Origin of the sequence: Sulfitobacter sp. EhC04 (assembly GCF_001650875.1) — a bacterium.
GTDB lineage: Bacteria > Pseudomonadota > Alphaproteobacteria > Rhodobacterales > Rhodobacteraceae > Sulfitobacter.
In genome coordinates, this window is the sequence record NZ_LXYI01000010.1 from 1 (window position 1) to 57020 (window position 57020).

53 protein-coding genes and 1 pseudogene (1 of these 54 running past the window's edge) are annotated in these 57020 nt (G+C 61.8%); 21 read left to right on the forward strand and 33 right to left on the reverse strand.

Annotated elements, in window-relative coordinates:
- Together A8B82_RS05930 and A8B82_RS05935 are read right to left on the reverse strand one after the other, a co-directional pair.
- Positions 1–194, reverse strand: a pseudogene (locus tag A8B82_RS05930) (hypothetical protein); the annotation flags it as partial.
- Positions 195–242: 48 nt separating this feature from the next.
- Entirely contained in the window at positions 243–965 is a 723-nt protein-coding gene (locus A8B82_RS05935) for a 16S rRNA (uracil(1498)-N(3))-methyltransferase (RefSeq protein ID WP_067289773.1), read from the reverse strand.
- Between the two features lie 11 nt (positions 966–976).
- Here A8B82_RS05935 and ubiA point away from each other — a divergent pair, with 11 nt between their 5' ends.
- From ubiA to A8B82_RS05950, 3 genes are all read left to right on the forward strand, one after another.
- Positions 977–1954 carry a 4-hydroxybenzoate octaprenyltransferase gene (gene ubiA / locus A8B82_RS05940; RefSeq protein ID WP_067289565.1) on the forward strand — a complete coding sequence of 326 codons (978 nt, stop codon included), beginning with the start codon at positions 977–979 and terminating at the stop codon, positions 1952–1954.
- 61 nt (positions 1955–2015) lie between these two features.
- Positions 2016–3923 carry an OmpA family protein gene (locus A8B82_RS05945; RefSeq protein WP_067289567.1) on the forward strand — a complete coding sequence of 636 codons (1908 nt, stop codon included), beginning with the start codon at positions 2016–2018 and terminating at the stop codon, positions 3921–3923.
- Positions 3910–4236 carry a hypothetical protein gene (locus A8B82_RS05950; protein WP_067289569.1) on the forward strand — a complete coding sequence of 109 codons (327 nt, stop codon included), beginning with the start codon at positions 3910–3912 and terminating at the stop codon, positions 4234–4236. The genes A8B82_RS05945 and A8B82_RS05950 overlap by 14 nt, the downstream gene beginning before the upstream one ends.
- Positions 4237–4276: 40 nt before the next feature.
- Here the strand turns inward: A8B82_RS05950 and A8B82_RS05955 are convergent, their stop codons facing one another.
- From A8B82_RS05955 to A8B82_RS06005, 12 genes are all read right to left on the reverse strand, one after another.
- Entirely contained in the window at positions 4277–4723 is a 447-nt protein-coding gene (locus A8B82_RS05955) for a universal stress protein (protein WP_067289571.1), read from the reverse strand.
- Positions 4724–4803: 80 nt separating this feature from the next.
- Entirely contained in the window at positions 4804–5250 is a 447-nt protein-coding gene (locus A8B82_RS05960) for a molybdenum cofactor biosynthesis protein MoaE (RefSeq protein WP_067289573.1), read from the reverse strand.
- A gap of 3 nt (positions 5251–5253) precedes the next feature.
- Positions 5254–5499, reverse strand: a complete 246-nt coding sequence (gene moaD, locus A8B82_RS05965) for a molybdopterin converting factor subunit 1 (RefSeq protein ID WP_067289574.1) — start codon at positions 5497–5499, stop codon at positions 5254–5256.
- Positions 5496–6161 carry a CDP-diacylglycerol--glycerol-3-phosphate 3-phosphatidyltransferase gene (gene pgsA / locus A8B82_RS05970; RefSeq protein WP_067289577.1) on the reverse strand — a complete coding sequence of 222 codons (666 nt, stop codon included), beginning with the start codon at positions 6159–6161 and terminating at the stop codon, positions 5496–5498. The genes moaD and pgsA overlap by 4 nt, the downstream gene beginning before the upstream one ends.
- Before the next feature lie 141 nt (positions 6162–6302).
- Positions 6303–8168, reverse strand: coding sequence for an excinuclease ABC subunit UvrC (gene uvrC / locus A8B82_RS05975; RefSeq protein WP_067289579.1), 1866 nt, complete (start codon positions 8166–8168; stop codon positions 6303–6305).
- A gap of 286 nt (positions 8169–8454) precedes the next feature.
- Positions 8455–9234, reverse strand: coding sequence for an SDR family oxidoreductase (locus A8B82_RS05980; RefSeq protein ID WP_067289581.1), 780 nt, complete (start codon positions 9232–9234; stop codon positions 8455–8457).
- Positions 9235–9244: 10 nt separating this feature from the next.
- Positions 9245–10192 (reverse strand): calcium/sodium antiporter, encoded by a 948-nt coding sequence (locus A8B82_RS05985; protein WP_201120755.1) that lies wholly within the window; start codon positions 10190–10192, stop codon positions 9245–9247.
- 2 nt (positions 10193–10194) lie between these two features.
- Positions 10195–10359, reverse strand: coding sequence for a hypothetical protein (locus A8B82_RS24315; protein WP_162841704.1), 165 nt, complete (start codon positions 10357–10359; stop codon positions 10195–10197).
- Positions 10360–11157: a S49 family peptidase gene (locus A8B82_RS05990; protein ID WP_067289584.1), complete on the reverse strand. Its 798-nt coding sequence runs from the start codon at positions 11155–11157 to the stop codon at positions 10360–10362.
- Between the two features lie 49 nt (positions 11158–11206).
- Positions 11207–11968, reverse strand: a complete 762-nt coding sequence (locus tag A8B82_RS05995; RefSeq protein WP_067289597.1) for an ABC transporter permease — start codon at positions 11966–11968, stop codon at positions 11207–11209.
- Positions 11965–12894, reverse strand: a complete 930-nt coding sequence (locus A8B82_RS06000) for an ABC transporter ATP-binding protein (protein WP_067289599.1) — start codon at positions 12892–12894, stop codon at positions 11965–11967. Before A8B82_RS06000 ends, A8B82_RS05995 begins: the two co-directional genes overlap by 4 nt.
- A gap of 63 nt (positions 12895–12957) precedes the next feature.
- Positions 12958–13473, reverse strand: a complete 516-nt coding sequence (locus A8B82_RS06005) for a CoxG family protein (RefSeq protein ID WP_067289601.1) — start codon at positions 13471–13473, stop codon at positions 12958–12960.
- 102 nt (positions 13474–13575) lie between these two features.
- On the opposite strand from A8B82_RS06005, the gene A8B82_RS06010 reads away from it, so the two are divergent.
- Positions 13576–14556, forward strand: coding sequence for a DMT family transporter (locus A8B82_RS06010; protein ID WP_067289603.1), 981 nt, complete (start codon positions 13576–13578; stop codon positions 14554–14556).
- A gap of 368 nt (positions 14557–14924) precedes the next feature.
- On the opposite strand, the gene A8B82_RS06020 is transcribed toward A8B82_RS06010, so the two are convergent.
- The 6 genes from A8B82_RS06020 to A8B82_RS06040 all read right to left on the reverse strand — a co-directional run bounded on the left by A8B82_RS06020 (position 14925) and on the right by A8B82_RS06040 (position 20599).
- Positions 14925–15896, reverse strand: coding sequence for an NADPH:quinone oxidoreductase family protein (locus A8B82_RS06020; RefSeq protein ID WP_067289607.1), 972 nt, complete (start codon positions 15894–15896; stop codon positions 14925–14927).
- A 67-nt stretch (positions 15897–15963) separates the two neighbouring features.
- Positions 15964–16074 carry a DUF2474 family protein gene (locus tag A8B82_RS23475; RefSeq protein WP_082899163.1) on the reverse strand — a complete coding sequence of 37 codons (111 nt, stop codon included), beginning with the start codon at positions 16072–16074 and terminating at the stop codon, positions 15964–15966.
- Positions 16074–17081, reverse strand: a complete 1008-nt coding sequence (gene cydB, locus A8B82_RS06025; RefSeq protein WP_067289609.1) for a cytochrome d ubiquinol oxidase subunit II — start codon at positions 17079–17081, stop codon at positions 16074–16076. The genes A8B82_RS23475 and cydB overlap by 1 nt, the downstream gene beginning before the upstream one ends.
- A gap of 1 nt (position 17082) precedes the next feature.
- Positions 17083–18504 (reverse strand): cytochrome ubiquinol oxidase subunit I, encoded by a 1422-nt coding sequence (locus tag A8B82_RS06030; protein ID WP_067289611.1) that lies wholly within the window; start codon positions 18502–18504, stop codon positions 17083–17085.
- 80 nt (positions 18505–18584) lie between these two features.
- Complete coding sequence (locus tag A8B82_RS06035; protein WP_067289614.1) at positions 18585–19931, reverse strand: sensor histidine kinase; 1347 nt, start codon at positions 19929–19931, stop codon at positions 18585–18587.
- Positions 19928–20599: a winged helix-turn-helix domain-containing protein gene (locus A8B82_RS06040; protein WP_067289617.1), complete on the reverse strand. Its 672-nt coding sequence runs from the start codon at positions 20597–20599 to the stop codon at positions 19928–19930. Before A8B82_RS06040 ends, A8B82_RS06035 begins: the two co-directional genes overlap by 4 nt.
- A gap of 146 nt (positions 20600–20745) precedes the next feature.
- Between A8B82_RS06040 and A8B82_RS06045 the strand changes: the two genes are divergently transcribed.
- Complete coding sequence (locus A8B82_RS06045) at positions 20746–21849, forward strand: Do family serine endopeptidase (protein ID WP_067289618.1); 1104 nt, start codon at positions 20746–20748, stop codon at positions 21847–21849.
- 66 nt (positions 21850–21915) lie between these two features.
- Here the strand turns inward: A8B82_RS06045 and A8B82_RS06050 are convergent, their stop codons facing one another.
- The gene (locus tag A8B82_RS06050) at positions 21916–22359 is read right to left on the reverse strand and encodes a MarR family winged helix-turn-helix transcriptional regulator (protein ID WP_138069689.1); all 444 of its coding nucleotides are present in this window, start codon (positions 22357–22359) and stop codon (positions 21916–21918) included.
- A 92-nt stretch (positions 22360–22451) separates the two neighbouring features.
- On the opposite strand from A8B82_RS06050, the gene hmgA reads away from it, so the two are divergent.
- The 5 genes from hmgA (at position 22452) to A8B82_RS06075 (ending at position 27977) form a co-directional block, all read left to right on the forward strand.
- A complete protein-coding gene (gene hmgA, locus A8B82_RS06055; protein ID WP_067289623.1) occupies positions 22452–23813 on the forward strand; it encodes a homogentisate 1,2-dioxygenase in 1362 nt (453 codons plus the stop codon).
- Positions 23814–23873: 60 nt separating this feature from the next.
- Positions 23874–25127: a fumarylacetoacetase gene (fahA, locus tag A8B82_RS06060; protein WP_067289626.1), complete on the forward strand. Its 1254-nt coding sequence runs from the start codon at positions 23874–23876 to the stop codon at positions 25125–25127.
- 67 nt (positions 25128–25194) lie between these two features.
- Entirely contained in the window at positions 25195–26145 is a 951-nt protein-coding gene (locus A8B82_RS06065; protein WP_067289628.1) for an MBL fold metallo-hydrolase, read from the forward strand.
- Between the two features lie 24 nt (positions 26146–26169).
- Positions 26170–27795, forward strand: a complete 1626-nt coding sequence (locus A8B82_RS06070; protein ID WP_067289631.1) for an FAD-dependent oxidoreductase — start codon at positions 26170–26172, stop codon at positions 27793–27795.
- Entirely contained in the window at positions 27795–27977 is a 183-nt protein-coding gene (locus tag A8B82_RS06075; RefSeq protein WP_067289634.1) for a DUF2783 domain-containing protein, read from the forward strand. Before A8B82_RS06070 ends, A8B82_RS06075 begins: the two co-directional genes overlap by 1 nt.
- Here the strand turns inward: A8B82_RS06075 and A8B82_RS06080 are convergent, their stop codons facing one another.
- The 6 genes from A8B82_RS06080 to A8B82_RS06110 form a co-directional block, all read right to left on the reverse strand.
- The gene (locus tag A8B82_RS06080; RefSeq protein ID WP_067289783.1) at positions 27978–31187 is read right to left on the reverse strand and encodes a 2Fe-2S iron-sulfur cluster-binding protein; all 3210 of its coding nucleotides are present in this window, start codon (positions 31185–31187) and stop codon (positions 27978–27980) included.
- Between the two features lie 333 nt (positions 31188–31520).
- The gene (gene hpaH, locus A8B82_RS06090) at positions 31521–32321 is read right to left on the reverse strand and encodes a 2-oxo-hept-4-ene-1,7-dioate hydratase (protein ID WP_067289639.1); all 801 of its coding nucleotides are present in this window, start codon (positions 32319–32321) and stop codon (positions 31521–31523) included.
- Positions 32318–33169: a fumarylacetoacetate hydrolase family protein gene (locus A8B82_RS06095; protein ID WP_067289785.1), complete on the reverse strand. Its 852-nt coding sequence runs from the start codon at positions 33167–33169 to the stop codon at positions 32318–32320. The genes hpaH and A8B82_RS06095 overlap by 4 nt, the downstream gene beginning before the upstream one ends.
- 5 nt (positions 33170–33174) lie before the next feature.
- A complete protein-coding gene (hpaD, locus tag A8B82_RS06100; RefSeq protein ID WP_067289642.1) occupies positions 33175–34158 on the reverse strand; it encodes a 3,4-dihydroxyphenylacetate 2,3-dioxygenase in 984 nt (327 codons plus the stop codon).
- Positions 34159–34167: 9 nt separating this feature from the next.
- Complete coding sequence (gene hpaE / locus A8B82_RS06105; protein ID WP_067289644.1) at positions 34168–35679, reverse strand: 5-carboxymethyl-2-hydroxymuconate semialdehyde dehydrogenase; 1512 nt, start codon at positions 35677–35679, stop codon at positions 34168–34170.
- 2 nt (positions 35680–35681) lie between these two features.
- On the reverse strand, positions 35682–36065 hold the full coding sequence (locus tag A8B82_RS06110) for a 5-carboxymethyl-2-hydroxymuconate Delta-isomerase (RefSeq protein ID WP_067289647.1): 384 nt from the start codon (positions 36063–36065) through the stop codon (positions 35682–35684).
- A gap of 104 nt (positions 36066–36169) precedes the next feature.
- Here A8B82_RS06110 and hpaR point away from each other — a divergent pair, with 104 nt between their 5' ends.
- The 7 genes from hpaR (at position 36170) to A8B82_RS06145 (ending at position 45089) form a co-directional block, all read left to right on the forward strand.
- Positions 36170–36622 (forward strand): homoprotocatechuate degradation operon regulator HpaR, encoded by a 453-nt coding sequence (hpaR, locus tag A8B82_RS06115; RefSeq protein ID WP_067289650.1) that lies wholly within the window; start codon positions 36170–36172, stop codon positions 36620–36622.
- A 134-nt stretch (positions 36623–36756) separates the two neighbouring features.
- Complete coding sequence (locus A8B82_RS06120; RefSeq protein WP_067289652.1) at positions 36757–38064, forward strand: hypothetical protein; 1308 nt, start codon at positions 36757–36759, stop codon at positions 38062–38064.
- Positions 38065–38355: 291 nt separating this feature from the next.
- Positions 38356–39462 carry a hypothetical protein gene (locus A8B82_RS06125; RefSeq protein WP_138069686.1) on the forward strand — a complete coding sequence of 369 codons (1107 nt, stop codon included), beginning with the start codon at positions 38356–38358 and terminating at the stop codon, positions 39460–39462.
- 162 nt (positions 39463–39624) lie between these two features.
- A complete protein-coding gene (locus A8B82_RS06130) occupies positions 39625–40809 on the forward strand; it encodes a hypothetical protein (RefSeq protein ID WP_067289657.1) in 1185 nt (394 codons plus the stop codon).
- A 222-nt stretch (positions 40810–41031) separates the two neighbouring features.
- Positions 41032–42222, forward strand: a complete 1191-nt coding sequence (locus A8B82_RS06135; RefSeq protein WP_067289659.1) for a hypothetical protein — start codon at positions 41032–41034, stop codon at positions 42220–42222.
- Between the two features lie 123 nt (positions 42223–42345).
- Positions 42346–43635, forward strand: a complete 1290-nt coding sequence (locus tag A8B82_RS06140; RefSeq protein WP_067289661.1) for a hypothetical protein — start codon at positions 42346–42348, stop codon at positions 43633–43635.
- Between the two features lie 230 nt (positions 43636–43865).
- Positions 43866–45089 (forward strand): hypothetical protein, encoded by a 1224-nt coding sequence (locus tag A8B82_RS06145; RefSeq protein ID WP_067289663.1) that lies wholly within the window; start codon positions 43866–43868, stop codon positions 45087–45089.
- A 224-nt stretch (positions 45090–45313) separates the two neighbouring features.
- On the opposite strand, the gene A8B82_RS06150 is transcribed toward A8B82_RS06145, so the two are convergent.
- Genes A8B82_RS06150 through A8B82_RS06175 form a run of 6 tightly spaced genes read right to left on the reverse strand, consistent with a single transcriptional unit; the run spans position 45314 to position 51390 of the window.
- Positions 45314–45712, reverse strand: a complete 399-nt coding sequence (locus A8B82_RS06150; protein ID WP_067289665.1) for a Na+/H+ antiporter subunit G — start codon at positions 45710–45712, stop codon at positions 45314–45316.
- A complete protein-coding gene (locus A8B82_RS06155; RefSeq protein ID WP_067289667.1) occupies positions 45709–45996 on the reverse strand; it encodes a K+/H+ antiporter subunit F in 288 nt (95 codons plus the stop codon). Before A8B82_RS06155 ends, A8B82_RS06150 begins: the two co-directional genes overlap by 4 nt.
- Entirely contained in the window at positions 45993–46493 is a 501-nt protein-coding gene (locus tag A8B82_RS06160; protein ID WP_067289669.1) for a Na+/H+ antiporter subunit E, read from the reverse strand. Before A8B82_RS06160 ends, A8B82_RS06155 begins: the two co-directional genes overlap by 4 nt.
- A 1-nt stretch (position 46494) precedes the next feature.
- A complete protein-coding gene (locus A8B82_RS06165) occupies positions 46495–48165 on the reverse strand; it encodes a monovalent cation/H+ antiporter subunit D (RefSeq protein ID WP_082899165.1) in 1671 nt (556 codons plus the stop codon).
- Entirely contained in the window at positions 48162–48512 is a 351-nt protein-coding gene (locus tag A8B82_RS06170) for a Na+/H+ antiporter subunit C (RefSeq protein WP_067289670.1), read from the reverse strand. Before A8B82_RS06170 ends, A8B82_RS06165 begins: the two co-directional genes overlap by 4 nt.
- 1 nt (position 48513) lies before the next feature.
- A complete protein-coding gene (locus A8B82_RS06175) occupies positions 48514–51390 on the reverse strand; it encodes a monovalent cation/H+ antiporter subunit A (RefSeq protein WP_067289673.1) in 2877 nt (958 codons plus the stop codon).
- Between the two features lie 444 nt (positions 51391–51834).
- On the opposite strand from A8B82_RS06175, the gene A8B82_RS06180 reads away from it, so the two are divergent.
- From A8B82_RS06180 to A8B82_RS06195, 4 genes are all read left to right on the forward strand, one after another.
- A complete protein-coding gene (locus A8B82_RS06180) occupies positions 51835–53607 on the forward strand; it encodes a class I adenylate-forming enzyme family protein (protein WP_235604627.1) in 1773 nt (590 codons plus the stop codon).
- Positions 53604–54896 carry a 3-hydroxyacyl-CoA dehydrogenase gene (locus tag A8B82_RS06185; protein ID WP_067289675.1) on the forward strand — a complete coding sequence of 431 codons (1293 nt, stop codon included), beginning with the start codon at positions 53604–53606 and terminating at the stop codon, positions 54894–54896. The genes A8B82_RS06180 and A8B82_RS06185 overlap by 4 nt, the downstream gene beginning before the upstream one ends.
- Positions 54893–55672: an enoyl-CoA hydratase-related protein gene (locus A8B82_RS06190; RefSeq protein WP_067289676.1), complete on the forward strand. Its 780-nt coding sequence runs from the start codon at positions 54893–54895 to the stop codon at positions 55670–55672. The genes A8B82_RS06185 and A8B82_RS06190 overlap by 4 nt, the downstream gene beginning before the upstream one ends.
- A gap of 83 nt (positions 55673–55755) precedes the next feature.
- On the forward strand, positions 55756–57020 hold the 5' portion of the coding sequence (locus A8B82_RS06195; protein WP_235604628.1) for an acyl-CoA dehydrogenase family protein. The gene runs 49 nt beyond the window's last position; the window shows 1265 of its 1314 coding nt (coding positions 1–1265); it begins with the start codon at positions 55756–55758; its stop codon lies beyond the right edge, outside the window.

Here is a 57020-nt window from a genome sequence, read left to right on the forward strand (position 1 = left end):
GCCCGGAACCGCAGCCGCTGCACGCCGATCCAGGCCAGCCCGACCCCCGCCGCGATCAGCGGATAGCCCACCACCGCCAGCAGGAAACCCGGCACCGCCACAAGCCATAGTCCGACCAGCCCCAGAGCCGCCCCCGCGATCACCTCGCGCCAGCGCCACAGAACCTCTGTCGCCTCGGGCCGAAGAAACCTCATCGGGGGTCCACTTTCATTTCATTGTTCCCAAAATACACTTCACAGACTTCAGCCCCAATCGCCCAGGGCCTGCTGCCAAAGCGTCATCGCCGCAACCGCCGCCGTGTCCGCGCGCAGGATACGCGGCCCCAGACGCACCGCCACTGCCGCCTCCAGCCGCGCCAGCCGCGCGCGCTCTTTCTCGGAAAACCCGCCCTCCGGCCCGATCAGGATGGCCCAGGGGCCCCGCGCCGCAAGCACTGCACTGCCCCCATCGGCGGCCAGCGCCTCGTCGCAGAACATCAGGTGGCGGGTGTTGTCCCATGCGTCCAGCAACCGGTCAAGGCGCACCGCCTCGGCCACTTCCGGCACATAGGTGCCGCCGCATTGCTCTGCGGCCTCGACCGCATGGGCTTGCAAACGGTCGGTCTGCACCCGGCCCGCATTGGTGAATTCTGTCATCACCGGTACGATCCGCGCCGCCCCCATCTCGGCGGCCTTTTCCACGATGAAATCCGTGCGGGCCTTCTTGATCGGGGCAAAGCAGAGCCACAGGTCGGGCGGCATCTGCAGGGGCCTGCTCTGCGCGACGCAGACAAGTTCGCCGTCGCGCTTGCCCGCACGGGCCACCTCCGCCAGCCATTCGCCGTCGCGTCCGTTGAACAGCGCCACCTGCGCGCCGACAGACTGCCGCATCACCCCAAAGAGATAATGCGCCTGCCCCCGGTCCAAAGGAACCGATTGCCCCGCCCCCAAGGGGTGATCTACATACAGCCTGATCTTCGCACTCATGAGGTTCATATATGCAAGACCAGCCCGCCACGCCAGATCGCAGGCACGCAAAAGGCACCGTAGCCGATGCACCGCCCGACAATTGGGTGGACCGTTCCGCGCCCGAAGCCCTGCGTCCCTACCTGCGCCTGTCCCGCGCGGACCGGCCCATCGGCACATGGTTGCTGCTGCTGCCCTGCTGGTGGGGCCTGGCACTGGCGATCCTGCATGACCAAAGCCCTCGTTGGGAAGACCTGTGGATATTCGCGGGCTGCGGCATCGGCGCCTTCCTGATGCGCGGCGCGGGCTGCACCTGGAACGACATCACCGACCGCGACATCGACGCAAAGGTGGCGCGCACCCGGTCGCGGCCCATCCCCTCCGGTCAAGTGTCCGTGCGCATGGCGCTGGCCTGGATGATCCTTCAGGCATTGCTGGCGGCCTGCATCCTGCTGACTTTCAACTGGGCCGCAGTGGGGCTGGGCGTGCTGTCGCTGCTGCTGGTTACGATCTATCCCTTTGCCAAACGCTTTACCTGGTGGCCGCAGATCTTTCTCGGGCTGGCCTTCAACTGGGGTGCGATGCTGGTCTGGACCGCGCACACCGGCAGGCTGGAATCACCAGCCGTGCTGCTTTACGTCGCGGGCATCGCATGGACGTGTTTCTACGACACGATCTATGCCCACCAGGATACCGAGGACGACGCGCTGATCGGCGTCAAATCCACCGCCCGCCTCTTTGGCGACAAAAGCCCGGAGTGGCTGCGCCGCTTTCTGGTTCTTACCGTCGGCCTGATGGGCCTCGCCGTGGTCTTCTCTGCCATACCGAACGCCTCCGTATTGGCATTGGTGCTGGCGCTGGGTGGCCCCTGGGCGATGGGCTGGCACATGGCCTGGCAACTGCGCGGTCTCGACCTGAACAACCCCACGAAAATGCTGCAATTGTTTCGCGCCAACCGCGATACTGGCATGATCCCGCTGTTGTTCTTTGCCGCCGCCTTGCTGGCATGATTGCACCCCCCGTCCCCGGCGCGTATCAAGACGGCAGCGTTCACGATCGAGAAGAAGAGCCATGCGCCTGTCTGCTGTCCTGACCATCACCCTGACCTTTGTCGCCGCCGCCGTGGTTGCCCTCGTGGCGGCGAATTTCTCTGTCAAACTGATAGAGGAGACATCGGAAATCGGGGTGCGGGACGCGCTGGACGACCAAGGCATGACATGGGCCGAGGTGCAGGCCAACGGGCTGCAGGTCACCCTTGCCGGGATCGCACCGACAGAGGCCGTCAGGTTCCGTGCGCTGACCACGGCGGGCTCCATCGTGGATGCCGCCCGCGTCATCGACGACATGGAAGTCGAGGCTCAGGCCGCCATCGCCCCACCGCGTTTTTCAGCCGAGGTTCTGCGCAACGACAGCGGCGTATCCATCATCGGGTTGATTCCCTCCTCCACCGACCGCGAGGCCGCGATTGCCCGATTCACCAAGATGTCCGGCAGCAACGAAGTTGCCGATCTGCTAGAGCAAGCCGACTACCCCGCACCGCCCGGTTGGGAAGAATCGCTGGGTTTCGCCATCACTGCAATTGCCCAACTGCCCCGTGCCAAGGCCTCCATAGAGGCCGGGCGCGTCTCCATCACCGCGATTGCCGACAGTGCCGAAGCCAAGGCCGCAATGGAAACCAAACTCAAACGCGCCGCACCGCCGTCCCTTAAGCTCGTGCTCGACATCGCCGCCCCCCGCCCGGTGATCACCCCCTTCACCATGCGCTTCGAACTCGACGCCGATGGCGCAAGGTTCGACGCCTGTTCCGCCGACACGGACGCGGCCCGCAACCGTATCCTGGCCGCAGGCGAACGCGCGGGCGCACCCGCGAACAGCCGTTGCACTGTCGGTCTGGGCGTCCCCAGCCCGAACTGGTCGGAAGCGGTGATGCAGGGCATCGACGCCGTCAAACGCCTTGAAGGCGGCTCCGTCACCCTGGCCGATGCCGACATGACCCTGATCGCCCAGCCCGGCATCGACCAGTCCCTGTTCGACCGCGTGGTGGGCGAGTTGGAAACCTCCCTGCCGGAGGTCTTTGCGCTGAGTGCAAAACTGCCCAAACTCGAAGACCCCAATGCCGGCCCGCCGGAATTCACCGCCACGCTCAGCCCCGAAGGCCAGGTGCAATTGCGCGGCCGTGTCAGCAATGCCCCCCTGCGCGAACTGGCCGACAGCTATGCCAAGGCGCGTTTTGGTTCCGACAAGGTCTATATGGCCGCGCGGATCGACGAGGATCTGCCCGACAGCTGGGGCCCCCGCGTGCTGACCGGGCTGGAGGCGCTGGCAAGCCTGTCCAACGGCGCGATCACCGTCACCCCTGATACCGTTTCGGTCAGCGGCAACACCGGCAATCCCGATGCCAGCACCGAAATTGCATCGCTGCTGTCCGACAAGCTGGGTGAAGGGGCGGAATACGACATTGACGTCATCTATCGCGAAAAGCTGGACCCGGTGCTGGGCCTGCCCACGCCAGACGAATGCGAGGCCGAAATCGGAGAGGTCGTGAAAGTCGCCAAGATCAACTTCGAACCGGGCAGCGCCACCATCGACGCCAGCGCTTTGGGCACCATGGACGACATCGCGGAGATCCTGAAACGATGCGGCGACCTGCCGCTTGAGATCCAGGGCTATACCGACAGCCAGGGCCGCGAATCGATGAACCTTGCGCTGTCGCAATCACGCGCTGAATCCGTCCTGAATGAATTGCGCGCGCGCCGCGTCCTCACCGGCTCTTTCACCGCCAAGGGGTATGGCGAGGAAAACCCGGTTGCCGACAACAAGACCGAAGTGGGCCGCGAAGCCAACCGCCGCATCGAATTTCGCCTGATCCGCCCCAAGACAGTGGACCTGCCAGGGCAAACAACGCTGGAATCCATCGCGCAATCGGGCGATACAGAAGCGGATCAAGTCGAAGAAGGCCCCACTGATGAGCAGAACTGAATTCGTCCTCGCCACCGCGATCATCCTGTTCGTGGCTTTCTGTCTGGGATGGTTTGCAAATTGGCTGCTGCACCGGTTCACCCGTGTGGCTGCAGGTGACGTGGCCCAGCTCGACAAGATGAGCCAGGAACTGCACGAGGCCGAGGAAACCCGCGACCAGGCGATCACCTATCTGCAACAGCGCGAGGCCGAGCTGACCAATCAACTGGCCCAGACAGAGGCGGAATTGCGCGCCGCGATGGATGGCCTGCGCGACGCCCGCCACGAGGCCGAGGAAATGCGCGCCTATATCGAGCGGCAGCAGGCCAGCTGACCAAATCTGCAAACCTGCCCCTGTCTCGTCCGAAGCGGCCTCAGGCCACGGTCAGGACAGCACATTCCGCGCTCTTGCTGATCTCCTGAGAGGTCGAGCCCAGGAACAGCCCCGTGACGGCACCCAACCCCCTGCGCCCCGTGACGATCAAATCCGCCTTTGCCTGCTTGGCACGCGTCAGAACATTCGCCGCCGGAAGGCCATGCGCGATGTGAACCTCCACATCCGGCATCCCCGCTTCTGCGGCAATCCCTTTGGCACGCTCTGCCATTTTCACGGCCGCCTCGCGCAGCATCTCGTCATGGGCCGCAGTGGGCCCGACATAAAATCCCGAAATCGCTTCGGCGGCAAAGGTCACCGTCTCTTCCAGCGGCGTATGGCATACCTCCAGCCTGGCCCCGAATTTCAGGGCCAGCATGCAGCCCATCTGCAAGGCGCGTTCGGCGGCCTCGGACCCGTCAAAACCGACAACTATGGACGTGATCATCTTTCATCCTCCTGTGCATTTCACCTGATCCTATCGGTGGAGTGTGCAGGTAACCTTGATGTGGGTCAAACAGAGGCAGGTCAGGACCAGCGGTCCAGCGCCACCTCGTCCTCGTCCTTTGCCGCGACCCAATCGCTGCCCTGCGCCGTCACTTCGCGCTTCCAGAACGGCGCGCGGGACTTGAGGTAGTCCATCAGGAACTCAGCCGCCGCAAAGGCATCCTTGCGGTGCGGGGCGGCGGTTGCGACCATCATGATCATCTCGCCCGGTTTCAGCGCGCCGAACCGGTGGATCACCAAGACATCGCCAAGAGAAAACCGTGCCACAGCCTGCTGTGCCATCTCGGTCAGCGCCGCCTCGGTCATGCCGGGGTAATGTTCGATCTCCATCACTTCCAATGGATCGCCAGGCAGGTCCCGCACGACACCCGTAAAGGTGACGATGGCCCCCATGTCAGCCCGGCCTGCGGCGAAATCCGCCGCCTCCCGTCCCAGATCAAAGGGCGCTTCCTGTACGGAAATGCGCATCCCCTAGCCTCCGGTCATCGGCGGAAAGAAAGCCACTTCACGGACCCCGTCCAAGGGCGCGTCAAATTCCGCCAAGGTCTGGTCCACGGCCACACGCAGCGCCGACAGATCCTCAAAGGCAGCGGCATAGCGTTCCTCGCGCGCGCGCAGTTCGACCACCAGGTCGTTCACCGTCCGGGCCGTGGTCTCGACCTGTTCGCGCGGCACGCCGATCCGCTCCCGTACCCAGGCAAAATACAACACATTCATGATGTGCCCTCCTTCAGATGCGGCATCGCCTTTTTCAGGTAATCCGCCCCGGTGATCGCCGTCAGCGCGGCGGCGATCCACAACAGTGTCAGCCCGACGCGCCCGGCCCAGATTTCCAGGTCGAGGTCGTGACCGATCAGGTCGTGCTCCAGCGCCACACCCAGCGTCTCGCCGGACACCACGTCAATCCCGCCCCCGGCGGAAAGGCCAAAGTAGTGCTCGAACACGCCCTGGCTGAACAACACCGCAATGGCGATCATCTGCGCCGTTGTCTTCCACTTGGCCAGCTTGGTCACTTTCAGCGTGCCGGACACGTCGCCCAGAAACTCCCGGAGACCGGAGACAAAGACCTCCCGGAACAGGATCACCGTGGTGGGCAGCACAAGCCAGGGCGACCAGCTGGAAAAGCCCACGATCACCATCAGCGCAATCACCACCATGGCCTTGTCCGCGATCGGGTCCAGCATGGTCCCAAGCTTGGTCTCCTGCTTCCAGGCACGCGCAAGATAACCATCGAACCAATCCGTCACCGCCGCGACCACGAACAACAGCATCGCCAGCCCGTCCGCATAGAGACGATCGAAATACAGAAACATCACCGCGACACCGGGTGCAGCGACCAGACGCAAAAGCGTCAGAACATTCGGCAGATTCCACTTCATGACCGCATCCTACCCCGCCGGGCAAAGGCGCGAAAGCACCAACCACCCTCTCTTTTTGGCCCCAAATATTCCCAGGGGGTCTGGGGGACAGCGTCCCCCATCAAAAAACAGGATCGCGCGCGGCGCAGCCGCACCTTCGGATCAGCCCCGGTCATGAAAATAAGCATAGATCGTCTCGGCCAATGCGCCGGAGACTCCCTCGACCGCCTTGAGATCGCTCAGGTTCGCGCGTCCCACCGCCTTGGCCGAGCCGAAATGCGCCAGCAAAGCGCGTTTGCGCGCCGCCCCCACGCCCGGCACATCGTCCAGCGGCGTGGCTCCGACCGCCTTGGCGCGTTTCGCGCGGTGTGTTCCGATGGCGAAACGGTGCGCCTCGTCCCGCAGGCGCTGGACGAAATACAAAACCGGGTCGTTGTGGCGCAGCGCCATCGGCCGCTTGCCGACGCGGTGAAATTCCTCCTTGCCGGCATCGCGGTCCACGCCTTTGGCAACGCCCACCATCGGAATATCCTCGACCCCGTATTCACGCATGATCGACGCCACAGCCGAAACCTGCCCGGCCCCGCCGTCTATCAGCAGCAATTCCGGCCACTGGCCTTCCTTGCGCTCAGGGTCTTCCTTGATCAGGCGTTTGAAACGGCGCGTCAGCACCTCTTTCATCATGCCGAAATCGTCACCGGGGGTCAGTTCATCACCGCGGATGTTGAACTTGCGGTACTGGTTCTTCATCATCCCGTCGGGCCCGGCCACGATCATGGCCCCAACCGCATGGGCACCCTGAATGTGCGAGTTGTCATAGACCTCGATCCGTTGCGGCGGGCCTGGCAGGTCAAATGCCTCGGCCAGACCGCCCAGCAATTTGCCCTGCGTGGCTGTCTCTGCCATCTTGCGGGCCAGGCTCTCGCGGGCGTTGCGCAGGGCGCCGTCCACCAGCTCGGCCTTTTCGCCGCGCCGGGGCACCAGCAATTCCACCTTGCGGCCCAGCTTGCCCGACAGCGCATCCGCCATCAGATCGGGGTTTTCGATCTCGTTGCTCAGGATCAACTGGCGCGGCGGCTCGCGGGTGTCATAAAACTGACCGATAAACGCCTCCAGCACCTCGGCCGCGTCCACGTCTGCACCGACGCGCGGGTAATAGTCCCGGTTCCCCCAGTTCTGGTTCGCGCGAATGAAGAAGACCTGAACACAGGCCTGCCCACTGTCCATGTGCAAGGCGATGATATCGGCCTCGGCCACGCCCTTGGGGTTGATGCCCTGGGCCGTCTGCACCTGCGTCAACGCCTTGATGCGGTCACGCAGGGCCGCCGCGCGCTCGAACTCCATCTCCTGGGATGCCTGCGCCATCTCGCCCGCCAACCGGGCCTGAATATCCGTTGTCCTGCCCGACAGGAACCGCTCCGCATCCCGCACTGACTGGCGGTAGTCCTCGCTGCTGATCTTGCCAACGCAGGGCGCGCTGCAGCGCTTGATCTGGTGTTGCAGGCAGGGCCGCGTGCGGCTGTCGAACATCGCATCCGAACAATCGCGCAACAGGAACACCCGTTGCAACTGGTTCAGCGTCCGGTTCACCGCCCCTGCACTGGCGAAGGGACCATAGTAGGCCCCCTTCTCCTTCTTGGCACCCCGGTGCTTCTTAATCTGCGGAAAGTCCTGATCGGTGGTGACGAGGATATTTGGGAAACTCTTGTCGTCGCGCAGCAGCACGTTGAACTTTGGCTTGAGCTGCTTGATCAGGTTCTGTTCCAGCAGCAGCGCTTCGGTCTCGGTTCTGGTGGTCAGGAACATCATCGACGCGGTGTTCGCGATCATCCGTGCAATGCGCGGCGAATGGCCGGTGGGACGCGCATAGCTGCCGACGCGCGCGCGCAGATTGCGTGCCTTGCCGACATAAAGCACCCGGCTTTCCGCATCCAGCATCCGGTAGACACCCGGCGAGGTGTCGATGGTCTTGAGATAGTTTTGAATGACCTCGTGACCCAGCGGCGGTTTGATCGTTTCTTCCGTCATCGTACCGTTCTGATTCTCCGGTTGGCCTGCAACAGGTCGCCAGCTATGACAAGGATTAACCTGTCCACCAAATATGTGGATAACTCTGCAGATAACTCTGACGCAGTCGGAATTTTTCTTTGAATCCGGCCCGCTTCACTGAATCGCACAATATTTAGGCAGATATGCAACTCCTTGATTTCCCTCGTTAAATTTCTTAACGCCCGCCAATTCATTGAATCTTAACGACTTTTGCAACGGTTTTGTAACATCTCCGCACCAAGGTGCAGAACTTTCACACGCGGTCCTACTCGACACCGATGATATCGCGTGTCTGCCAGACCAGATGCTGCCCGCCATCCACGCAAAGCAACTGTCCCGTGACGCCCGGCGCATCCAGAAAATAGCCAAGGGCCGCTGTAATGTCATCGGGGTTGGCCCCCCGTTCAAGCAACGCGCTGGCGCGCTGCTGGGCAAAATGCGCTTCGCTTTGGCGCGCCCCTTTCAGCGTTGGTCCGGGGCCGATGCCGTTGACGCGAATGACCGGGGCCAGCGCCTGCGCGGTGGTCTGGGTCATGGCCCATAACCCCATCTTCGCCAGCGTATAGGTCATGAATTCCGGCGTCAGCTTGCGCACGCGCTGGTCTATCATGTTGACGATCAGACCCGTCGCCAGGGGCTCGCCGTTGGCGTCCTGATCCGGGGTCAACCCCTGCGCGGCCATGGCCTGCGTCAGCAGGAAGGGCGCGCGCAGATTGCTGCCCATATGCCTGTCCCAGCTGTCGCGGGTCGCGGATTTCAGCGTGTCATACTCAAAAATGGAGGCATTGTTGACAAGGCAGGTAATCGGCCCGCCCAGGGCCGCTGCCGCGCGGGGCAGCAGGCTTTCCGTCGCGGCCTCATCCAGCAGATCGGCCTGCAGCGCCGTGGCGTGCCGCCCCATCTTCTCGATCTCGCGCACAACTTCCTTCGCGCCCTCGTCGGAACTGGCGTAATGCACGGCCACATCATGGCCTCGCCCCGCCAGGTACAGCGCCATTGCACGGCCCAACCGCTTTCCTGCACCAGTGACCAACGCCCGCTTCATCCCGCTCTCCTCAGATCAATACGACCACAAGATACAGGGCATATAGGGCCGACAAGGCAATCCCCCAAATGCGCGTGATGTCGCGCCCCAGATAGACAAAAGGGATCAACAACAGCGACGCGCCCAGCATCACCCAAAGGTCGAACTGCAGGAACGCAGGGTCGACCTCAATGGGACCCACCAGGCTGGCGATGCCGATGATCGCCAGAAGGTTGAACATGTTCGACCCGATCACGTTGCCCAGCGCCACATCGGCCTGGCGGCGCAGGGCGGCCATGACTGTCGTGGCCAGTTCCGGAAGCGAGGTGCCGACTGCCACCAGCGTCAATCCGATCACCGTATCGCTGACCCCATAGGCGGTTGCAATGATGGTGGCATTGTCCACCAGCAGGCTTGCGCCCAGCGGCAACCCGATCAGACCGAGCACAAGGAAGACCGCAATCTGCCAGCCCGGCATGTCCGGGTCGGCCCCTTCGGGCTCCTCGGCACTGTCGCCTCTGCACGCATTGCGGTGATTGCGCGCCTCGCCGAACTGGTCGGCCAGCACATAGGCCAGCCCGCCCAGCAGCACCAGCCCGGCAATCCAGTCAAAGACGCCCCGAAATGCCAGCGCGATGAACAGCACCGAGGCGGCGATCATGAAGTTATAGGTCTTGCGCGTACTGCATTCGGAAGTGTGCATGGTTGCCAGCAAGGCCGGTATGCCCAGCACCAGAAGGATATTGGCGGTGTTCGATCCCACCACATTGCCCAGTGCGATGCCCGGGGCATTGTCGATCACCGCCTTGATCGAGATCAGCAGTTCCGGGGCAGATGTGCCAAACGCCACAATGGTCAGGCTGACAATCAGCGCAGGCACACCCAGCCGCAGCGACAGGTTCACCGCGCCCTTGACCAGCGCATCCCCTGCCAGCAGCAGGATCACAAGTCCCAGAAGGGACAGCAGCCATGGCATCAACATCAACCCTGCCCCCCGCAGCTACAGCGGCCCTTGCCGATGCGATATCGCCCGCAGGCACCGCACTTGGTCTGGCTGAACCGCTTGCCGCCGATCCAGTGCATCTTGCCGAACCATGCAAGCACCCCCATGAACACGAGGAACAGAAGTACGATCTTGAATACCATTCAGAGCCCAAACCGCGCGAATGCCGCGCGTTCTTCGATGCCCTGAACCGCATCTTCAACGATCTGCGCCCCGAACCGCGACAGCAATCCCTTGCGCGCGCCATAGCGGCGGAATTTCACCTTGTCGCCAAAGCGGTCCTTCATCATCGGGCGCAGGTGGCCGATGCCGTCGATCAGACCCAGTTCGGCGGCACGTTTCGCCAGCCAGATCTCTCCGGTGAACAAGTCCTGATCCTCGGGCAGTTTGCCTGCCCGCCGGGTGTTCACATGGTCTTTGAAATTCTCGTGGATGTCTTCCAGCAGCACTTTCAGCCGGGCCACATCCTCGGGGTTCTCGGGGCGGAACGGGTCCAGCATGCTCTTGGACTTGCCAGCAGTATAGACGCGCCGTTCCACGCCGTATTTGTCGATCAGCTCATGCACCCCGAAGGAAGCCGAAATCACACCGACAGACCCCAGCACCGAGGACGGATCGGCATAGATCTCATCCGCCGCCACAGCCAGCCAGTATCCACCGGACGCCGCGACATCCTCGACAAAGGCGATGACCGGAATGCTCTTTTCCTCAGCCAGCCGACGGATTCGCGCGCCGATCAGGGACGACTGGACCGGACTGCCACCGGGCGAGTTCACTTCAAGCGCGATGGCGACCGGTTTGCCCTTGCTGAACGCCTTTTCGATCACCGGCCCCATGGTCGCATCGTTCAGCACGCCACGCCCCGAGGTGCTGATCATGCCCGACAGGCGGATGACAGCAACGGTCGGGTCAGACTTCAGAAAAGGCAGCCAATTGTTCATGCTCCCCATGTAGAACGCCGACGCGTGGCAAACAAGGCAAGGCGGCGGTTTATTGGCGAATGCGCCAGCCGGTGCGGAAAATCCACCATATGATGCTCAGACAGATGCCCGTGAACAGCCCGATCGCCAGAAGGCTGGTCAGGATCGGCACATCCGCCGTGTCAAAGAACGCCCAGCGGAAGCCCGAGATCAGGTAGACCACCGGATTGAACATCGACACCGTCTGCCAGAATGGCGGCAGCATCGAAATCGAGTAGAAAGAGCCGCCCAGGAACACCAGCGGTGTGACAATCAGCAGCGGCACAATCTGCAACTGTTCGAAATTCCCCGCCCAGATGCCCAAGATAAACCCAAAGAGCGCGAAACTGATCGTCGTCAGCAACAGGAACACCAGCATGGCCAGCGGATGGGCGATGCTGAAATCGACAAAGAAATACGCCGTGATCAGGATGATGAACCCGATGATCAGCGCCTTGGTCGCGGCGGCCCCCACGTAGCCCATGACGATCTCAAGAAAGCTGATCGGCGCCGAGAGAAGCTCAAAGAACGTGCCGATGAATTTCGGGAAATAGATACCAAACGAAGCGTTGGCGATGGACTGCGTTATGACCGTGAGCATGATCAGCCCCGGCACGATGAAAGCACCATAGCCGACCCCCTCGACCTGTTCGATCCGGCTGCCGATGGCCGCGCCAAAAACCACGAAATACAGAGAGGTGGAGATGACGGGCGCAAGCAAACTCTGCGCCACTGTTCTGAAGAACCGGAACATCTCGAAAAGATAGATGGAGCGGACAGCCGTCCAGTTCATGCCGCGTCCTCCTTGACCAGATTGACAAAGATATCTTCCAGGCTGGATTGCCGGGTCACCACGTCACGCAGGACCAGCCCTTCGGCGGCGACATCCGCCAGCAGCTTGGTAATGCCCGTGCGTTCGGCGTTGGTGTCATAGGTATAGATCAATGCGTGCCCGTCGCTGGACAGCTCCAGATCTTCAGACCGCAGGTTCTTTGGCACTTCGGTCAGGGTCTCGGTCAACTGCACCTCAAGCTCCTTCTGGCCCATGTGGGCCATCAGCTTGGCCTTTTCCTCGACCAGCAGCAGCTCGCCATGGGCGATCACCCCGACCCGGTCGGCAATCGCCTCCGCCTCTTCGATGTAATGAGTGGTCAGGATGATGGTCACGCCATCTTCCTTCAGCTTGCCAACGATTTGCCACATGTCCTTGCGCAATTCCACATCGACGCCCGCCGTGGGTTCATCCAGAAACAGAACGCGGGGGTCGTGGGCCAGTGCCTTGGCAATCAGGACACGGCGCTTCATCCCGCCAGACAATTCCCTGATCTGGTTGTCTTTCTTGTCCCAAAGCGACAATTGCCGCAGCACCTTCTCGATGGCCGCGTCGTCAGAGGATTTGCCAAACAAACCGCGTGAAAAACGTACGGTATTGATGACCCGCTCAAAGGGCTCCAGGTTGATTTCCTGCGGCACCAGCCCGATCATGGATCGCGCCGCGCGGTAATCGTGCAGGATGTCGTGGCCGCCGACCGTGACCGTTCCGCTTGTCGGCATGGTGATCCCGCAAACCGTGGAGATCAACGTGGTCTTGCCCGCGCCGTTCGGTCCGAGAAGGGCAAGGATTTCGCCCTCTTCAATCCCCAGGTTCACGCCCTTGAGCGCCTGAAAACCGTCCTTGTAGGATTTGCGCAGGTCGGTGATTTCAACGATATTTGCCATGGCTCAGGCCCCCTTTACCCCGCGCGAACTTAGTCGGCGGGACAGTAAAGTAAACAGTTCAGTTCAGTCTTTTGACCGACCGAACCAACCTTTTTTCTCAGGAGCCTCTTCGGTGCCTTCCCCGCCTGCCTCTTCTGCAGGTCCTTCCAGGGTCTCTTGAAGATTATTGAAAAACTGATCCGCCATCTTCTTTGCAAAGCCGTCAATGATCCGGCTGCCCAACTGCGCCAGCTTGCCGCCCACCTTGGCCTCCACATCATAGCTCAGCTCGGTGCCGCCATCCTTTGCCACCAGCCGCACATCGGCGCCGCCCTTGGCGAAACCTGCGGCCCCGCCCTTGCCTGCGCCATCAATCTTCATGGATTGGTCCGGCACCAGATCGGTGATCGTCACCTCACCCTTGAAGGTCGCCTTAACGGGTCCGACCTTTTGCACGACAGTCGCCTCGTACCCGTCCTCGACCGATCCGGTGACTTCCGTGGCACCCGGCACGCAGGCCTTGAGCACTTCAGGGTCCAGAAGGGCCGCATAAACCTCTGACGGGGGGGCCGCAATCTGGCGGGTATCTGACATTTGCATGGGGGAACCTCCGGGTTATTTCGGCACAGGATAGACAAGTTGCCGGGACAGTCCAACGCCAAACGCACTGGACAGCGACAGCGGGGCTGATAGGTCAATTGCATGACAATGCTGCCCCAAAATCGCGCCGGTCCGGCCATCGCCTTCGTCCTTGTGGGTATCCTTGCGATTTCCGTGAATGACATGCTGATCAAGCGGCTGTCAGGAGGCTATCCCCTGCATGAGCTGGTGTTCGTGCGCTCGGCAATCGGGATCATCTTCAGCCTGATATTGGTCCAGATCGAGGGCGGGTGGCGCATCCTAAAAACCGACCGGCCCGGTCTGCACCTGCTGCGCGGCGCGCTTGTGGTGATCGCGAACATGACCTTTTTCGTGGCGCTGGGGGCGATCCCGCTGGCAGAAGCGACCGCGCTGTTCTTTGCGGCACCCTTGTTCATCACGCTGCTGTCGATCCCGATCCTTGGTGAAAAGGTGGGGCCGTTGCGGCTTGGTGCGGTGATGATCGGCTTCGCCGGCGTGATTGTCATGCAGAGGCCCTGGGCAGGGACCGAAAGCCTCGGCGCTTCAAGGCTGGTGTTGCTGCTGCCGGTCTTTGCCGCGCTGACCTATGCGCTGAACCAGCTGATGACCCGCAAACTGGGGGTCAGCAGCAAGGCCTCGGCCCTATCGGTCTATATGCAGTCGGTCTTCATCGTCGTCTCGCTGGGGTTTTTCCTTATCGCGGGCGACGGGCGTTTCGTGAACGAGGGCAGTTCGCCCTCCATGCAGTTCCTCCTGCGCGCCTGGGTCTGGCCCGCGCCTGGCGATGAATGGGTATTCGTTGGCCTCGGTCTGAACGCGGCTGTGATCGGCTATTGCCTGAGTGCCGCCTATCGGATGGCCGATGCCGCCACGGTCGCGCCTTTCGAATATGTCGGTCTGCCGCTGGCCGTGTTCTGGGGTTTTGCGATCTTCGGCGATCTGCCCGCATGGGAAGTCTGGATCGGCATCGCGCTGATCCTGGGCTCGGGATTATTCGTCTTCCTGCGGGAGCGGCAAAAGGCCCGTGCCACGATCAGCCGTCCTGCCACACGACGGTATTGAGCGACCGGAATTTTCAAAAATTCCGGGTCGTTTCCTTCAAAGGAAACGTTTTCACAAACCTATACCGACGTGCCGCCATCTGCGTGTCCCTGCATCGCGCTACGGGCCATTTCAGTGCGGTCATAACCCGTATCGGGGCTATGAGGCGCGTGGGCCTGTGGTAGCATGAGACACTTGCGCCGACGTGCGCGAACTCTTCCCCAGACGATCAGCGCAAGCACGAGAGGCGGGATCGACAGGAGGATGATATCGCTGGGCATCATGGTTTCCCTTGCGGACTTCTCTTGGTTCCAGATTGGCATGAGCGGGCATTCCTGACCAGATCGGAATTTTCAAAAATTCCGAACCGTTTCCTTCAAAGGAAACGGCTACTCCGGCTCCGACACCTGCACCACCACCTTGCCCGTCGCCTTGCGGGTCCGCAACAGGTCCAGTGCCTCGTTTGCCTGTTCCAGCGGCAGCACGTTGCTGACATGCGGCTTGACCTTGCCTGCGACGTACCAGTCAATCAGGGTGCGGAAACTGTCGGTCAGCACGCTGGGTTTGATCCGCGCATATCCGCCCCAGTAAAAACCCAGAACCGTCAGGTTCTTGACCAGCAGGATGTTGGCGGGGATCTGCGGAACGTCGCCACTGGCAAATCCCAGCGGCAGCAGCCGCGCCTCGGGGTTGCAGGCCCGCATCGCGGCCTTGAACTGATCGCCGCCGATGGGGTCGTACACCACGTCCGCGCCCCCCAGCGACTTGACCGCCGCGCGGATATCATCGGTTTCGGAATCGATCAGGTGATCCGCACCCAGCTTGCGGCAAATCTCCAGCTTGGCCTTGCCGCGCGCGCAGGCGATCACCTCCGCCCCCATCAGCTTGCCCAGTTCCACCGCCGTCAGGCCAACCCCGCCTGATGCGCCCAGTACCAGCAGCCGTTCACCCGGTTTCAAACCCGCCTTGTAATCCAGCGCGACATGGCTGGTGCCATAGGCAATCAAGAAGGCCGCCGCATCCACCGCGTTCATCTCATCCGGGATCGGCACGCAGATCTCGGCGGGAATAACCGCATATTCCGACAGGCCGCCAAAGCCGGTATAGGCCGCGATGCGCTGATCCTTCGCCAGAGAGCTCACCCCGTCACCCAGCCCCACAACACGCCCCGCCAGTTCCATCCCGATGGTAAAGGGAAGAGGCGGTTTCTCCTGATAGGTCCCCTTGATCATCAGCGTATCGCCAAAGTTCATGCCGCAGGTGTCGATCTTCACCAGCACTTCGCCCGGTCCGGGAACGGGCATTTCCAGATCCTTAAGGCTGAGGGGGGCGTCATAGGCGGTCACTTGCATCGCGCGCATCATGGGGTCCTTTCCGATTGGCCCGCTTTGTCGCCTTTCCCCGCAGCCGATGGCAAGGGGCATCACGCTATCCCGCGAAAATCACGGCGCGGATCCCATAGGCCACAACCCCCAGGGCCGAGATGCTCAGCACCCAAAGCAGCACGAACCATCCCAGCCTGCGCAGCCAAAGGGGCATCAATGATATCCCTCTTCCGGGTCGATCTTGCCCCGGAAGACCCAATAGGCATAGGCTGTATAGGCAAGGATCATGGGGACCAGCACCAACGTCCCGACCAGCGTGAACCACAGCGAGCTGTCAGGCGCTGCGGCATCCACGATGGTCAGCGCTCCGGGCACGATATAGGGATAAAAGCTGATCCCGATGCCGATGAACCCCAGCACAAAGAGGCTGAGCGCGCAGAGGAACGGCTGCATGTCACGCTGCCGCTGAAGCCCCCGGAACAGGCCCAATACGCAAAGCCCCACCAGCACCGGCACGACAAAGCTGAAGCCCATCGACGGCCAGGTAAACCACCGTTCGAAGTAGACGTAACGCAGGAAGGGCGTCCAGAGGCTGACCGCCCCCATGAAGACCACCGTGGCGATGGCGAAGGGCCAGGCCAGATGACGCATATGGGTCTGGATTCGCCCCTCCAGCTTGAGGTTCAGCCATGTGGCCCCCAGCATCGCATAACCTGCTGTCACCGCCACGCCGGTCAGGATAGAGAACGGCGTCAGCCAGTCCCACCAGCCGCCCGCATAGGCCCGGTTTTCAACCTCGATCCCCTGTACCAACGCACCCAGCGCGATGCCCTGGCACAGCGACGCCATCAGCGACCCGCCAAAAAAGGCCATGTCCCAGGTCCCTTTCCAGCGCTTTGTCCGCCAGCGGTACTCGAACGCCACGCCGCGAAACACCAGACCCAGCAGCATCAGGATGATCGGCATGTAAAGCGCGGGCATGACCACCGCGTAGGCCAGCGGAAACACCGCAAAAAGCCCCCCTCCGCCCAGCACCAGCCAGGTTTCATTGCCGTCCCAGATCGGCGCGACGGAATTCATCATCACGTTGCGCTCTTTCTCGTCCTTGGTCAGCGGAAAGAGCAGACCCACGCCAAGGTCGAAACCATCAAGGATGACATAGACCAGCACGGCAAAGGCGATGATCCCCGCCCAGATGAACGACAGTTCAAATCCCAGCATCTCAGCCTCTCCCCTTGTCGTCGTGTTTGTCCTGCACCTGCGCCGCCGGGGTTGTTCCGGCAGTGCGGGTCGGGCCTTCGTCTGTGATCCCGGCATCGCTGACCGGCTTGATCGGCTTGCCCATGAGGCGCAGGATATAATAGGTGCCTGCGCCGAAGACGAAGAAATAGACGATGATGAAAGCGATCAGCGAGGCCGCGACCGCGGGTGCCGCGACGGGCGAGAGGCTGTCGGAGGTCCGCAGCAGCCCGTAGACGGTAAAGGGCTGGCGTCCCACTTCGGTCGTGATCCAGCCCGCCAGCACCGCGACGAACCCCATCGGCCCCATCGCCATCGACGCGCGGTAAAGCCAGGGCGCATCGAAAAGCCGCCCGCGCGCCCGCGCGATCAGCCCCCACAAACCCAGCCCCAGCATGGCAAAGCCAAGGCCCACCATCACCCGGAAGGAGAAAAAGACAATGGCCACCGGCGGTTCATCCTCGTCCGGGATGGTATCGAGACCGGCCAGCGGCGCGTTCAGGTCGTGTTTGAGGATCAGCGAACTGAGTTTGGGGATTTCAACGGCGTAATCGACCCGCTTTTCCGCCTGGTTCGGAATGCCGAACAGGATCAGCGGCGCGCCATGGGGATGGCTGTCGAAATGGCCTTCCATCGCCATCACCTTGGCGGGCTGGTGTTCCAGTGTGTTGATACCATGAAAGTCCCCCGCCGCAATTTGCAAAGGTGTCACCAGCGCCAGCATCCACATCGCCATTGAGAACATCCTGCGGGCTGGCACATCGCTGCGGTCGCGCAACAGGTGCAGGGCACCCACCGCCCCCACCACCAGCGCCGTTGTCAGGAAGGCAGCCAGCACCATGTGGGTCAGACGATAGGGGAACGAGGGGTTGAAGACGATCTGCCACCAATCCTCGGGAATGAACTGTCCCAGCTCGTTCATGCCGAACCCTGCGGGCGTCTGCATCCAGGAATTGACCGACAATATCCATGTGGCCGAGATTAGCGTGCCGAAGGCCACCATGCCCGTCGCCATCATATGCAGCGCGTCGCCCACCCGTTCGCGACCAAAGAGCATGATGCCCAGGAACCCCGCCTCAAGAAAAAAAGCCGTCAGCACTTCGTAGGCCATCAGCGGTCCGATCACCGGCCCGGCCTTGTCCGAGAACACCGACCAGTTGGTGCCGAACTGGTAGGACATGACGATGCCCGACACGACCCCCATGCCAAAGGCGATGGCGAATATCTTGACCCAGTAGTTGAACAGAATCAGGAACGTCTGGTCCCGCGTCCAGAGCCAGCGCGCGTTCAGCACCGCCAGAAAGCTGGCCAGCCCGATGGAGAAGGCCGGAAAGATGATGTGAAACGAGATCGTGAAGGCAAATTGCACCCGCGCGAGGATCTCTGCGGAATATCCGTCAAACATGGCCTGACCTCCGTTGCTTCTGTCCCGGACATAGGCCGTTTTCGCGATCTGCACAGCGGCACATTTCGCCGCAGTGGGTTTCAGAACCGCAGATCCACCTTCAGACCCGGTTCATTGTCACCCAGTTCGATTTCAGCGCCATGCAGTGCCGCCACTGCCGCCACAAGGCTCAGCCCCAATCCGTTTCCGGGCGTGTTGCGGCTGCGGTCCAGACGATAAAGCCGGTCCAGCACCTTGTCACGTTCCATGGCCGGAATGCCCGGGCCGGTATCGGCCACCTGCAACCACAGGCCGCCTGCTGCGTGCCGTGACAGCCGCACCATGATCCGGCTGCCTGCCGGGGTGTGGCGCAGCGCGTTTTCAATCAGGTTCGAGACCATCTGCCCCAACAGCGCCCGGTCCCCCCGCACCTTCGGCACATCAGCGGCAATATCCAGGGTCAGGCGATGGCCGCTGTCGCTGGCGCTGGGTTCATAGACCTCGATCAAGGTCTGGCAGACCTGCACCAGATCAACGGGGACAAACCGCGACCGGGCCGACCCGGCCTCGACCTGCGCCAGTTGCAGCAAGGCCTGGAACACCTGCCCCATATCCGCAACTTCCGCACGGGTGCGGGCGACAAGCTCGGCCTCATCGCCATCCGGGGCCACCTTGCCCTCCAGGTCTTCCAGTTGCAGGGCAACCCGTTGCAGCGGGGTCTTGAGGTCATGGGCAATATCCGATGACACCTGTTTCAGTGCGGTGACAGAGGCCTCTTGCGCGGTGGCCATCTGGTTCAGCTTGCCGCCGATCTGCACAAGGTCGTCGGACCAGCGCGGCCCGACCACCACCCGCGCGCCCAGATCGCCGCCGGTCATCCGGTCGAGCGCGCGGCCCACCACCTCCACATGCTGCTTGGACCGGCGCGCCAGAACCAGCCCCCCTGAAAGCGCGATCAGCACCGTTGGCAGCAGGCTGATCAGCAGGATGTTGAGGAAAACACCCCCCAGCGCCTCGATCTCGGCCCGGCTGCGAGCGATGGTGATGATGCCGCCGTACAACCGGTCGGTCAGCGACAGGTAAGCGCCATCATATTGCGCGCGGTCACGGTCCAGAGAGATGATGTGAAATCCCGCTTCGTCCCGCGCGATTGCCCCATTGCCGAAGATCCGGCCCGAGGGTGCGATATAGCTCAGCACCATGCGGTTCGGATCAGCCTCGCGGCTTTCCGCCTCGACCAGTGCGGCCACGGCGCGGGCGTTCGGCGCGGCGCGAAACCCTGCAAGGTCCTGGCGCAGATCGGCACGGATCGCCTGTTCGAACGAGCGCTGGGTAAACCCATAGCTGGCCGCGAGACTCAGCAGGCTGACGGCGGTGAACAGCGCCACCAGCAGCAGCGCCAGCCGCAGCGGCATCGACCGCCAGAATTGCGACAGCCCTGCGCTCATGCGGCAATCCTGTAGCCCGCGCCGCGCACCGTCTGGATCAACTCCCCGTCAAAGGGCCGGTCCACCTTGGCGCGCAACCGGCTGATGTGGGTTTCCACCACATTGGTGCCGGGGTCAAAACCGATGTCCCAGACCGCCTCCAGCAACATGGTGCGGGTCTGGACCCGCCCCTTGCGCCGCAGCAGATGCTCCAGCAGGGCGAATTCGCGGGGCAGCAGGTCAAGCACCTGTCCCGCCCGCGTGACCGTCCGGGTGATCAGGTTCATCTCCAGATCGCCCGCGCGCAGCACCGTCTCGGCCTCCATCGCCTGCGGCCTGCGCGACAGCGCTGCCACCCGTGCCGACAATTCGCCAAAGACAAAGGGTTTCGCCAGATAATCATCCGCCCCGGCGCGCAGGCCCTCGATCCGGTCCTCGACATCGCCCATCGCGGTCAGCAGCAGTACCGGCACGGTCGATCCCGCCCCGCGCAGGGTCTTGAGCAGGGTCAGCCCGTCGACCTGCGGCAACATCCGGTCAAGGATCAGCACGTCATGCCCCCCCGCCGTCGCCGCAATCAGCCCTTCGCGACCGTCCGCAACCAGATCGACGATATGACCTTCCTCGCGCAACCCCCTGGCGATGTAGCGCCCGGTTGTGGCGTCGTCTTCTATGACGAGCAGTTTCATCCTGACCTCTGTTTCTGGTCTGCAGGTCTCTTGCATAGACAATATGGGGCGGCGGGCCGCGTTACAAATTTGTATAGCGCCGCCCACGACGCTGTAAGGACAGACCGTCATATGGGGGGAGCACAAGAAAATTCGAGGTAACTCCGATGCAATCCATTCTGAAATCCCCCCGGCAAGGCGCGGCTGCGGCATTGACTGCCGCCTTGCTGGCCACATCCGCCCTGACAGTCGCACCGGCTGCGGCCTATGCCGTGCCCGCAGGCGGCTATGCCGATCTGGTGGAACAAGTCTCGCCCGCCGTTGTCTTTATCGAAGTCACAACCAAGGCGCAGAACGATCCCGCCCCCCTGCCGCGCAACATTCCCCCGCAGCTGCGCCGCTTCTTCGAAGATGGAATGCCCGGCCAGCAAGGTCCTCTTCAGGGCGTCGGGTCGGGCTTCATCATTTCCTCCGATGGCCAGATCGTGACCAATCACCACGTGGTCGCGGGTGCCGACACCGTCACCGTCAAACTGGCTGACGACCGCAGTTTCGAGGCCAAGGTGGTCGGCAGTGACCCGATGACGGATATCGCCCTGCTCAAGATCGAAGCGGATGTTGACCTGCCCTTCGTCAAATTCGGCACCACCGAGGGCCTGCGGGTGGGGGACGAAGTTGTCGCCGTCGGCAATCCCTTCGGTCTTGGCGGCACCGTGACTTCTGGCATCATCTCGGCCCTATCGCGTGACATCCGGTCGGGCCCCTTCGATGACTTCATCCAGACCGATGCCTCGATCAACAAGGGCAACTCCGGCGGTCCGCTCTTCAACAACGCCGGTGACGTCATCGGCGTCAACACCGCCATCCTGTCGCCGGACGGCGGCTCCGTCGGCATCGGCTTTGCCGTGCCTGCCGATCTGGTACAGACGGTTGTGGCCGATCTGTCCGACGACGGCACCGTCGCACGCGGCTGGTTGGGCGTGAACATCCGCCCGATGACCGAAGAGGTCGCCAATGTCCTGGGCTATGACACACCCAAAGGTGCCGTGATCGAAGCGGTGAGCGAGGACAGCCCCGCCGCCAAGGCCGGTCTGAAGCGGGGCGACATCATCATGTCCTTTGGCGAGACCAACGTGGTCGACCTGCGCGACCTGACCCGAGCGGTGGCCACCACCGAGCCTGAACAAAGCACACAGATGAAAGTGCTGCGCAAGGGCGAGGAGCTCACCCTCGACGTGACCGTGGGCAAGCTGGATCCCAAGCCGGCCTGACCCATGCAAGACCCCGGCGGCTTCCCCCGTTCGCCGCCGGGGTTTTCATGCCCGGCCCATCTGCCCTCAGAACTTCGCAATCCGTTCCAGGGCCTGCCGCAGGAACCGGGCTTCTTCTTCTGAAAAATCGGCCATCAGAGCGCGGTCAAATTGCTGGCCCTGCGCGGCCAGATCGGCATAGGCCTGCCTGCCCTGCGATGTCAGCGCCAGCGTTTCGTGGCGGCGGTCATCCTCGCGCTGGCTGCGTGTCAGGAAACGCTTGGCTTGCAAGGCCGCCACAGCGCGGCTGACCTTGGTCTTGTGCATCCGCGCCCGGTCGCAAATCTCCTTTGCGGTCATCGCCCCGTACCGGCCCAGATGGAACAAGACGCGCCATTCAGTGCGCAGCATCCCGTATCTGCCCTTGTAGTATTGCTGAAAACTCGCGCTCGATTCTTCGGCTGCAATGTTCAGCAGATATGGCAAGAACCCCCGCAGATCGAAATCAACGGCGTCTTCGTGGTCCGACATCACTTCCTTTTCTGACATTTTTGTAATTTACCACGTTGTTAGTTACAAAACCAACTAATATGTGATCTTCAAGTACAGCGAAAGGACCTGCCATGAATAAGGACGTCGCCCGCCACAGGCTGCAGACTGCGGCCACCCCTGTCGGCACCCATGAAGGGTACATGCCCGGCTTCGGCAATGATTTCGAGACGGAGGCCCTGCCCGGTGCCTTGCCCCAGGGCATGAATTCGCCGCAAAAGGTGAACTACGGCCTTTACGGCGAACAGCTGTCCGGCACCGCCTTCACCGCGCCCAGCCACCAGAACGAACGCAGCTGGTGCTACCGCATCCGGCCTTCGGTCAAACACACCCACCGCTTTGAAAAGATCGACCTGCCCTATTGGAAGTCCGCACCGCATGTGGACCCGGAGGTGGTCAGCCTGGGCCAGTACCGCTGGGACCCGGTGCCGCATTCCGCCGACAAGCTGACCTGGCTTACCGGCATGCGCACCATGACCACGGCGGGTGACGTGAACACCCAGGTCGGCATGGCCAGCCATATCTATCTGGTCACAGACAGCATGGTGGATGCCTATTTCTATTCCGCCGATTCGGAGCTTTTGGTGGTCCCGCAAGAGGGCCGCCTGCGCTTTGCCACCGAACTGGGCGTGATCGACATCGAACCACAGGAAATCGCCATCATCCCGCGCGGACTGGTCTACCGCGTCGAAGTGCTCGAAGGGCCATGCCGCGGCTTTGTCTGCGAGAACTACGGACAGAAGTTCGACCTGCCGGGGCGCGGCCCCATCGGAGCCAACTGCATGGCAAACCGGCGCGACTTCAAGACCCCCGTGGCGGCCTATGAGGACCGCGACGCGCCCTCCACCGTCACCGTGAAATGGGCAGGTCAGTTCCACGAGACCAAGATCGGCCATTCTCCGCTCGACGTGGTGGCCTGGCATGGCAACTACGCGCCCTGCAAATACGACCTGCGCACCTATTGCCCCGTGGGCGCGGTGCTGTTCGATCACCCCGATCCGTCGATCTTTACCGTGCTCACCGCGCCCTCGGGCGTCGAAGGCACCGCGAACATCGACTTCGTGCTGTTCCGCGACCGCTGGATGGTGGCCGAAGATACCTTCCGCCCGCCGTGGTATCACAAGAACGTCATGTCCGAACTGATGGGCAATATCTTTGGCATCTACGACGCCAAGCCCAAGGGTTTCGTCCCCGGCGGCATGTCGCTGCACAATATGATGCTGCCGCACGGGCCGGACAAACAAGCCTTCGAGGGCGCATCTAACGCAGACCTTGAAGCGGAGAAGCTGGAGAATACCATGTCCTTCATGTTCGAGACCCGTTTCCCGCAGCACCTGACCGCCTTCGCCGCCAAGGAAGCGCCCCTGCAGGACGATTACATCGACTGCTGGACGGATCTGGAAAAGAAGTTCGACGGCACACCCGGCAAGAAATAATGACACCTGCCGGTTTCGCCCCAGGTTGAGACCGGCACGCATCACCACAAGGAATACCACATGACCCTGCTCCCCTCCTGGGTGGAAAGCGCCAACAGCGCCGACACCGATTTTCCCCTCAACAACCTGCCCTACGGCGTGTTCGAGACCGACAGCCTGGAACCGCGCTGCGGCGTGGCCATCGGTGACATGATCCTCGACATGGCCGCCATGGAAGAAGCCGGGCTGATCGACCTGACCGAAGAGCCGGTGTTCGACGTGCCCTACTGGAACGACGTGATGGAACTGGGCCCCGAGGGCTGGCAGGCCCTGCGCGACCGGCTGGGTGAACTGCTGGCGGCAGATGCCCCGGACCAGGCCCAGGTCGCGCCGCATCTGGTGCCGATGGCGGAAGCGCGGATGCACTTGCCGCTGGTGGTCACCGAATTCACCGATTTCTACGCGGGCAAGCACCACGCGACCAACATCGGCACCATGTTCAGGGGCGCGGAAAACGCGCTGCCGCCGAACTGGCTGCACATCCCGATCGGCTACAACGGGCGCGCCTCCACCGTAGTCGTGTCCGGCACCCCGATCACCCGACCCAACGGCCAGACCAAGGCCCCGGATGCGGATATTCCTTCCTTCGGCCCCAGCAAGCGGCTGGACATCGAACTGGAGATGGGCGCGATCGTCGGCACCTCCTCCGAAATGGGCCACCCGGTCAGCGTGGCGCAGGCCGATGACATGATCTTTGGCTACGTGCTGCTCAACGACTGGTCCGCACGCGACATCCAGCCCTGGGAATATCAGCCGCTCGGCCCGTTCCAGGCCAAGGCATTCGGCACCTCGATCTCCCCCTGGATCGTGACAAAAGCGGCGCTGGAGCCGTTCCGAACCTCCACGCCCGAACGCGAAAAGGACCTGCTGCCCTACCTGCGCGAACCCGGACCGATGCTCTATGACATCGAGCTTGAGGTGACGATGGCCCCCGAAGGCAAGGCCCCCACCACCATCGCGCGCACCAACTACAGCGAAATGTACTATTCCGCCGCGCAGCAACTGGCGCATCACGCCTCCTCGGGCTGTGCGATGAACGCAGGCGATCTTCTGGGCTCCGGCACGATCTCCGGCCCCGAAAAGGACCAGCGCGGCTCGCTCATAGAACTCAGCTGGGGCGGCAAGGAAACCATCACGCTGGACAGCGGCGACACCCGCACTTTCATCGAGGACGGTGATACAATGACGCTCAAGGGCGCCGCCAAAGGCGACGGCTACCGCATCGGCTTCGGCGACTGCGTGGGCACGATCAAACCGGCAATCAAGTTCCCCTGATCTTCATTGTTCCAAAAAATACACACAGGTGACGCCACCACGCGCGCCACACCGGAAAGGACATACCATGGCCAAAGCTTTTGCCTCGCAGGGCGACATGACCGAAAAGAAAATCACCTTCGACGAGGTCGGCCGCGACCTCTGGGCCTTTACCGCCGAAGGGGACCCGAACTCCGGCGTGATCATCGGCGATGACAGCGTCATGATCGTCGAGGCGCAGGCGACCCCGCGTCTGGCCAACAAGGTCATCGAAAAGGTCCGCGAAGTCACCGACAAGCCGATCAGCCACATTGTCATGACCCATTACCACGCGGTCCGCGTGCTGGGGGCCTCGGCTTACGGTGCCGATCAGGTCATAATGTCCGACGTGGCCCGTGCCATGGTGGTCGAACGCGGGCAGGAGGACTGGGACAGCGAATTCCAGCGTTTCCCGCGCCTGTTCGAAGGCCACGAAAGCATCCCCGGCCTGACCTGGCCGACCACCACATTCTCCGACAGCATGACTGTCTATCTCGGGAACCGCCGGGTGGACATCAAGCACATCGGCCGTGCCCATACCGCAGGGGACGCGGTGATCCACGTGCCCGACGAGAATGTGATGTTCACCGGCGACATCGTCGAGGACCACTCCGCCTGCTATTGCGGTGATGGGCATTTCAACGACTGGGGCGGCACGCTGGACAATATCCTGGCCTATGACGTCGACGCCATCGCACCGGGCCGAGGCGGCGCGCTGATGGGCCGCGACGCGGTGAACAGCGCCATCGCCAGCACCCGCGACTTCGTGAATTCCACCTATGCCCCCGCCGCCCGTGTCGCGGCCCGCGGCGGCAGCCTCAAGGAAGCCTGGGACGCGGTGCGCGCCGCCTGCGACCCCAAGTTTGCAGACTACGCGATCTACGAACACTGCCTGCCCTTCAACGTAGCCCGCGCCTATGACGAGGCCCGCGGCATCGACACGCCCCGCATCTGGACTGCCGAGCGGGACATCGAGATGTGGAACGCATTGCAGGCATAATCCTGCATTCCAGGGAGGATCGACATGGTCGCCGTCAGATACCAGACCACTTTCAAGCTTTACCCCTACCAACAGGTGTCCGCGCAATTGCAGGCCCCTGTGCGGCACCCGGTGGTGATCGTTGGTGGCGGGCCCATCGGGCTCGCCCTCGCGCTTGACCTGGGGCTCAAGGGCACCCCGGTGCTGGTGCTGGACGACCACGAGGGGGCGGGCCTTGGGTCAAAGGCGATCTGCTTTGCCAAGCGCACGCTGGACATTGCGCATCGCCTCGGCGCGGCGCAACCGATGGTGGACAAGGGCGTGGTCTGGAACGTGGGCCGGGTGTTTCATGCCAACAGTGAGGTTTTCGAATTCAACCTCCTGCCTGAGGACGGCCACCGGCATCCCGCTTTCATCAACCTCCAGCAGCCCTATTTCGAACGCTACCTCGTAGAGGCCATCGAACGCGCCCGGACCAATGGCGCCCCGATCGAGATACGGGGGGCCAACCAGGTCACCGCAATCGACCCGCAGGACGGGTTCACCACGCTGGAAGTCGACACCCCCGATGGCCCCTACAAGATCGAAGCCGACTATCTGATCGCCTGCGATGGCGCACGCTCGCCCCTGCGTGACATGCTGGGCCTGACCTTCGATGGCCGGGTGTTCGAGGACAACTTCCTGATCGCCGACGTTCATATGAAGGCCGATTTCCCCACAGAACGCTGGTTCTGGTTCGATCCGCCGTTCGAGGGCGCAGGCCAGTCCGCCCTGCTGCACAAACAGCCCGACGACATCTGGCGCATTGATTTCCAGCTGGGCTGGGACATCGACCGCAAGGCCGAACTGGACCCCGACCGCATCCGCGCCCGTGTTGACGCGATGCTGTCCAGCCAGACCGGCACCGTACCGGAATACGAACTGGAATGGACCTCGATCTACACCTTCCAGTGCCGCCGGATGCAATCTTTCCGGCACGGCAATGTGATCTTTGCAGGCGACAGCGCGCATCAGGTCTCGCCTTTCGGCGCGCGCGGGGCCAATTCCGGGGTGCAGGACGCGGAGAATCTGGGCTGGAAACTTGATCTTGTCCTGAAAGGGCTGGCCGATGACAGCCTGCTTGACAGCTATGCCACCGAACGTGAATTCGGGGCAGATGAAAACATCCTGAACTCGACCCGCGCCACCGATTTTCTGACCCCCAAGACCGAGACCAGCCGTCTGTTCCGCGACGCGGTGCTGACCCTGGCAGAGCGGCATACATTTGCCCGACCCCTGGTGAATTCGGGACGCCTGTCGGTGCCCTGCACCTATGACGGCTTCCCGCATTTCGGCCCGGACGAGTTGCAGGGGCCCGCCGTCACCCGCCCCGGCGCGGCCTGCGTGGATGCCCCGGCAGAGGATGGCTTCCTGCTGGATCACCTCGGCGGCAGTTTCACAATCCTTGCCCTGGGTCTTGCGCCCTCTGCCCCGGTCAGCGCGCATGGCATCGACCCCGTCGTGGCCTGCATCCCGTCACCGTCAGACGAACTGACCCGCCGTTACCTCGGTGACGCGAAACAGGGTGTCTACCTGATCCGCCCCGATCAGCATGTCGTGGCCCGTTGGCCCGATTTCGACCCGGATGCCATCGCCCGCGCCATTGGCCGCGCCATCGGAAAGGACAGCTGATGCCCGTCACCCTGACCCCGAACATCCCCGATCAGGATGGTTTCTACGACGAATTGCTGCGCGCCCATGAAGGGCTGAGCAAGGAGCAGTCCGATGCCTTCAACGCGCGGTTGATCCTTGTGCTGTGCAACCACATCGGTGACCGGGATGTGATCCGCGCGGCGTTGGCGGCGGCGAAATAGTCACAGGTCCACTTCAACCACGCCACCGGCCTCTGCCGCCCGGCTCTGGCACAGGATGATCGCATCCTGCCGCTGCGCCTTCGACAGCACAAAATCGCGGTGCTCGACCTCGCCCGAGACCAGCCCGCATTTGCACACGCCGCAAATCCCGTCCGAGCATTTCACGTCCACATGGATGCCATTCTCTGCCAGCACATCCGTGGCGCTCTTGTCGGCAGGCACGGCAAGCTCGCGCCCGGAACGGGCGAGCCGCAGGGTGAACTCGTGGTTCACATATTCCGGCACCTCGGGGACCGAGAAATATTCCAGATGCCGCGCCTCCTCCGGCACGCCCGCCGCTTCAGCCGCCGCCATGACCGCCGACATGTAACGCTCTGCCCCGCAGGTATAGACATGCGCGCCCACAGGCAGAGCGCCCATCACGCCCCCCAGATCGGCGCGGCTGTCTTCGTCGGTGATGTGCAGATGCACCTTGTCGGCCCATGCCACCCCAGCGAGGTCCGTCAGATACCCCATGCTGTCGCGGGATCGCCCGGAATAATGCAGCGCAAAATCGCGCCCCGCGCGGTGCAGCTCATGCGCCATGGCAATCATCGGCGTCACCCCGATCCCGCCCCCCATCAGCAGGGAAAACGGCGCATCGGCATCCAGTGGAAAATGGTTGATCGGGTTGGAGATGAAAACCTTGCGCCCCTCGCTGAAAATCCGGTGCAGCAGTTTCGATCCACCACGTCCCGCATCCTCCATCAGAACGCCGATCTGATAGGTGCTGCGGTCGCCCGGATCGCCTGACATGGAATATTGGCGCAGGAATTCCGGGGCGACGACGATGTCCAGATGCGCGCCGGCCTGCCATTGCGGCAGGTCACCGCCGCCCACAGGCTGGAACTCATACTTGGTGATGCCCGATGCCATCTTCTCGGCCCTGGTGATCTGTACGTGAATTACCGGGCTGTCGGCGGCATCGGTTGTGCGGTGCACCATGCTGTCATCGCCCGCGGCCAGACGGCGCTGGTATTCCTCGGCGGTGATCATCGCCTGATAGGCCTCGATACCCGCCTCGCGGTCCATCGGGTCAGGATAGGGGTATGGATGCGGGGCCAGCGGCGCAGGATAGACCGCCAGTGTCTGGTCGACGTACTTCAGGTCCAGATCGCGTTGCAGGGAGCGTTCGTTCACCGGCTTGTCCGTGGGGCGATAGCCGCCATCCTCGGCAATCTCCAGATCCCACCACCATTTCTTGACCGGGTTCAGCCCGCCGTTGCCGACTGCATCGTCCAGCCGCGCCAGCGCCGGGGCCGCCGTGGGCATGTTCATCGCCGCCCAGCGGAACGGGGCCTCCTTGAAGATGCCTTCCAGGTTCCAGGGGCAGGTTTTCATGCAGCGCCCGCACATGGCGCCGCCCGGAGTGGTGATCCGGTAGGTGGCACATTTCTGGCTGTCAGATTTCCAGATCTCGTAGCCGTTGAACATCAGCTTCGGCCCGGCGGTGATCGCGCCCGAAGGACATTCCCGCGCGCATTTGTTGCAGGCCTCGCAGAACTTTTGCAGGCCAAAGTCGATGGGCCGGTCATGCGCCATCGGCAGGTCCGTGGTGATCGCCCCGGATTTCAGGCGCGGTCCCAGATAGGGGTTCAGGATCACCTCGCCGATCCGGCTGACCTCGCCCAACCCGCTCAGCAACATCAGCGGCGGTTGCAGGACTTCGCCATCCATAACCGTATGCGCCTTGGCCTTGTAGCCGAGGTTGCGGATCTGTTTCGCCACAACACCCCCGATCAGCGAGAACCGCAGATAGGCGCGCATCGACTGCGCAACGCTGATCCAGTCGTCGCCCGATGCACCCTCCATCGTTTCATAGCCCTGGTCGATGATCAGCGACACCGCCTGATCGTGCGGCGGGTCGATGGGCGTGCCGGTGGCGTCATGTGAATACCATGCCCAGTCCGGGCAGCGCGAGATGCCCACCGCATCCGCGCCAAGGTAATAGCATGTCGCCTTGACCAGCGCGGCAGCCTGCACCGGGTCCAGCGCCACCTTTTCCGCCGCCGCCGCGCCATCCTGCAACAGCACAAATGCGCCCAGCGCCCGGCGCTGTGCCGTCGATGGTGCGGCCTTGCGCACATAGTACCCTCCCTTGGCCCCCTCCTGCAGCGCCTTGCCCATGTCGCCGAACTGGGCGCGGGCAAACATGTCGGTGCGCTTGGGCACCCGCGCCACGCGCGGCTCGTCAATGTAGGTGGTGGGGTCCTCCACCCGTTTCAGCCGCTCGAAGGGATGCGCGCCATCCACGAACCTGCGCCTGGCATAGGGCACCGCGTTTATCGCATTTTTGCGAAAACCCGTGCCGAGTTTCCACCGCATCCCAAAGGCCGACGCTGGCTGACCAGCAAGCGCATTCAGTGGCAAGTCCGGTGCCATGGCAAAGCTGGTCGTCACCGCCGCCAGACCAAAACGCGTGCCGATGTAGGGATGATGCAGCACGCCGTCCTCCACGGTTGCCAGCCCCGCTGCCACCGCAAGCTGGCCGAGGTCAACATCCGAGGTCGACACCGTATGCCCCCGCGCATCAAAGCCCAGCACACGCAGGTAGTTGGCCAGGACCACGGCGGTCTCTGCCGACAGCAACCCAGCCCGATGCGCCTGCGCGTCCTTGATCCAGCCGGTCCCGGCCTCGTCATCAGCGGGGTCGCGGGGGTTCTCATAGAGAAACACCAGCGCATGTGTATGCCCGTCGATCGTGCCCGGAGGGGCCTCCATCGATTCCTTGAGGTCGGCCATGATCATGTCGATACCCGACGCCAGGGTCTTGGTCTGGCGCGTGCGCAGGTCTTGCGCCAGCCGGTCGATATCGGGGTTGCGAAACGGGGTTTCCAGCAGGGCAGAAGCAGGCAGTTCGCAGACGCCCACCACCGCCGCGTCAGAGAAATATCCAAACGCTTTCAGATGATTGGCCCGCTCCTGCAGATCGTCCGGCACCTCGGAAACGCCCCGGTTGATCAACCCCTCGCGGATCGCGTCGAGCATCGCCTGATGCTCTCCCATCGCGTTCAGGATCGAAAACGGGTCATCGGCACGCGCAAAGCCAAGCTGCCGCATCGGCGGCACTTCGGACAGGTCCGGCATCTGCCCGGCCCGTGCCAGCAGCTCGGTTGGGTACGGTCCCATGTGAACCGGGCGGTTCTTGTCCGAAAACAGACGGAATGTCATCGCGCGGCCTCTTTGCAAGATGCTGAGGGCGCGACGGTCACCCGCCGCACAGGACTTGTCAACTAGGGCCTGTGGACATTCATTTTCCGCCACCCGCGCGAGTCGGATTTTGCCGCTGGCGCCCTGATGTGAGCGCAGCAATGCGATCATTGGAAGCGAACATCCGGGATGGCAGAGGCAAAATCCGTCTCGCCCTGCAAGGGTTTCGCCAAAATTGCCCACTTCTGCGTTAAGAGCGCTTGAAATAGCTGGCTATTCCTGCGCTCTCTTGCCTGGAACTGAGCAATTTTGGGCAGAAACGGGTGGCGGAAAATGAATGTCCACAGGCCCTGGTCACGCGAAGGAGACACCGACCGATCCGAAAGCACCGAAATCTGCGGCGATCACCGACCCCGGCGGGCATTCCACGGGCCGGATGAAACTGCCCGAGAGGATCACCTGCCCTGCCTCGATCTTCTGCCCGTATTGCGCCATGCGGCGCGCCAGCCAGACGACGCTCTCTACCGGGTCGTTCAGCACGCCCGCGCCTAACCCGGTCTCTTCCACTGCGCCATTGCAACTGACGATGGCACCGATCCAGCGCAGATCGACCGTATCGGGCGCATGGCGGGCTGTGCCCAGCACGATCCCGGCATTGGCGGCATTGTCGCTGATCGTGTCAAAGATGATGCGCGGCGCGCCGGTGGCCGGGTCCTTGCGCTGCACCCGCGTGTCCAGGATTTCCAGTGAGGGTGCCACATAATCTGTCGCGGCCAGCACTTCGGCGCGTGTCACATCGGCGCCGCATAGGGCGGATTTCATGACAAAGGCGATCTCGGCCTCGACACGAGGCTGAATGAACCGCCCCTCAGGCACCAACGCCCCATCGGCAAAGAGCATGTCGTCGAACAGGATGCCGCTGTCGGGAATGTCGATGCCCAGCGCCTGCTGCATGGCCTTTGACGTCAGGCCGATCTTCCAGCCGATCACCGCGCGCCCCGCCGCCAGCTTTGCCGTCAGGATGGCCGACTGGATGGCATAGGCATCATCCATGTCGATCTGCGGATAGGCTTTCGAGATCAGGCCGATCTGCTGGCCCGTTTGCTCGGCCCGCAGCAGGTCTGCCGCGACTTTCGCGTGCTCTTGCGGCGTCATGCCTCGTCCTCCACCCCGTTGCGCAGGGTCCCGATGCCTGGCACCTCGACCTCAACGACGTCGCCGGGGGCCAGATAGCGCGGCGGGTCAAAGCGCGCGCCGGCACCCGTCGGCGTGCCAGTCACGATAATATCCCCAGGCAGCAAGGTCATGAAGGTGGAGATATAGGCGATTTCCTCGCGCACCGGGAACATCATGTTGCGCAAATGATCGTCCTGCCGGACCTCGCCATTCACCCGCGTCACCAGATGCGCATCGTCGATCTGGCCCGCGTCCGTGAAAGGCACAATCCACGGCCCCATCGCACCGGAACGGTCCCAGTTCTTGCCCTGCGTGACGTTGAATTTCGCATGGCGCACCCAGTCTCGGATGGTGCCTTCGTTGCACAGGGTCAGGGCGGCGATGTGGTCATAGGCGTCCTCTGCCGCGATCCTGCGGCCTGCCTTGCCGATGATCACCGCCACCTCGCCCTCGTAATCCAGCGTGTGGTTCTCCGGCGGGCGGATCAGCGGCGTGTCATGGCCGGTAAAGCCGCTGGCAAAGCGCGGGAAAAGCGACATGTACTTTGGCTGCGCGCTGCCGTCCTTGTACTCGGCGTTGCGGTCGGGAAAGTTCACCCCCACGCAGATGATGCGCGCCGCATCGGGCAGCGGAATGTCGTAGGTAAAGTCGGTATGCGTGACCGCCGCACCTTTGGCCGCTTCCGCCAGCATCGACAGGCCGCCATCCGCGATCACCGCACGCAGGGTTGGCCATTGCGGAAACTGCGGCGACAGCGCGATCATGCCCGCATCGGTCACGGCCCCGTAATGGCCCGTCCCATCGGCGGTGTAACTGGCAAAGCGCATGTCGTTCATGGTGCCACGATCGGCGTGGCTTTCAGCACCGCCTCTGTTGTCTCTTGTCCGACGAATTTGGTCCCGTGTTCGAACCAGCTGCGCGGTGCCGCTGCCCCCCAAAGGGTCTGGCGCTGCGGGTCCGTGAGGTCCCACTTGATCGGCTCGTGATCGGGGTCAAGCGTTTGGTAATCGGAACAGTAAATCTCGATCCGATGGCCATCGGGGTCAAGGATGTACAGAAAGAACGCATTGGAAATACCATGCCGCCCCGGCCCGCGTTCAATGTTCTTGACGTAGCCGGTGGTCGCCATCAGATCCAGCAGGTCGATGATGTTCAGCGGGGTCGGCACCCAGAAGGCAACATGATGCATCCGTGGTCCGGTGCCGTTGGTAAACGCCATGTCATGGACCCCGCCCTTGCGGTGCATCCACGCCGCCCAAAGATGGCCGCTTTCCTCGTCTTCGGTGTATTCGCTGACCCGGAAACCGAAGTCGTTGTAGAACCCGACCGACGCGTCGACGTCCGGCGAAAAGCAGTTGAAGTGGTCGATGCGCAGTGGTTTGACGCCGCGATAGAGCGCATATTGCTGATGGATCGGCGGCAGGCGGTCCATCTTGTGATAGAACTCCAGCGGAATGCCGATGTTGTCGCGGGTCAGCAGCGTGCGGCCCTGGTAGGGGCGTTCGACCCATTCGGTCGGCTGACCCTTTGACTGAAAATAGGCTTCCGCCTTGTCCAGATCTTCCTCGTCATAGGTCTTGAAACCCATGACTTCCACGGTGCCGGGAAAATCGGACTTTTGCAGGATCACGCAATGATGGCCACGCTCCTCCATCGCGCGCAGATAGACGCGGCTGTCGTCCTCGTCGGTCACTTGTAGCCCCAGCGTTTCGGTATAGAACGCGCGGCTGGCTGCCAGATCCGAAACATTGAGGCAGGTGTGACTCAACCGGATGGTGTTGAAGGGCGGATAGAGATTGGGTGCGGGAACGGACATGACGGGCTCCTATTGAACGCCGAGGCGTGTGATCTTGTGCTGGCCGGTGGCGAAACCGATGTGCTTTTGTTCCATGTAGAACTCAAAGCTCCAGTCGCCGCCGTCGCGGCCAATACCGCTGGCCTTGACCCCGCCAAAGGGCGTGGGCAGATGGCGGACATTCTCGGAGTTGACCCAGATCATCCCCGCCTCCAGCGCCTCGGTAAACCGCAGCGCGCGGGTCAGGTCGTTGGTCCAGACATAACCGGTCAGGCCGTAGGGGATGTCATTGGCAAATTGCAGCGCCTCCTCCTCCGTCGAGAAGGGTATCGACGTCAGCACGGGGCCAAATATCTCTTCCTGGGCGATGCGCATGTCATTGGTGGCACCGGTAAACAGTGTCGGGCGCACGAAATAGCCCTTGTCGCCCACCGTTTCACCCCCTGCCGCGACCGTCGCACCATCCTGTTTCGCGATGTCGAAATATGAGGTGACCTTGGTAAAATGTTCTTCGCTGATCAGCGGGCCGATTTCTGTGCCGGGGTCCAGCGGGTGGCCAACCTTAATGTTGTTCACACGCTCGACCAGTTTCGCCTCGAACTCTTCGCGGATGGTGTCCTGCACCAGCAGCCGCGAGGACGAGGTGCAGCGTTCGCCGTTGATCGAATAGATCATGAATATCACCGCATCCAGCGCCCGCTCCAGATCGGCGTCGTCAAAGACGATCACCGGGTTCTTGCCGCCCAGCTCAAGATGGTTGCGTTTCAGCGTGTCCGCCCCCTGTTTCACGATCATACTGCCCGTGCGGCTTTCCCCGACAAATGCGATGGCCCGGATCAGCGGGTGCTCACACAGCGCGCGGCCCGCATCCTCGCCAAAACCATTGACGGTGTTCAGCACGCCGGGCGGCAGACCCGCTTCCTCGGCAATCTCGACCAACAGCCGCGCCGTCAGCGGCGAGGCCTCGGCGGGTTTGTGCACCACGGTGCAGCCTGCGGCGAGTGCGGGTGCGATTTTCCAGGTCGACAGCATGAACGGCGTGTTCCAGGGCGTGATGACGCCCACCGGGCCGATGGGTTTGCGGGTGGTGACGTTCATCAGCGTCGGCGACGGCAGGTGCTGCCCGTCCCGTGCGGAGGTCACCTGATCGGCAAAATAGCGAAAGTTCTCCGCCCCGCGCAGCGCCGCCTTGGACATGAATTTCCACGCCTGCCCTGTGTCCCAGCATTCGCATAGCGCGATTTCTTCGGCCCGTGCCTCGATGCCTTCGGCCACCCGGATCAGGATCGCGCGGCGTTCCTTGGCCGGCATGTCGCGCCAGACAGGGAAGGCATCATGCGCCGCCCGGGCTGCTGCATCTATGTCCGCCGCCTGCCCCCGCGCCACGTCGCAGATGACACTCTTGTCCACGGGCGAAATGGTCTGGAACGTGCCACCCGCCCCGGCCCGGTCCTGCCCGCCGATGCGGTTCAGGATGCCGGTTTCGCGAAACCGGGACAAATGACCCGCCAGTTTTTCAATATTCTCGTCCAGCACTGACATTTTCAATTCTCCAGATAATCGCGGATGGTGCCCGTCTTGGGCGATAGCTCGGGGTCGATGTCGCGCATCTCGAATGACAGCGCGATGGGACGGGTGGCCATGACCGGCGCGATGAAGGCCTTTGCCGCATCGAAAAGCGCCTGAGTCGCGGCCTTTTTCACCGCCAGATCACGGCCCGCCCGCAGGCGCACCGATATGTCGATATAGCCATGCGCCGGATTGCCATCGGCAATCGCGTAGTGCTGCGCCGCATGGGCACGGACCCGAACGCCTGCCGACGGAAAGGCATCCAGCCCCGTGGCCACGACGCGCAGACATTCGCACAGCCCGCCCATGTCGATCGCATCCTCCAGATTGACGGAATAGTCGACAATCAGATGTGGCATGGCCTGCCCCCCTCCTCCTTATTTAGTTAACATGTAAAGCAATAATACCTTGCACTGTCAACAGCAAAATACCAGATGAACCCACCCAGCCAGCAGGTTTCAGCGTGACCAAACCAAAAGACCCCAGATCAGATGCCCTGCCCTCCACGGACCGGTCGCTGCCGATCGCGCTGATCCGCGCGCGGGAAAAGGTCATGGCACCGATCCGCGACATGCTGAGCGAGACCGGCATTACCGAACAGCAATGGCGGGTGTTGCGTGTCCTGTCCGAAGGCGGCACGCTCGATGCGACCGAAGTGGCGGACCGCGCCAGCCTGCTGCTGCCCAGCCTCACCCGGATCGTGCGCAGCCTGGGCGAGCGCGGCTATGTCACCCGCACACAGGACAAGGAGGACCGCCGCCGCCAGATGCTGGCAATCACCCCCGCCGGTCAAAAGGTGATTGACGACAACCATGCCGAAGCGCTGCGTATCGCCCAGCGTATTCGCGCAACCCTCGGCGAGAACAATTACGAAAATCTTCTGGATCTGCTAGGCGCGCTACACACGTTCAAGTAGAATTGCGCCAACTTTCTTGACAGCCAAAGGTTTCGCTCCCTACCCTCATTCAATATTTCGGGGGAAATTTCGTTCTAATTTATTCAACTTGATCATTCTGCCCGGCGCCTCCGCCGCCGCGCGAAAGGAGCATCATGCGTTCAATCAAATTCATCGCCACGACCGTTTTTCTTTTTCCAATTGCTGTCAACGCACAGGACGGTTTCTTCGCCGGTGTGAGGATATCCGACAATGTTCTCGGAGAGGCCGACCTGTTTGTCACCGACAACACCGTTCTGGACGGGGATCTGTGCGTCGGCAACGGCTGCACTCTGGAGGTAGCTTTTGGGTCAGATATCGCCGTAATGATCTCCGATACATCGAACAGCCTGATTTTTGACGATACATCCTCGACAACATTCCCGGACCGGGATTGGAAACTGCTGATCAATGATGTGCTGACAGTTTTGTCCGGCGGAATAGAACGGTTCGCTATCGAGGATGTCACCGCCGGGACCATTCCCTTTACGATCCTGGGCGGTGCGCCGGAGAATGCGCTGGTTGTGGCCAGCAGCGGCCAGGTTGCCCTGGGCACGGCCATTCCGCAAGCTGATCTGCACATCGCCAGCGCAGGCACAGCCGACCTGTTGCTAGCACCCACCGATCCGGGGGTGCGTTCCTTTCAGGTGGGAGTGGATGCAGATGGCCTGTTTACAAAGATTTCGACCGGCGCAATTCCGTTTGAGATACAGAATACCAGCCCCTTTGGCGCGCTGCAGATCCTCAACAGCGGGGTGCGGGTCAATGCGGGCAACTTCGATATGAATTTCCAGATCGGCACCGATGTTACTGACAATGCGATGTTCGTCGATGGCGCCACAGCCTTTGTCGGCTTTGGAACCGACACACCCGAGGAACTGCTGCACATCCGCTCGGACGCCATCAATTCCGACGCATTCGCCCTGTTCGATGCGAATGGCGCGGGCTCAGACGCTGCGTTTCGGCTGCGCCAGAACGGGGTGACCCCCACCACCTGGGAATTCCGCAACCAGCAGGATTCCGGTCGCCTGAACGTCGGCATCGCTGGGGGCAACACCCCGCTCAAGATCGACAATCTTGCCGACAACAACCTGCTGCGCCTGGGCCGCAACGGGAAACCGGACGAGGTGGTGGTGACCGGCACGCTGGTGGTGAACAACACGGCGCTGAATGTGCCGGATTATGTGTTCGACGATGATTATGCCTTGCGCCCGCTGGCCGAGGTACAGGCGTTCATCGACACCAACAAACACCTGCCGGATGTCCCCTCAGCCGCGGATATCGCGCTGAACGGGCTCAGCATGTCCGAAATGCAGATGACCCTGCTGAAAAAGGTCGAGGAACTGACGCTTTATTCGCTGGAGCAGGACGAGCGTATCGCCCGGCTGGAGGCGGTGATCGAGGGCATTGCAGTCGACCGTTAATTCTGCACTTAAGAAACGCTTGGGTGCTCGTTTCACTGCGCGGCGCTGAAGCGATACCAGACCATTTGATTGTCTAAACTTTTTGAGGAAACTATGAAAAACCTAAATTCTTTTGCTGCGACGATGATCTTTGCATCTGTCCTGGCTCCGATTTCGGCCATCGCACAATCCCCCGATACACATCCGTTCGGTGTGAATATCTCGCGCGGGCTGACAATGACCGGGAACTTCAGCCAAGGTTATATGAACGGGATTTTTCAGACAAACACGTTCAACGCCCGGCGGACGCAAATGCGCAGTATGACCTGCATCGGGTTTAACTGCGCCAACCCCGGTGGAGACGCGACGGACCTTTATACGCTCAGTCTGGAAAGCACGCGGCCCGATTTACTGTTCGTGGATCGCGAAGAGGGGCAATCGCCGTTCTTTTCCGAGCATGACTGGCGCATCGTGATCAATAACGATGATTCCGAACCGATACAGGTGAACCGCTTTGCCATTCAGGACGAGGAAACCGGGCTGATCCCCTTTACGCTGATGGGCAACGCGCCGGTCAACAGCTTGTTTGTCGATGCGAATGGCGACATCGGGCTGGGAACCAGCATCCCCCAAGCCGATCTGCACATTATCGAAAGCGATTTTGTGAGGATACAATTGGGTGTGACCGGAAGTACGCCCAAAAGTTGGGAGATGACGGGGAGTGGCCAACTTTTCGCGATCAGCTACGATTCCGCAGCTTTGCCGTTCATCCTGTTCGACGGCGCTCCGACCGCAAGTTTCACCGTCGATCCAGCAGGGCAGGTCGGGCTGGGCATATTGTCGCCCGAGGAAAAGCTGCATATCCAGACCAACACGCCCAACACCGATGCCTTTGCGCTGTTCGATGCGAATGGCGCGGGATCAGACGCTGCGTTTCGGCTGCGCCAGAACGGCGTGACCCCCACCACATGGGAGTTCCGCAACCAGCAAGACTCGGGCCGCCTGAACGTCGGACTCGCGGGCGGCAACACGCCGCTGAAAATCGACAATGCCGCCAACAACAACCTGCTGCGCCTGGGCCGCAACGGGAAACCGGACGAGGTGGTGGTGACCGGCACATTGGTGGTCAACAACACCGATATGAACGTGCCGGATTATGTCTTTGCGCCGGGATATGAACTGCCCACCCTGGCCGAGATTGACGCCTTTATCGCCGACAACGGCCACCTGCCGGGCGTTCCTTCCGCCACGGAGGTGGCCGAAACCGGGCTCGACATGACGCAGATGCAGCTGGCCCAGCTTGAAAAGATCGAGGAGCTGACCCTGCATGTCATCGACCTGGGCAAGGCAAACGCCGAACAGCGCGACCGCATCGCGCAGCTGGAAGGCATGGTCGCGGCATTGCTCGCCGACCACTGAACCCGGCCCGCCCTGCCAGTCGCGCCGGACAAGGGCAGATTTGACAGGACACCGGGCTTCACAATACTTTGTCGGCATCCGTCACCGGGGACGGCGGATATTTAATTGCAACGTTTCAGACGTCTTATTTTGGGGTCCCCGATTATTGCCGGGAGCATTATCTTGAAAACCTTCAAATCCTCCATGTTTTTTTCCGCTGTACTGAGCCTGCTGGGACCCGTGGCTGCCAATGCCGAAGTGCTGTCGACCACCAATCCAACGATCAGGAGTTTCCTTTGCGTCGGACCCGGCTGTGCTGACAATGAAACTGCTTCCGGGGACGAGTTGCGGCTGAAGGGCAACAATGTGCACATGCATTTCGACGACGATTCAACCATCGCCGGTCTGCCAAACAACGACTGGAAAATCTCGATCAACGATACCTACGACGGTGGCGAAGATTATTTCTCCATCGTGGATGCGACCAACGGCAAGGTCCCTTTCCGCGTCGATGCCGACGCCCCCACCAACGCGCTCCGGGTGACATCCAGCGGCAACCTGGGGCTGGGGACGGCCATACCGTTGCAGGACATCCATATCATTGACACCGCCGAACCCGCGATCCGGTTCGAAAAAACCGGTGGATCCGCCTACAGTTGGGATGTTCGTGCGAACCAATTTGGTTTCTACCTCTTTGACCTGGAGACCTTCCGAATTCCTTTCGAGGTGCGCGCCAACGCGCCTGACGGTGCGCTCTATGTCGAATCCGACGGTTCCGTCGGGATCGGCACCCGCGACCCGGACGAGCGTCTCCACGTCCGGAGCAACGCACCGAACAGCGACGCTTTTGCCTTGTTCGAGGCGGCGGGCAGCGGTTCTGACGCGGCCTTCCGCCTCAAGCAGAACGGGGTGACTCCCACCACCTGGGAATTCCGCAACCAGCAGGACTCGGGCCGCCTGAACGTCGGGCTGGCGGGGGGCAACACGCCCTTCAAGATCGACAATGCCGCCAACAACAACCTGCTGCGGCTGGGCCGCAACGGCCGCCCGGACGAGGTGGTCGTGACCGGCACGCTGGTGGTGAACAACACCGATATGAACGTGCCCGATTATGTCTTTGCCGAAGGATACGCCCTGCGCCCACTGGCCGAGGTGCAGGCGTTCATTGACGAAAATGCTCACCTGCCCGAAGTGCCGTCAGAAGCGGACATCAAGGCAAATGGTGTGGACTTGACCGCGATGCAGATGACCCTGCTGAAAAAGGTCGAGGAACTGACGCTTTATACGTTGGCGCTGGAAGAGGCCCGTGCAGAGCAGGCCCAGGAAATAGCGGAGCTGCGCCGCTTGGTCACGGCAAACCCCGACTGACAGCGACCACATCCACATTCTGGTGCGTCACATGGGCGGCAAGTTCTGAGCGAACTTGCCGCCCATATGCCTTTCCTTTGCCCAGTTTACGTCAAACCATTGGGTAATGTTGCCGCTGGACCATGACCAAAGGTGGAGCAATCAGATGAACGGCCCCGGCGCATTGCGCAGTGTCTTCACACCTTCACCTCTCAGGTCAGTAACCAGTAAAAAGGACGCATAATGCCCTTCTCGACATACCTGCGCGCCACCGCGATCGCGGCGGCCTTCCTGCCCGCCCTTGCCCAGGCTGAAGTGCTCAGCGAAGACAATCCGACCATCCGCAGTTTCCTCTGCGTCGGCTTCAATTGTGCAGATCAGGATATTGCAGGGATTGACGATTTCCGGGTCAAGGACAACACGATCCGCATCCACTTTGACGACGTGTCCAGCAGCAGCAGCCCCGACAACGACTGGCGCATCATGATCAACGACAGCGCCAGCGGCTCCGACGAATACTTTGCCATCCAGGACGCCACGCGCGGGCCGCAGATCTTTCGCCTGTCCGCAGGTGCCCCGGAAAACGCGCTGTTCATGGCGCCCACCGGGCGCATCGGCCTGAAAACCTCGATGCCGCTGCGCGAACTGCATATGGTAGACGCCAGCACCGTGACCCTGCGCATGGATCAGCGTGGCGGCAGCGCGCCCGTGCAGGTCTGGGACATCAACGCCAACCACAACGCGTTTTATGTCACCGACAGCACCAACAGCACGACCCCCTACCGGATCGAACCGGGCGCACCCAACGACAGTTTCAACATCGAAAGCAACGGCTTCATCGGCCTGGGCACCAACGCCCCGGAGGAACTGCTGCACATCCGCACAACCGCCGACAACACCGATGCTTTTGCCCTGTTCGACGCCGCCGGCAGCGGTTCGGACTCCGCCTTCCGCCTGCGCCAGAACGGGACAACCCCCACCACCTGGGAATTCCGCAACCAGCAGGACTCGGGCCGCCTCAACGTCGGGATCGCGGGCGGGAACACACCGTTCAAGATCGACAATGCCGCCACCAACAACCTGTTGCGGCTGGGCCGGAACGGCAAACCGGACGAGGTGGTCATCACCGGCACGCTGGTGGTCAACAACACGGCCATGAACGTGCCGGACTATGTGTTCGAGCCGGGCTACAAGCTGAAGACCCTGGCCGAAGTCGATCAGTTCATTGCTGAAAACGGCCACCTGCCCGGCGTCCCCTCCGCTGGTGACGTCGCCGCCGAAGGCCTCGACATGACACGGATGCAGCTGGCCCAGCTCGAAAAGATCGAGGAGCTGACCCTGCACACCATTTCGCAGGACAAACAACTCTCCGCGCAACAGGATGAGATCACACAACTTCGCGCAATGGTTGAGGCACTGCTCGAAGCCCGGTGAAACAGTATATTTGACAGGTGGTAAAGGCGGGCGCTAGCCTTTGCCACCAGCCACAGGGACCGGCTGGAAATTTGATCTATTCATCAATTTCGCTGGCCGTTTTCGGCTGGAAGGAGAAACCTTATGCAACCGAATTACCCGAATTTCTCATACACAGTTATTTTCCTGGCGCTCTGTGCCTCACCTCTCACGGCTCAGGTGACCACCCATCCCGACGATACCGTCATCGAAGGCGACCTCAAGGTGCAAGTCCCGTCGGGGGGCAACCCCAATGAGGGCAGTCTGTACGTCGAGGCCGACAGCGTCATCGACGGCAGCCTCTGCCTCGGCAACACCTGTTCGGAAGGAGAGACCTTTCCCAATGATGTGACGCTGCGGCTGAAATACACTCAGCACGCCATCGAATTTGTCGACACTTCCTCTGGCAGCAGCCCGAACAGGGACTGGACGCTGCGCATCAACGATCCTCAATCGGTGGCAAGTGGCGGCATCGACAAGTTCGCGGTCGAGGATGACACCGCCGGCACCACGCCCTTCACCATCGCTGGCGGTGCGCCGAGCAATGCGTTCTGGCTCGCCACGAGCGGCAGGCTGGGACTGGGGACAATGCTGCCCGCGTCTGAATTGCACATCGTTGGCCCCAGTTTCCCCTCGATCCGGTTGCAGCAATCCACAGCGACAGGAAATCCGGCGTCGACCTGGCGGATGCAGGGCAATCATAACGAATTTACCATCATTCAGTCTGCGGCGACCTTCGGCATCGCAGCGAACGCCCCCTACGGCTCTTTTCGCATCAGCAACAACGGCAACATTGGCCTGGGCACCGTTGCCCCTCAGGAAAAGCTCCATATCGTGTCCGCCACAAACGGCGTCGACGCCTTCGCGCTTTTCGAAGCGACCGGCGCAGATGCCGATTCCGCTTTCCGGCTCAAGCAGAACGGAGTTACCCCATCGACCTGGGAATTCCGCAACCAGCAGGATTCAGGCCGCCTGAATATCGGGCTTGCCGGGGGTAACACCCCGCTGAAGATCGACAATGCCGCCAACAACAACCTGCTGCGCCTGGGCCGCAACGGCCTGCCGGGAGAGGTCAACATCACCGGCACGCTGGTGGTGAACAACACGGCCATGAACGTGCCGGATTATGTCTTTGCCGACGACTACGCGCTGCGACCCTTGGCCGAGGTCCAGGCCTTCATCGACGCGAACAGCCACCTGCCAGAGGTCCCCTCCGAGGCTGATATCAGGGCAAACGGCGTCGACATGACCCAGATGCAGATGGTGCAGCTCAAGAAGATTGAAGAACTGACATTGTACACGCTGGAACAGGCCACTCAGATCAACAGCCAATCCGCCATCATCGCCGATCTGACGGCGCGGCTGGCGCAGGTCGAGGGAAAGTTGGCTGATTAGGCTCTGGCGCGTCTGCCCTGATGATGATCGGGCAGACCATGCCCTCAGCTTTGGATCAGGTGTGGCTAAAACCCAGCACAAGGTGAAAATTCCTGTGACGCGAGGCAATTTCGGCAAAACTGTGTTCGCCGTCACGCTCAACCCGGTTATGTTAACTCTGAAATTAAAAACATCAAAGAGCGACAGGAAACTGTGCTATAATTGCGCTCCCGCAGCGCCAGGAGAGAAAAATGAAAAAAGCTTTTTACCGCACCAGCACCATTGTCGCCGCAGGCGCTTTGATGACCATGGCAGGTGCCGCCAGCGCCCAGCAGGTTTTTGCAACAGATGTCATCGTACAGGGCAGCCTGTGTGTCGGCATGGATTGTTCAAGCAGTGAAAACTTCGGTTTCGACACCCTGCGGCTCAAGGAAAACAATTTGCGCGTTCATTTCGACGACACCAGCGCCTCGGCTTCCTTTCCCAGCAACGACTGGCGCATTCTCATAAACGATACCGGCAATGGCGGTGGAAACTACTTTGCCATTGATGACGCGACAAGCGGCAGAAGCGTTTTCAGAATCGAAGCGGGCGCAATTTCCAATGCGATGTATATTGATGGCGATGGCGACGTGGGCCTCGGCACCAGCAACCCGGTTGTCGAACTGCATGCCGTAGACGGCAACACGCCAACCCTGCGGCTGGAGCAGGACGGCAGTTCCGGTTTTACGGCGCAGACCTGGGACCTTGCGGGCAACGAGACAAACTTCTTTATCCGGGACGTGACCAACGCCAGCAAACTGCCGTTCCGGATCAGGCCCAATTCGCCGGAAGACTCAATCTACATCAAAGAAGGCCAAGGCGACATTGGCATGGGCACGGATTCCCCGCAAGCAAGCCTTCATGTGCGCCGGACAAGCACCACAAATGCGGCGCTTTTGGTTGAGGCGGCTACCGCCGATGCGACCCTCGAACTCAAGCAAGCCGGCACAGTCGCTTCAACCTGGGAGTTCCGCAATCAGCAGGATTCGGGGCGTTTGAACATTGGTGTTGTGGGTGGCAACACGCCGATCAAGATCGACAATACCGCCAACAACAACCTGATGCGGATCGGCCGCAATGGCCTGCCCGACGAGGTGAACATCACCGGGCGTCTGGTGATCAACAACACTCAGGTCAACGTGCCCGACTACGTGTTCGCCGATGATTATGTCCTGCGCCCATTGGCCGACGTGCGTGCGTTCATCGACACCAACAGCCACCTGCCCGAAGTCCCCTCGGAGGCCCATATCAAGGCCAATGGCGTCGATCTGACAGAAATGCAGATGGTGCTGCTGAAAAAGGTCGAGGAACTGACGCTCTATACGCTGGAGCAAGAGGACGTGATCAGCACACAGCAGGCCAAACTGGCCGACGTCGACGCCCTGCGCGCGGAACTGGCCGAGATCAAGGCGCTCCTTTCAGAAAACCGTTAAACAACACCGGCCAGCCCCCTAGAGCGCCTGACCTACTGCGTCCAGCCTTTAACCTGATACACTCCGTATCGCCGATGTCCCGAGAGCGCGAAGCGCGGCAGGGTATCGGCGATTCAAGTTTAAGGCGGGGCGCTTTAAAACTTGAGGCACGCATACCCTGCCACGCCTACGGCGCTCTCGGGACATGCGTGCCACATTGTGATTCAGGTTAAAGGTCGAACGCATTAACGGGGCTGGTCTGTGCCTGTTTCCTCAATTTCCAGATCAGCCTCCGGCACGTTCAGGGTCGACCAGGTATCGTCCTGGCTGGGGCTTGGCGGCATGTCGCAGGCGCGCTTGTGAATGTTCACCTTGGCGATGAAATTCGCGGAAATCGGCGCAGTCACAAATAGGAACGCGATGATCAGCAGCTCATGCAGCGACCCGTCTGCAAAGACGTAAGAGTGGATCATCGACGCCAGCAGCAACGCCCCGATCCCGACCGTACCGACCTTTGTCGGCGCATGCAGCCGGGTCATGGAATCGTTGAGTTTCAGCAGGCCCACCGCCGCCACCAGCGCGAAAAACGCACCCACGACAAGGCAGAGGGCCACGGCATATGTTCCGATAACGGCAAGGGTCATTCGATGATGTCCCCCCGCAGCACGAACCGCGCATAGGCCACGGTCGACACAAAGCCGAGCATGGCAATGATCAGCGACGCCTCGAAATAGATGCCGGTGCCCTGCGCGACCCCCAGCAGCACGATCAACCCGATGGCATTGACCACCATGGTGTCAAGCGCCAGGATCCGGTCGCCGGTTGACGGCCCGATCACCAGCCGGACCATCGCCCCCAACTGGCTGAGCGCGACGCAGACAAAGGCTGCGACCAGGCTCCATTGCATCACCTCATTTGCAAGGGTCATGCGAAAATCTCCTTCAATCGGCGTTCGTAGCGGTGCTTGATTTCGTCGCGCACGGCGTCGGGGTCGGGCGCGTCAAGCGCGTGTACCAACAGGCTGTGCCCCTCATCCGAAAGGTCCGCCGAAACGGTGCCGGGGGTCAGGGTAATGGTGCCCGCCAGGATCGTGATCGCCTCTGGTTCGCGCAGGTCCAGCGGGACGACAACCCAGGCAGGCCGCATTGCGGCATTGGATTTGGTCAGCACGATCCAGGCCACCTGCACATTGGCCACCAGAATATCCCACATCACCAGCAGGCAGTAGGTCAACATTCGTAACACCCTGATCTTGCCGGGCCGGTCCGGCCACCACTGCGCGGTGCCAATGGGGATCACGATCCCCAGGATCAAACCGAACACGACCATGCCCGCCGAGATGTTGTTTTGCAGCAGGGTCCAGACAACGGCCAGCAGCAGCGTCAGGAACGGGTGTGGCAGCAGCCATCGCAAGGCACCCATCATCTCAATGTCCCTCCTCTTTGGTCTCGCCATGGCCCGTATCCTCGGTGCCGTGTCCATCATCCGCGTGGTTGTCCTCATACCCTTCCGGCTTTGGCCGCGTCAGCTTGCCCTTTGTGTCAAGCACGGTCGACAGATAGCGTGAGGGCGCGAACAATTGTGCCGAGGTCGCTTCGGTGAAACGGTAGACCGGCCCGGCCAGAACCGTGTGCAGCACCAAAAGCGCCAACAGCCCGCTGACCGCCGCATAAGACAGGAAGGACGGCACGGCAGAGCCGTCGTCCCCTGCCCTGGCCTCGCGGTTTTCCGCGCTCTTGAAATCTTCAGCGTCGTCCACTTCACTGGGCACCACGACACTGCGTGCCTTCCAGAACAGCGTGCTGCCCGCGCGGGAGAACCCGACCACCGAGATCAGGCTGGAACCAAGCACAACCGCCCAGATCCAGACCACCCAGCCACTGGCAAACCCGGCATCCAGTATCAGCAGCTTGCCCACGAAGCCCGACAAGGGCGGCAGCCCCGCCATGGCAATCGCCGCGACAAAGAACATCGCCGCCGTCAGCGGCCCACCGGCCACCGGGGGCTGTGCTGTCAGGTTCAGGTCGGAACGGCCCGCCCGTGTCAGATCGGTGATCAGGAACAATGCCCCCGCCGCCAGGGTGGAATGCACGATATAATACAGCGCCGCTGCAATGCCGGTTGGTGTGAACAGTGCGATGGACACCATGACCATTCCCATCGACCCGATCACGGAAAAGGCCACCAGCCGGTCCAACTGCCGCGCCGCCAGCACGCCCACCATGCCAACAGTCAGCGACACCAGCGCCAGCGGCATCAGCCACAGCCCGTGCAGCCCCTCAGTCACTGCCACATCAGGTCCGAAGATCAGCGTATAGACCCGGATGATCGCATAGGCCCCCACTTTGGTCATGATCGCGAACAGAGCCGCCACCGGGGCCGGGGCCTCGGCATAGCTGGAGGGCAGCCAGAAATGCAGCGGCACCAGCGCCGCCTTGATTGCAAAGACCAGCAGCAGCATCACGGAGGCGATGCGGATGCCCACCGTATCGGCGGCGTCGATCATTGCGACCCTCTGCGCCAGGTCGGCCATGTTCAGCGTCCCGGTCTGGGCATAAAGCGCACCCAGCGCAAACAGGAACAGCGTGGAGCCAAGCAGGTTGTAAAGCACATATTGCACCCCCGCCCGCAACCGCACATGCCCGCCCGCGTGGATCATCAACCCGTATGAGGCGATCAGCAGCACCTCGAAGAACACAAAGAGGTTGAACAGGTCGCCGGTCAGGAATGCACCCATGATCCCCATCAGCTGGAACTGGAACAGCGCGTGGAAATGCCGCCCCCGGTTGTCCCACTCCGATCCAATGGCGTAAAGCAATACGAACAGCGCCAGAACGGCCGTCAACAGCACCATCATCGTGCTCAACCGGTCCCCCACCAGCACAATGCCAAAAGGCGCGGCCCAGTCACTGAGCTGATACAGCGTGACCGTCCCGTCCGATGCCTGCCAGGTCAGACCGGCGGCGATGGTAATCAGGGCCAATACACCGGCGACTGAAAACACCCGCTGAATGCCGATGTGATACCGCGCGGCCAGAACGATGAACGGGGCCAGCATGGCGGGCAGGACGATGGGGGCAATGATCCAGTGGTTCATGCTGCACCCTCCGACCCGTCTTTGGCCGGGGCCGGATCGTCCACATGATCGTCATCCGCACCCAGGTAGGCCCCCAGCGCGATCATCACGACCACTGCCGTCATACCAAAGGAGATCACGATGGCAGTCAGCACCAAGGCCTGCGGCAGTGGGTCTGTATAGCGCTCCGCATCCATCAGGATCGGCGGGGCACCGATGGTCAGCCGCCCCGAAGCGAACAGGAACACGTTGACCGCATAGGTCAGCAGCGACATCCCCATGATCACCGGAAAGGTTCTCAGCCGCAGGACCAGATACAGTCCTCCGGCGGTCATGACGCCAATGGCGGAAGCAACAAGAAACTCCATGTTACAGCCCCCCTTCCAGCTTGGGATTGACGGGATCGGCCGGATCGCGCGACGGGTCGATGTCCATCGCATGTTCCGTATCCGGCACATGGGCGCGCCGCGCCAACCGCGAGAAGCTCTCAAGCGACAGCATCACCGCCCCCACCACGGCAAGAAAGACGCCCAGGTCGAACAGCGCCGCCGTGGCCAGCTCGACCTCGTGGAACGGCGGGATGCGCACATAGGTATGGTCCGAGGTCAGGAAGGGCTTGCCCACAAACCACGACCCGATGCCAGTCAGCCCGGCCACCAGCACGCCCGCCCCGATGATCCCGTGATAGGGATAGCGCTGGCGCGCGGTGGCCCAACTGAAACCGCTGGCCATATATTGCATCACGACACCGACGGAGACGATCAGCCCGGCGATAAAGCCGCCGCCTGGTTCGTTGTGTCCGCGCAGGAAGATGTAGAAGCCCACCATCAGCACCACCGGCATGATCACCCGCGTCAGCACCACCATCATCATCGGATGCATGTCGCCCGCGCGCGGCTGGTCCGGTTTGCGGTTCAGCAGACGCGCCCGCACCGGACCGTCCAGCAATGTCTCCGTCAGGGCATAGATCAGCAGCGCCGCAATCCCCAGCACGATGATCTCGCCAAAGGTATCAAACCCCCGGAAGTCCACCAGGATCACGTTCACCACATTGGTGCCGCCCCCGCCCTTGTAGGAATTGGCCAGATGGAATTCCGAAATCGACGGGGCCACGGTATCGCGCAGCAGGAAATGCCAGGACATCAGTGCCGCCGTGACACCGCCCCCCAGGGCCACCACCACATCGCGCATCCGGCGCAGCACGGTGCTTTCGATGGGGGTTCGGTTGGGCAGGAAGTTGAGCGCCAGCAGCAACAGGATGATCGTCACCACCTCGACGGTGAGCTGGGTCATCGCCAGGTCCGGCGCGCTGAAGACCACAAAACCGACCGAGACCATCAGCCCGACGATGGCGATCAGGATCAGCGACAACAGGCGGTTGCGGTGCAGGAACACCAGCCCCAGCGTCGCCGCCACCAGCATCGCCCAGCCGGCGATCTCGATTGCTCCGGCGGCCTGCATGGTTCGTGTGGCAGGCCCCACCATCCCGGTGCGCCAGCCATGATAACCCAGCGCCACCACCGTCACGACCATGATCGCGGCATAGCGGGTGAAAGCACCGTTGTGCAGGCCATGGATCACCCAGCGCGCCACGGCCACAGCCGCGGCGATAACAGCTTCGAAGATCACCTTGGCTTCGGGACGCGGCGCTGCGTCCCAGACCCGCAGCAGCGGGCGGAAGAACATCAGAACCAGCAACCCGCCGCCCACAGCCGCAATCGACATGTAAAGCGCGGGCGTCAGCCCGTGCCAGATCTTGAGGTGCGCATGCGGCATCTCCGCCGCGCCGCCCAGCACCGCCGCCGTGACCATGCGCACCAGCGGCTCGGCCAGGAACGGAAGGCAACCGATCAGCACCACCAGCACCACCAGCAACGCAGGCGGGCCCCACATGCCAAAGGGCGGATCGTGCGGATGCGCGGGGTAATCATCGCGCTTTGGCCCCAGAAAGGTATGCGAGATCAGGCGGAAGCAATAGGCGGCAGAAAACAGCGAGCCCACCACGGCCAGCGCGGGCACCAGCCAGGCAGTGTTGAACAGAACGGTATGCGTGGCCTCTTCCAACATCATTTCCTTGCTGAGGAACCCGTTCAGATAGGGGATACCGGCCATCGACAGCGCGGCCAGCGTGGCCATCACAAAGGTGATCGGCATCAGGTGGCGCAATCCGCCCAGCCTGCGGATGTCACGCGTATGCGCCTCGTGGTCGATGATCCCGGCAGACATGAAGAGCGCCGCCTTGAAGGTCGCATGGTTGAGAATGTGAAACACCGCCGCCATCGCGCCAAAGGCGGTGCCGGTGCCAAGCAGCATGGTGATCAGTCCAAGGTGGCTGACCGTCGAAAAGGCCAGCAGTGCCTTGAGGTCATGTTTGAACAGCGCAATCACCGCGCCCAGCACCATGGTGATCAGACCCGCCGTGGTCACGATCATGAACCATTCCGGCGTGCCCGACAGCACTGGCCACATGCGGGCCATCAGGAAGATCCCCGCCTTCACCATTGTGGCCGAATGCAGATAGGCGCTGACCGGCGTCGGGGCCGCCATGGCGTGCGGCAGCCAGAAATGGAACGGGAACTGCGCAGACTTGGTGAAACAACCCAGCAGGATCAGGATCAACGCGGGCAGGTACAGTGGGCTGGCCTGAATCATCTCGCGATTTTGCAGAATGACGCTCAGGTCATAGCTGCCCACGATCTGACCCAGAATCAGCATCCCCCCGATCATCGCCAGCCCGCCCATGCCGGTCACGGTCAGCGCCATCCGTGCGCCTGCGCGGCCCTCGGGCAGGTGTTTCCAATAGCCGATCAACAGGAAGGACGACAGCGAGGTCAGCTCCCAGAACACCAGCAAAAGCAGGATGTTGTCGGACATCACAATGCCCACCATCGCGCCCTGGAACAGCAGCAGATAGGTGAAAAACTCGCCCATGTTGTCGTCACGCGACAGGTAGAACCGCCCGTAGGTGATGATCAACAGCCCGATCCCCAGGATCAGCGCGGCAAAGAAGAAGCCCAAACCATCCAGCATCAGGTTGAAATTCATGCCCAGCATGGGCAGCCAGTCGACCCCCGCCGTGACCACGTCACCCGCCAGCACGGCGGGCAGATTGGTCAATAGGCCGACCAGCGCGGCGAGGGTTACGGTGAATGTCACGCCGGCACAGGCAGAGCGCCCCGCCGAGTTCATCAATCCGGGCAACAAAGCACCCAGAAAGGGCAAGGCAACGATTAGAAAGAGGGACACGCGAACTCCTGATCTGTCAGCCTGTGCAGTCCTGCATTGTTGAGGGAATTTTTCCGGTTTCTCAAGGCGAACCCGGAAATTTTATTGCAAACGCGTGACAACCATCGCAGCGGTTGCCCACCTTTACCACCAAAGCCCGGAATCAAGCCAAAGGCGATGGCCCGGCTGGTCCTCCATTTCGGCGGTGAACACCGGGCTTCTCTTTTCTCTTTCGCTGCAATCCGTGCGAAGGGCCGCTTTACCGATTTTTCCGATTTTGGGTCAGTTGATGACGCGAAAGTCAAAGTCATCCGATGTCAGACACTCCCGGACAAACAGATGTGACGCAAGGGAAGTTCGCATTTGCGAAACGAAGTTCCGTCCTGCGGGATTGGCAGCGCCGCATTTACTGTCTAGCCTCCGGCAGGAGAGTCGCGCCACCTTGTGGAGGAGGCGGCGCGGCAAATGCTCTGGGGGAGGACCGACCATGCGACACCACAGACCAGCCGCGCAGCACCGGCGCGCATGCACATGACCGCCATGACACCGGAAGAGGCCGTGCGCCATGTCGTCGCCACCGAACCCACCTTCGCGGTGGAAGAGGTCGAGATTCGCGGTATTACCTACAAGGCTTTCAAAAACATCCCGCCGACCGTCCCGGCCCTGATGGCCGCCAGCCGTGCCAAGCAGGGCGACGGCGCGCTCGAATATCTTGCCTACGAGGGTGAAAGCCTGACCTTCGACCAGTTTTGCACCCATGCGCATCGCGTCGCCCATGCGCTGCGCGACGATCTTGGCGTCCGGCAGGGCGACCGCGTCGCCATTGCCATGCGCAACTATCCCGAACTGCTGACCGCCATCATGGCAATCTCCTCGCTGGGGGCGACAGTTGTGTTCCTGAACGCCTGGTGGACCACCGAAGAGCTGGACTATGCCCTGCGCGACAGCGGCGCGCGGATCGTCTTTGCCGATCAGCAAAGGCTGGAGCGGCTGACACCGATCAAACAGGCGCTTGGTCTGAAAACAATCGGCTGCCGCGACGGCGACAGGTTGGGCGATCACGGGTATGCCGCGCTGTACGACGCCGCCGCCAGCGACGCGCCCCCTGAGGTCGAGATCGACACCGATGACGATTTTGCGGTGATGTATTCTTCGGGCACCACCGGGCATCCCAAAGGGGTGGTCCAGACCCATCGTGGCGCGGTAAACGCGGTGTTCAGTTGGCTGATGCAATCGGTTGTCGCCCCGCTGGTCACGCCGCCGGAACCCGACGCGCCGGAACCGCCGCGTCCCTCCGTTCTGGTAGTCACACCGCTGTTCCACGTCACCGCGACGCATCCTGTTTTCCTGCTGTCGATGCCCGCCGGGGCCAAGGTCACGCTGATGTACCGCTGGGACCCGGAAGAAGCCGTGCGCCTGATCCGCGACGGCAATGTCACCCGCTTTCTCGGCGTGCCGACCCAATCCGCCGAACTGTCCGAGGCCGCCCGCAGGATGGGCGAAACCCTGCCCTCTCTCGACTACATCGGCGCGGGCGGCGCCAAACGCCCCGCCGCACAGGTCGCCGCCATCGCCGAGACCTTTCCCAACGCTGGCGTTGCCACCGGCTGGGGCATGACCGAAACTCAGGCACTGGGGATCGGCATGATCGGCGACGACTACAAAGCCCGGCCCGACTGCGCGGGCAAGCTGCACCCGCCGGTGCAAGAGCTGCGCTTTGTCGATGATGCGGGCAAGGACGTGCCGCCGGGGACGCTGGGTGAAATCACCGTCAAGAGCCCGGCCAACATGCGCTGTTATCTCAACATGCCGGACGCAACCGCCCAGACCATGCAAAACGGCTGGCTGCGCACCGGCGATCTGGGCATGATCGACGCCGACGGCTATGTCACCATCCTCGACCGCAAGAAGAACATCATCATTCGTGGCGGCGAAAACATCGCCTGTCTCGACGTCGAAGGCGCGCTGCATCGCCTGCCGGAGGTGGTTGAGGCCTGCGCGTTTTCCGTACCAGATGAACGACTGGGCGAAATCGTGGGTGCCGTCGTTCAACTGCGCCCCGGCGCGACCCTTGATCGTGACAGCATGGCAGCCGCGCTTGAGGGGCATCTGGCCAAGTTCAAGATCCCCGCATTGCTGTGGTGTCAGGACACCCCCCTGACCCGTGGTGCCACCGACAAGATTGACCGCCGCGCCCTGCGCACGGCCTGTTTGCAACAAATGGAAGAGACTGCATGACCCATCCGACAGAAGAAGAGATTGGCCAATACATCGCAGCGGCCGGCAAGGCCGCATGGGAGGTTCCCGGCCTGCCCGACGGCATCGCGCACCGCCCGGTCAAAACCGTGGGCATCATCGGTGCCGGCACCATGGGCGGCGGCATCGCGATGAACTTTGCCACCGCGGGCTATTCGGTGAAGATCGTGGAAACCACGCAGGAGGCGCTGGACCGTGGCCTGAAGGTCGTGCGCGGCAACTATCAGCGCAGCGCCGACAAGGGACGCTTTCCCCAGGACGAGGTCGAGGCCCGGATGGACCGCTTTGACGGCCGCCTGTCGATTGCCGATCTTGCCGACTGCGACCTGGTGATCGAAGCGGTGTTCGAGGACATGGAACTCAAACGCAAGATCTTCACCGAGCTGGACCGCGTGATGAAACCGGGTGCCATTCTGGCCACCAATACCTCGGCGCTCGACATCAACGAAATCGCGGGCATGACGAAACGGCCCCAGGACGTGATCGGGTTGCATTTCTTTTCGCCCGCCAACGTGATGAAACTGCTCGAAATCGTGCGCGCGCACCATACCGCCGATGATGTGGTCGCCACCTGCATGGCTTTGGCCCGCGACATCAACAAGATTGCCACGCTGGTCGGCGTCTGCCCCGGCTTTGTCGGTAACCGCATCCTGTTCGCACGCCAGAAACAGGCCAACAAACTGGTCTATCAGGGCATCATGCCATGGGATGTTGATGCGGCACTGAACCAGTTTGGTTTCAAGATGGGACCGTTCCAGATGTCCGACCTCGCGGGTCTCGACATCGGTTGGTCCAAGGGGGCCAAGACGGAAAACCCGATCCGCGACATGCTATGCGAAATGGACCGGCGCGGGCAAAAGACGAATGCGGGTTTCTATGACTATGACGAGAACCGCAGACCGGTCCCGTCAAAGGTGACTGCCGGGATCATCAAGAACGTCACCGGTGCCGAAGAAACCACGATGGCCACCGATCAGATCATCGAAATCTGCATCTACCCGATGATCAACGAAGCGGTGAAAATCCTTGAAGAGAACAAGGCCCAGCGCCCAAGCGACATCGACGTGGTCTGGCTGAACGGCTACGGCTGGCCTGCCGACAAGGGGGGGCCGATGTTCTATGGCGACATGGTCGGCGCGCAGGCGGTGCTGGACCGGATGGAACAACTGGGCGCGGACGATCCCGCCTTCGCCCCCGCCGACACCCTGCGCAAACTGGCGGCGACAGGCGGCAAATTCACGCAGATCGACACCGGAGGGCTGAAAACATGAGCTACCAATACATCAAGACAGAGACCAAGGGGCATATCCTGGTCGTCACCATGAACCGCCCCGATGTCTACAACGCGGTGAACGAGGACATGCACCACGAAATGAGCGATTGCTGGGACGCCTTCGCTGCCAATCAGGATCTCTGGGTTGCCGTGCTGACCGGCGCGGGGGACAAGGCGTTCTCCGCCGGGAACGACCTCAAGGCGACGCAGCAGGGCGGCATTAAGAAGGGCCTGCCCAAGACCGGTTTCGCAGGGCTGTCCTCCCGCTTTGATCTGGAAAAGCCGCTGATCGCCGCAGTGAATGGCTTTGCCATGGGCGGAGGCTTCGAAACCGCGCTGTCCTGCGACATCATCCTCGCCTCCGAGAACGCAAAGTTCGCCCTGCCAGAGGTCAAGGTCGGCTTCTTCGCTTCCGCCTCCGGGGTGCAGCGCCTGTCGCGCTATATCGGACGGCTGGCGGCACAGGAACTGATGCTGACAGGCCGCACCATCGGCGCGCAGGAGGCTTTGGGCATGGGCTGCGTGAACGAAGTGCTGCCCGCAGCCGACCTGATGGACCGCGCCATGGCCAAGGCCGAAGAACTGTGCAGCGTTTCGCCCTCCTCCGTGAAGGCAACGAAGCGTATCCTGAATTCGATGGCGGTGGCCGATGGCCTGCCCGAAAGCCTGGCCTACTCTCGCGAGGTTCAGATGGATCTGGCCCAGACCGAGGATTTCAAGGAAGGCGTGAACGCCTTTGTCGAGAAACGCAAACCCAACTGGGTCAACAAATAACGGCCCGCGCAGGGGTCTGAGACACAGGTTTCCTCAGGAACCCGAAAAACACAAACGGAACAATGCCCAAGGAGGCACAATAGATGAGCGATATGAACCCACCGGAATTGAACAACCTTGAGATGTCAGAGGGCAACAAGCCCCTGCTGAACGCGGTGATCAAACACATCCGCGAAAACGTGGACCCGATCAGCGAAGAATATCACCGGCTGGGCGACGCGCAGAAGGACCGCTGGTCCTATCACCCGCGCCAGTTGGAACTGCTCGAAGGGGCCAAGCAGAAGGCGCGCGACGCGGGCCTGTGGAACTTCTTTCTGCCCAACGCGGAAACCGGCGAGGGCCTGTCGAACCTCGACTACGCCTATATCGCGGCGGAACTGGGCAAGAACCCCCTCGCCTCGCAGACCCTGAACTGTTCGGCCCCCGATACCGGCAATATGGAAGTGCTGGAACGGGTCGGCACGAAAGAGCAGAAGGAAAAGTGGCTCAAGCCCCTGCTGGCCGGTGAAATCCGTTCGGCGTTCGCGATGACAGAACCCGATCGCGCGTCTTCCGACGCCAAGAACATCGCCATGTCCGCCGTGCTGGAAAACGGCGAATGGGTGATGAACGGCGAGAAATACTATATCTCCGGCGCGGGCGATCCGCGCTGCAAGATCATGATCGTGATGGTCAAGACATCGCCCGATGCGGAACCCTTCCGCCAGCAGTCGCAAATTCTGGTGCCCATCGACACCCCGGGAGTCGAAATCGTGGGGCCGATGCATGTATTCGGCCACGACGACGCACCGCATGGCCATATGCACATCAAGTTCACCGATGTCCGCGTCCCCGAAAGCAACATGCTCTGGGGCGAAGGCCGCGGTTTCGAGATCAGCCAGGTCCGCCTTGGGCCGGGCCGTATCCACCACTGCATGCGTTCCATCGGACAGGCGGAAAAAGCGCTGGACCTGATGATCGAACGCGGCCTGTCGCGCGTCGCCTTCGGCAAGAAGATCATCGACCTGGGCAAGAACATGGAAACCATCAGCCGCGCCAAGATCGAGATTGAATCGATGCGTCTGCTGGTGCTCAAGGCGGCCAAGGCGATGGACGTTCTGGGCAACAAGGAGGCCCGCATCTGGGTGTCCATGATCAAGGCCAAGGTGCCCGAGCAGGTCTGCGACATCATAGATCAGGCGATGCAAGTGCATGGCGCCACCGGTATCTCCCAGTGGTCGCCGCTGTCGGGCATGTACGCGCAGCAACGCACCCTGCGCTATGCCGACGGCCCCGACGAGGTGCACCACCACGTCATCGCGCGCCACGAGGTCAATACCTACAAGGAAAGCAACGCGCGCCAGGACGC

Excerpts from the sequence above, each read along its gene's own strand:
- A8B82_RS06040 (WP_067289617.1), bottom strand. The coding sequence starts at position 20,599 with ATGAAACTGCTCGTCATAGAAGACGACGCCACAACCGGGCGCTACATC.
- A8B82_RS06190 (WP_067289676.1), top strand. The coding sequence starts at position 54,893 with ATGAGCTACCAATACATCAAGACAGAGACCAAGGGGCATATCCTGGTC.
- A8B82_RS05995 (WP_067289597.1), bottom strand. The coding sequence starts at position 11,968 with ATGAACTGGACGGCTGTCCGCTCCATCTATCTTTTCGAGATGTTCCGG.
- A8B82_RS05945 (WP_067289567.1), top strand. The coding sequence starts at position 2,016 with ATGCGCCTGTCTGCTGTCCTGACCATCACCCTGACCTTTGTCGCCGCC.
- pgsA (WP_067289577.1), bottom strand. The coding sequence starts at position 6,161 with ATGAAGTGGAATCTGCCGAATGTTCTGACGCTTTTGCGTCTGGTCGCT.
- A8B82_RS05960 (WP_067289573.1), bottom strand. The coding sequence starts at position 5,250 with ATGCGCATTTCCGTACAGGAAGCGCCCTTTGATCTGGGACGGGAGGCG.
- moaD (WP_067289574.1), bottom strand. The coding sequence starts at position 5,499 with ATGAATGTGTTGTATTTTGCCTGGGTACGGGAGCGGATCGGCGTGCCG.
- A8B82_RS06110 (WP_067289647.1), bottom strand. The coding sequence starts at position 36,065 with ATGCCACATCTGATTGTCGACTATTCCGTCAATCTGGAGGATGCGATC.
- A8B82_RS06120 (WP_067289652.1), top strand. The coding sequence starts at position 36,757 with ATGCGTTCAATCAAATTCATCGCCACGACCGTTTTTCTTTTTCCAATT.
- A8B82_RS06000 (WP_067289599.1), bottom strand. The coding sequence starts at position 12,894 with ATGGCAAATATCGTTGAAATCACCGACCTGCGCAAATCCTACAAGGAC.
- A8B82_RS06070 (WP_067289631.1), top strand. The coding sequence starts at position 26,170 with ATGGTCGCCGTCAGATACCAGACCACTTTCAAGCTTTACCCCTACCAA.
- A8B82_RS06035 (WP_067289614.1), bottom strand. The coding sequence starts at position 19,931 with ATGAGCGCAGGGCTGTCGCAATTCTGGCGGTCGATGCCGCTGCGGCTG.
- A8B82_RS06135 (WP_067289659.1), top strand. The coding sequence starts at position 41,032 with ATGCCCTTCTCGACATACCTGCGCGCCACCGCGATCGCGGCGGCCTTC.
- A8B82_RS05950 (WP_067289569.1), top strand. The coding sequence starts at position 3,910 with ATGAGCAGAACTGAATTCGTCCTCGCCACCGCGATCATCCTGTTCGTG.
- A8B82_RS05990 (WP_067289584.1), bottom strand. The coding sequence starts at position 11,157 with ATGAACAATTGGCTGCCTTTTCTGAAGTCTGACCCGACCGTTGCTGTC.
- A8B82_RS06075 (WP_067289634.1), top strand. The coding sequence starts at position 27,795 with ATGCCCGTCACCCTGACCCCGAACATCCCCGATCAGGATGGTTTCTAC.
- A8B82_RS05955 (WP_067289571.1), bottom strand. The coding sequence starts at position 4,723 with ATGATCACGTCCATAGTTGTCGGTTTTGACGGGTCCGAGGCCGCCGAA.
- A8B82_RS06125 (WP_138069686.1), top strand. The coding sequence starts at position 38,356 with ATGCGCAGTATGACCTGCATCGGGTTTAACTGCGCCAACCCCGGTGGA.
- A8B82_RS06045 (WP_067289618.1), top strand. The coding sequence starts at position 20,746 with ATGCAATCCATTCTGAAATCCCCCCGGCAAGGCGCGGCTGCGGCATTG.
- A8B82_RS06155 (WP_067289667.1), bottom strand. The coding sequence starts at position 45,996 with ATGACCCTTGCAAATGAGGTGATGCAATGGAGCCTGGTCGCAGCCTTT.
- hpaE (WP_067289644.1), bottom strand. The coding sequence starts at position 35,679 with ATGTCAGTGCTGGACGAGAATATTGAAAAACTGGCGGGTCATTTGTCC.
- cydB (WP_067289609.1), bottom strand. The coding sequence starts at position 17,081 with ATGCTGGGATTTGAACTGTCGTTCATCTGGGCGGGGATCATCGCCTTT.
- A8B82_RS06180 (WP_235604627.1), top strand. The coding sequence starts at position 51,835 with ATGCTCTGGGGGAGGACCGACCATGCGACACCACAGACCAGCCGCGCA.
- A8B82_RS06030 (WP_067289611.1), bottom strand. The coding sequence starts at position 18,504 with ATGTTTGACGGATATTCCGCAGAGATCCTCGCGCGGGTGCAATTTGCC.
- A8B82_RS06010 (WP_067289603.1), top strand. The coding sequence starts at position 13,576 with ATGACAATGCTGCCCCAAAATCGCGCCGGTCCGGCCATCGCCTTCGTC.
- fahA (WP_067289626.1), top strand. The coding sequence starts at position 23,874 with ATGACCCTGCTCCCCTCCTGGGTGGAAAGCGCCAACAGCGCCGACACC.
- A8B82_RS23475 (WP_082899163.1), bottom strand. The coding sequence starts at position 16,074 with ATGCCCCTTTGGCTGCGCAGGCTGGGATGGTTCGTGCTGCTTTGGGTG.
- A8B82_RS06050 (WP_138069689.1), bottom strand. The coding sequence starts at position 22,359 with ATGTCGGACCACGAAGACGCCGTTGATTTCGATCTGCGGGGGTTCTTG.
- hmgA (WP_067289623.1), top strand. The coding sequence starts at position 22,452 with ATGAATAAGGACGTCGCCCGCCACAGGCTGCAGACTGCGGCCACCCCT.
- A8B82_RS06005 (WP_067289601.1), bottom strand. The coding sequence starts at position 13,473 with ATGCAAATGTCAGATACCCGCCAGATTGCGGCCCCCCCGTCAGAGGTT.
- A8B82_RS06080 (WP_067289783.1), bottom strand. The coding sequence starts at position 31,187 with ATGACATTCCGTCTGTTTTCGGACAAGAACCGCCCGGTTCACATGGGA.
- uvrC (WP_067289579.1), bottom strand. The coding sequence starts at position 8,168 with ATGACGGAAGAAACGATCAAACCGCCGCTGGGTCACGAGGTCATTCAA.
- A8B82_RS06165 (WP_082899165.1), bottom strand. The coding sequence starts at position 48,165 with ATGAACCACTGGATCATTGCCCCCATCGTCCTGCCCGCCATGCTGGCC.
- A8B82_RS06170 (WP_067289670.1), bottom strand. The coding sequence starts at position 48,512 with ATGGAGTTTCTTGTTGCTTCCGCCATTGGCGTCATGACCGCCGGAGGA.
- A8B82_RS06160 (WP_067289669.1), bottom strand. The coding sequence starts at position 46,493 with ATGATGGGTGCCTTGCGATGGCTGCTGCCACACCCGTTCCTGACGCTG.
- A8B82_RS05980 (WP_067289581.1), bottom strand. The coding sequence starts at position 9,234 with ATGAAGCGGGCGTTGGTCACTGGTGCAGGAAAGCGGTTGGGCCGTGCA.
- A8B82_RS06065 (WP_067289628.1), top strand. The coding sequence starts at position 25,195 with ATGGCCAAAGCTTTTGCCTCGCAGGGCGACATGACCGAAAAGAAAATC.
- hpaH (WP_067289639.1), bottom strand. The coding sequence starts at position 32,321 with ATGACGCCGCAAGAGCACGCGAAAGTCGCGGCAGACCTGCTGCGGGCC.
- A8B82_RS05935 (WP_067289773.1), bottom strand. The coding sequence starts at position 965 with ATGAGTGCGAAGATCAGGCTGTATGTAGATCACCCCTTGGGGGCGGGG.
- A8B82_RS06150 (WP_067289665.1), bottom strand. The coding sequence starts at position 45,712 with ATGACCCTTGCCGTTATCGGAACATATGCCGTGGCCCTCTGCCTTGTC.
- A8B82_RS06020 (WP_067289607.1), bottom strand. The coding sequence starts at position 15,896 with ATGCGCGCGATGCAAGTGACCGCCTATGACGCCCCCCTCAGCCTTAAG.
- A8B82_RS24315 (WP_162841704.1), bottom strand. The coding sequence starts at position 10,359 with ATGGTATTCAAGATCGTACTTCTGTTCCTCGTGTTCATGGGGGTGCTT.
- A8B82_RS06145 (WP_067289663.1), top strand. The coding sequence starts at position 43,866 with ATGAAAAAAGCTTTTTACCGCACCAGCACCATTGTCGCCGCAGGCGCT.
- ubiA (WP_067289565.1), top strand. The coding sequence starts at position 977 with ATGCAAGACCAGCCCGCCACGCCAGATCGCAGGCACGCAAAAGGCACC.
- A8B82_RS06185 (WP_067289675.1), top strand. The coding sequence starts at position 53,604 with ATGACCCATCCGACAGAAGAAGAGATTGGCCAATACATCGCAGCGGCC.
- A8B82_RS06095 (WP_067289785.1), bottom strand. The coding sequence starts at position 33,169 with ATGCGCTTTGCCAGTTACACCGCCGATGGGACGGGCCATTACGGGGCC.
- hpaD (WP_067289642.1), bottom strand. The coding sequence starts at position 34,158 with ATGTCCGTTCCCGCACCCAATCTCTATCCGCCCTTCAACACCATCCGG.
- A8B82_RS06140 (WP_067289661.1), top strand. The coding sequence starts at position 42,346 with ATGCAACCGAATTACCCGAATTTCTCATACACAGTTATTTTCCTGGCG.